Source organism: Nitratireductor aquibiodomus NL21 = JCM 21793, assembly GCF_000615975.1.
Classification (GTDB): domain Bacteria; phylum Pseudomonadota; class Alphaproteobacteria; order Rhizobiales; family Rhizobiaceae; genus Nitratireductor; species Nitratireductor aquibiodomus.
The window spans coordinates 1-56,620 of record NZ_BAMP01000015.1; the positions used below are offsets into that span (position 1 = coordinate 1).

Genomic DNA, 56,620 nt, shown 5'->3' on the forward strand with positions numbered 1-56,620 from the left:
TGCGGCTTTCTGCTGGTGCGGCGGCATCGCCGTTGCAGCGCTCGGCGTGATGCTTCACCAGCTCTGGCTTATGTGGCTCGGCGCCGGCGTGATCGGCGGCATTGGCCTCGGCCTTGGCTATATCTCGCCGGTTTCGACACTGATCAAATGGTTTCCGGATCGTCGGGGCATGGCAACGGGCATGGCCATTATGGGCTTTGGCGGCGGTGCGATGATCGGCGCCCCGCTGGCCGACATGCTCATGAACACGTTCAAGACCGCTGGCTCCGTTGGCGTCTGGCAGACCTTTCTGGTCATGGCCGCCATCTATTTCGTCTTCATGATGGGCGGCGCCTTCGGCTATCGTATTCCGCCATCCGGCTGGCGACCGGAAGGCTGGACACCGCCGGCAAAGAGCGCGAAATCCATGATCACGTCGCGCCATGTCCATTTGCGTGACGCACACAGGACAAAACAGTTCTGGCTGATCTGGCGGTTCTCACCCTCAACGTGTCGGCTGGTATCGGTGTGATCGGCATGGCCTCACCCATGCTTCAGGAAATCTTTGGCGGACGCCTGCTCGGCATGCCGGAACTGACATTCAACGAGCTCGATGCCTCCCAGAAGAGCGCCATTGCAGCGATTGCCGCGGGCTTTGCCGGTCTGTTGTCGCTGTTCAACATCGGCGGACGCTTCTTCTGGGCGTCGCTCTCCGACAGGATCGGCAGGAAGAATACCTATTACGCGTTCTTCCTGATCGGCATTGTGCTCTATGCGCTTGCCCCCTCGGCCGCGCATATGGGCAGCCAGGTGCTCTTCGTTCTGATGTTCGGCATCATCCTGTCCATGTATGGCGGTGGTTTCGCCACGGTGCCGGCCTATCTGGCCGATATTTTCGGCACCCAGTTCGTTGGCGCCATCCACGGCCGTCTGCTGACGGCCTGGGCGACGGCCGGCATTATCGGTCCCGTCGTGGTGAACTACATTCGTGAAGCGCAGCTCAATGCGGGCATTCCGCGCGAGCAGGTCTACGACTTCACCATGTATATCCTGGCCGGCATGCTTCTCCTTGGCCTGATCTGCAACATGCTGGTCAAGCCGCTTTCGGACAAATGGTACATGTCGGATGAGGAGGTCGCACGGCTTCAGGCGAAATCGGCGGCTGCCGATGCAGGCCCGACCGGCTCGTTCGGTATCGGCAGGGGTGGTTTCGATGGCAAGGCGCTTGCCGCGTGGGCCATCGTCGGCATCCCCATTCTGTGGGGTGTCTGGATAACGCTGCAGAAGACCGCGGCCCTGTTCTAGACAGGGTTGTTGCAGCGCTGCCCTCCGGCATGAGCCCCGCCGGAGGGCAGTTTAGTTTGTGCCAACCCAGGGAAACTGCAGGAGCAGTCCCGTCTGCGGCGCAATCGCGGGCTTGCCCATGTGCCCCGCGCTCTCTATGTCGGACCCGTTGTCATCGGGATTTCAAAGAGCCGGAGGCGGGACCCTGGACGAGCACATCATTATCATCGGTGCAGGCCATGGCGGCGTACAGGCTGCCGCGAGTTTGCGCGAGGAGGGGTATGAAGGCCGGCTGACGCTCGTTTCGGGCGATCCGGAATTGCCCTATCACAAGCCGCCGCTTTCCAAGGTTTTCCTGAAGTCGCCGGATGCCGAACCGCAGATTTTGCGCGCCCGGCTTTTTTACGACACACAGAATATCGAGCTTGAGACGGGTGTCAGCGTTACCGGCATCGCGCCGGAAACCCGCACGCTGACACTCGACGATGGCAGGCAACTTGGCTGGAGCAGACTTCTGCTTGCCACCGGTGCTGAACCCCGCCGATTGACGGTGCCCGGTTCTGAACGCGCCGGCGTTCTTTATCTGCGCGACTGCGCCGATGCCCGCGTCCTGCGCGATGCCCTGGTCGGGGCGCAGAACATCGTCGTGATCGGGGGCGGCTTCATCGGGCTTGAGGTGGCGGCGACGGCTGCCATGGCCGGAAAGAGCGTGACAGTGGTGGAGGCGGCCGAACGCATCCTCGGCCGGGCCGTGAGTGCGCGCGTCGCAGACCACATGCACGCCTATCATGAGAGCCTCGGTGTCAGGATTTTGACGAACACGGGTGTCGCGCGGCTCGTCGGCGAGAAGGGAAACCTTCGCAGTGTCATCACATCGGATGGGCAGGAGCTTTCCGCCGATATCGTGCTGGTGGGCATCGGCGCGCTGCCGAAAATCGCCCTGGCCGAAGCCGTTGGCCTCGCCAGCGACAACGGCATTCGCGTGGATGCCAGCTGCCGCACCAGCGCTGCCGACGTCTACGCGATCGGGGATTGTGTTTCCTTTCCGCACGCTGCGTCCGGACGCACACTGCGTCTTGAATCGGTCCAGAACGCCACCGATCAGGCGCGCATTGCGGCAAAGGCAATGCTCGGCAAAGAGGCAGCCTACGACGCCGTCCCGTGGTTCTGGTCCGATCAGGGCGAACGCAAGCTGCAGATGGCAGGTCTCCCATTCGATGTGGATCGGGAGATCGTGACGGGCGATCCCGAGAGCGGCGCCTTCGGCGTCTACCTCTTCTCGGGCGACCGTCTGGTCGCCGTGGAAACCGTCAATCGGCCCGGCGAGCACATGATGGCGCGGCGGATGCTTGCTGCAGGCTTTTCACCGTCTGTGGAAGCGGTGCTCGAAGGCCCGGCCGCGCTGAAGGCAGCGATGATGGCTGCGGAACGGTGAGCGCTCACCGGCGCAGCGTCCTGACTGCGTGAGCTGTGGCTTATGGAGAAGTCTTGAGAAAGAGGGCTTTTATCCGAGCCGTGAGCCATTGATCAGCCCCGGTCGGACTGTTGGCTTTCAGCGGCAGAGCTCCATAAGATTATGGCCGTGCCGCCGCTATGCCGCTATTCTGCGGCGACAGCGCTAAGCCTGACCAGCGCTGCAAGCATCAGCTGAGCGCCCTTTTCGATGGCTTCCCAGTCGGTCCATTCCTCGGGCGCATGGCTGATGCCGTCGCGGCTTGGAACGAAGATCAGGCCCGAGGGGCTCAGGGCCTGCATCGTCTGGGCGTCGTGGCCGGCGCCGGATGGCATGGTGAGGGTTTTAAGCCCGAGCCGATGCGCTTCCTCGTTCAAAAGCGAGACCAGCGTGCCGTCGAGACGAACCGGCTCCATTCGGCTCTGCTCCTCGATGGAAAAGCTCAGCCCGTTTGCCTGCGCGGCATCGCGCACGGCCTGTTCCATGGCCTGGGCGAGAGCCGCCATCGTGCCGGGATCGGTATCGCGGATGTTGATTATGAAATCGGCGCGGCCCGGCACGGTGTGGATGAAATTGGGCTGAAGCGCGACCTTGCCGATGGTGATGCGGCTGCGCTCGCCGCCATGTTCGGCGATGATACTCCGCACTGCCTGACCGACCGCCGAGAGACCGGCGAAGGCATCGGCGCGCAGGTTCATCGGCGTGGTGCCGGAATGGTTGGCGCGGCCGATCAGCGACACGAAGAGATTGATGACACCGGCGACACTGTCGGCGATCCCGACGGGGATGCCGGCCTGTTCCAGCACCGGACCCTGCTCGATGTGCAGTTCGAGAAAGGCTTTGACGTCACGGGGAGGCCGGGCGGCGTCGAGCGCATCACGGGCGTTCAGACCCTGATCGCGCATCGCGTCTGCAAGGCGGATCCCGTCGCGTCGCGGGCTTCATTCAGCCATTGGGCGGTCACGACGCCGGCAATCGCTTGCGAGCCCAGCATGCCGCCGAACCGTCCTTCCTCCTCGGCGGTGGCGACCACTTCGATCGCGGTCGCCGGCGTGAAACCGACGTCCTTCATGGCGCGCACGCATTCAAGCGCCACACAGGCGCCGAGCGCGCCGTCGAAGGCGCCGCCCTCGGGCACGGTGTCTAGATGCGAGCCGGCCATGATGCATGGGCCGTCCGCCGGTCCGTATCGACCGAACAGGTTGGCAACGGGGTCGCGGTGGACAGCCAGACCATCGGCGCGCATCTGCTCCAGAAACCAGCTTCGCACGGCCATGTCCGCATCGCTGTAGCCGACGCGGTTATAGCCGCCGGTCTGCGGATTGCGACCGAAAGCGTTGACCCCGTCGAGCAGGGCGCGCAGGCGCTGTGAGTTGATAGCGGGTGTGTTGGCCATGAGACCTGCCTGTTTTTCAAACATATGTTCCGCGTCGGGAGAGCAGAAAAGCGGTGTGTTTTCGATTTATTATAATAAATGCTTGCCAATGGATAGATTGTTAGGATTAATTATGCGCAACAGAGGGAGGAGCCCCCATGAGGAAACTGATTGCAGCCGCCATCACCGCCGGTTCGATGCTCTTTGCGTCGCCGGTCTTTGCGCAGACACCGCCCAACGTTCTGGTCGTCGGGCAGATCGCGGAGCCGAAATCGCTCGATCCCCACGCGGTGACGGCAGTCAACGACTTCCGCATCCTGATGAACGTCTATGACGGCCTGACCCGTTACAAGGACGGCACGCTGGAGCCGGAACCGGCGCTGGCGGAGAGCTGGGAGATTTCCGATGACGGGATCACCTACACCTTCAAGCTGCGCGAGGGGGTGACGTTTCATGACGGCACGCCGCTCAACGCGGAAGCGGTAAAGTTCAACTTCGACCGCATGCTGAAAGAAGATCACCCCTATCACGATACGGGACCGTTCCCGCTCGCCTTCTATTTCTCGTCCGTGGATGAGGTGACGGCGGTGGACGACCTGACCGTCAAGTTCACGCTGAAAGAGCCTTTTGCGCCCTTCCTGTCGAACCTGTCCTATCCGACGGGGCTGATCGTTTCGCCCGAGGCGGTCAAGGAACACGGCAAGGATTACGGCCGGAACCCGGTCGGAACGGGGGCCTTCAGGTTCGAGGAATGGCAGGCCAATTCCCGCGTCGTCATCACCCGTAACGAAGATTACTGGATGGCGCGCCGCCGCTCGAGGCCGTGATCTACCGTCCGATCACCGACACCAACACCCGCATCGCCGAAATGCTCTCCGGTGGTCTGGACGTGATGGTGGAGGTGCCGCCGGACAGCCTGCAGCAGTTCCGCGATGGCGCGAATTTCAGCGTTTACGAGCAGGCGGGCCCGCATGTCTGGTTCCTCATCCTCAACATGAAGGAGGGGCCGTTCACCGAAAAGGCGGTGCGCCAGGCTGCCAATTACGCCATCAACAAGACGGCGCTGGTCGAGAACATTCTGCAGGGCACGGCAGACGTGGCCGCGGGACCGACACCGCCGGCCTTCGCATGGGCCTACAATGAAGAACTGCAGCCCTATCCCTATGATCCGGATAAGGCCAGGCAGCTTCTCGAAGAGGCCGGTTATGATGGCGAGGAACTGACCTTCTACGTCACCGAAGGCGGTTCGGGCATGCTCGATCCCATCGCCATGGGCACGGCCATCCAGGCCGATCTGCAGGCCGTCGGCATGAAGGTCAACATCGAGACCTATGAGTGGAACACGTTCCTCGGCAAGGTGAACCCGGGGCTGGAAGGCAAGGCGGACATGGCCGAAATGGCATGGATGACCAACTCGCCGGACACGCTGCCCTTCCTGGCGCTGCGCTCGGAAGCCTGGCCCGACAAGGGCGGGTTCAACTCCGGCTACTACGCCAATGAGAGAGTGGATGAACTCCTGAACAAGGCTCGCACCTCGACCGATCAGGCCGAGCGCGCCGCACTCTACAAGGAGATGCAGAAGATCGTTCAGGAGGATGCGCCCTGGGTCTTCGTCGCCAACTGGAAGCAGAATGCGGTGACCGGCGCGAATGTCGAGAACTTCAAGCTCCAGCCTTCCTTCTTCCTGATGTTGCAGGACGTGGCCAAGCCCTAGGGGCGTGAACGTGCATTCCCACCCTCGTCCTTCGCCTTTCGACAAGCTCAAGAGGCTCAGGATGAGGGTGGGGCGACGGCGCGCATGCAGGATGTTCAACCGACGCACCGAGCCTGCACAGCCTCATCCTGAGCCTGTTGAAGGGCGAGGGCGGCATGCAGGGCATCGCATCAAAAGCGAACCGCGCCCATAACCGAACCTGAAACGAGGCCCCAGCCATGGCAGCCTACATAGCCAAGCGCCTCCTTGCCGCCATCCCGGTCCTGTTCGGGCTCTCGATCATCGTCTTTCTGATCATGGCGATGATCCCCGGCGACCCGGCAACGGCCATTCTCGGCTCCTATGCGACGCCTGAGAACGTGGCCAGGATCAACGCCGATCTTGGCCTCGACAAGCCACTGCCCCAGCAATATCTGATCTGGCTCGGGAACCTTCTTCAGGGCGATCTCGGACGTTCCTATGCGCTCAACCGGCCGGTGCTGGACGAGGTGCTGGAGCGTTTCTCGGCCACGCTGATCCTGGCCGGAACGGCATTGGTGCTGTGCTCGATCCTCGGACTTTTGGCGGGCGTCGTCTCTGCCGTGCGCCAGTATGGTCTGGCCGACAAGGTGATCACCGTTCTGGTGCTGATCGGCATTTCGATACCGTCCTTCTGGCTCGGCCTGCTTCTCATCCTGGCTTTCGCCGTCAAGATCCGGCTGTTCCCGGCCAGTGGCATGTACGCCATTTATGGCGGCGGCGATCTGCCGGACCTGCTTCACCACCTGTTCCTGCCGGCGCTGACGCTGGCGGTTGTCGCCACCGGCGTCATCGCGCGGCTGACCCGCACGGCCATGCTGGAGGTGCTGCGGCAGGACTACATACGCACCGCGCGCGCCAAGGGGCTGACCGAAAGACGCGTGATTTACCGTCACGCCTTCAAGGCGGCGCTTGTCAGTGTCATTCCGGTGATCGGTATTCAGGCCGGGTTCGTGCTCGGCGGCGCGGTATACATCGAAACCGTCTTCCAGTGGCCGGGCATCGGTTCGATGCTGGTCAACGCCATTTCCACCCGCGATCTGCTTTTGGTGCAGGGCGGGGTTCTGGTGGTGGCCGCCGCCTATGTTCTTTTCAATCTGGCCGCCGATGTGGTGCAGACGCTTCTTGACCCGAGGTTGCGCTGATGAGTGAAGCCGTCTCCACCGCCGCGAAGGGCAGGGCGCGCGGGGCAGGCCGCCCCGGACCGGTCCGCCTGCTTCTCAACAACACGCTTGCGGCTTCCGGGCTGGCGCTGCTGGTGCTGATCATCGCGGCCGCGCTTCTGGCGCCGCTCCTGCCGCTGCCCGACCCGGACGCGACGGCACCGGCCAACAGGCTGTTGCGCCCGCTCACAGAAGGGCACCTGCTCGGCACGGATGCGCTCGGGCGCGACATTCTCTCGCGGCTTGTCTGGGGCACGCGCGTCAGCCTTGCCGTGGGCATCTCGGCGACGCTGATCGCCGCCTTCTTCGGCTCGCTCATCGGGCTGGTGGCAGGCTATGCGGGCGGCCGTGTGGACGCCTTCCTGATGCGCGGCATCGATATGGTGATGGCGTTTCCCTACATCCTGCTGGCACTCGCCATCGTGGCGGCGCTCGGACCGGGACTGCTCAATGCGCTCTACGCCATCGCGGTGGTGAACATCCCCTTCTTCGCACGCAACATTCGCGGCATCACCATCGGGCTGTCGCGGCGTGAATTTGTCGATGCAGCGCGTCTTTCGGGCAAGTCGAACGCGGGCATTCTCTTCGGTGAGATCCTGCCCAACGTTCTGCCGGTCATCATCATCACCATGTCGACCACCATCGGCTGGATGATCCTCGAAACAGCCGGCCTGTCCTTCCTCGGGCTCGGCGCACAGCCGCCGCAAGCGGATCTCGGCTCAATGTTGGGAGAGGGCCGCAAAATCCTCTTCACCGCACCGCATGTGTCGATCATTCCCGGCCTGATGATCTTCGCGCTGGTCATGAGCATCAATCTGCTGGGCGATGGCGTGCGTGACGTGCTCGACCCGCGGCTGAAATCGGGTGCGCTGACGCGGCCCGTGGCCCGCACGGCAGTGGAACGCCGCACGGTGCCGGAAACCCGCACCCATAACGACAGTGTTCTGGAAGTGGCGGACCTGAACACGGAGTTTCACATCGGCGATGACGTTTATCGCGCGGTGGGCGGCATCGACCTGCATCTGAAGCAGGGCGAATGCCTTGGCATTGTCGGCGAATCCGGTTCCGGCAAATCGGTGACGGCCATGTCGCTCATGGGGCTGGTGCCGACGCCGCCCGGCCGCATCACGGGCGGGGCCGCCTGGCTCGGCGACGAAGACCTTTTCGCCGTCAGCGATGAGCGTATCCGCGCGTTGCGCGGAGCGGATGTCAGCCATGTCTTTCAGGACCCGCTGTCCACCCTGCACCCGCTGTTCACCATCGGCGACCAGCTTACGGAGGCGATCATGGCGCACCGACCGATCCGGCGGTCGGAGGCGGATACACGCGCCGAGGAGCTGCTGCGTCTGGTGCGCATCACCAATCCGGCGGAGCGGCTGAAGGTCTATCCGCACGAACTGTCCGGCGGCATGCGCCAGCGCGTGTGCATCGCCATGGCTCTTGCCAATGATGCCAGGATCATCATCGCCGACGAGCCGACAACGGCGCTGGACGTGACCGTGCAGGCGCAGATCCTGTCGCTGATGGACACGCTGAGACGCGAAAGCAATGCCGCGATCCTGTTCATCACCCATGATTTCGGGGTCGTGTCGACCGTGTGCGACCGGGTTGCCGTCATGTATGCAGGACGCATCGTCGAAACGGGGACGACGGAGGAGGTGCTCAATGCGCCGGCGCATCCCTACACCCGCAAGCTGATCGACTGCGTGCCGGTTCTGGGCGAGCCCGGCCGGAGCTCGACGCCATCGAGGGGCGTCCGCCGGTGGTCAACGATCTGCCGCCGGGCTGTGCCTTCGCAGCACGTTGCCCGCGGGTGAAGCCCAACTGCCGCAGGGGGCATATCGCACTTTCCAGCCTTGGCGATACGCAGGCCGTGCGCTGCCTCTATCCAATGACAGTGGAGACCGCCGATGGATGACATGGCCCTTCTAAAAATTGACGCTGCGGAGCGGATCTTCGGCGGTGGCCGCACACTGTTCGGCAAGCCCTTGCCGGCGGTGCATGCGGTGCAGGGCATATCGTTCGACGTGCGCCGTGGCGAGACGCTTGGGGTGGTCGGGGAATCGGGCTGCGGCAAGTCGACACTTGCGCGCCTGATCGTCGGCCTCGATACGCCCACCGGCGGCGCGATCACCTTCGACGGGGTGGATCTGGTTGCCGAAGCCAGGCGCGACCCGCAGAAGCTTGCGCGGCGCGTGCAGTATGTCTTTCAGGATCCCGTCGCGTCGCTCAATCCGCGCAAGAGATCCGCACCATTCTTGAAGCGCCGCTCAGAAATCTGCTCGGACTGGGCCGCGAGGCGCGCGAAAAACGGCTTGAGGAACTGATGGAGGCAGTCAATCTCGCGCCGGAATTCCTAGAGCGCTACCCGCACGAGTTCTCCGGCGGGCAGGCGCAGCGCATCGGCATTGCCCGTGCGCTGGCCGCCGACCCCGAGCTGATCGTGCTTGATGAGCCGGTTTCCGCGCTCGACGTGTCGGTTCAGGCGCAGGTTCTGAACATTCTCGACGACCTCAAGAAGACGTTCGGCCTCACCTACGTCTTCATCAGCCACGATCTTTCGGTGATCGAAAGCGTCAGCGACCGGGTGGCGGTGCTTTATTTCGGCCGGCTTGCCGAACTCGGGGCGTCGGAGCGCATCTTCGCAGCGCCGCGCCATCCCTACACGCATCTCCTGTTGAAATCGGCGCCGGTTCCGGGAAAACGGTCGCTCATCCCGGAAGATGCGAATACAGAACTGCCGGATCCGTATGATCCGCCGCCAGGCTGTGCATTCTTCGCCCGCTGCCCGCGCGGAACCGACCGATGCAAATCGGTGCAGCCACCACTCGAGGCTGCACCCGGCCACCCGGGGCACATGGCGGCCTGCCATCACCCCGTCAAAGAGAACGAGGATGCCTGACCGCAGCAGTTCGCCACCGGCTCCCGGGCCTTCGCAACTTTCCACGGTGCTCAAGCGCCGCAAGCGGCCGGATATTATCGCTGACCGCATACGCGAGATGATCGTTACGCACGGGCTAAGGCCCGGCGATCGCATTCCGCATGAGTGGCTGTTGCCTGAAACGCAGGAAGCATCGCGCGGAACGCTGCGGGAGGCGCAGAAAATACTCGAGTTCCAGGGGCTGATCGTCAGCAAGACGGGACCGGGCGGCGGGGTTTTCGTCTCGACTGTCGGGGCCGACCAGGCCATTCGGCTGCTCGACAACCTCTTCCTGTTCCAGCCACCGTCCATCGCGGAGATCTATGCGATCCGCAAGGTTCTCGAGCCGCAGCTTGCGGCGAGTGTTGCCGGTCGGCTCTCGCCCGAGGCCTTTGCCGCACTTCAGGCCAAGATACGGCTCTACGAGGCAGAACCGGAGACGGCGGAAGAGGAATACCGGCAGCGTCTCGCCGAACTCGACTTTCACGTCGAGCTCGCACGCCACGCGGAAAATGCGCTGCTTGGCTTCAACTGCATTTTCCTTGTCAGCCTTCTGCGCGACATGACCGTGTGCCGGGCGATCTACAAGGAGTCAAACCCGGCGCTCCGCGAGGCCGGCCTGCATTACCAGATCAGCCTGATGCGGGCGATCAAGGCGGGCGATGGCGAGCGGGCGGAAAAGGTCATGCGCGACCACATGGAAGCGGCGGAGCGTTACATGCTGGAACGGGCAGAAATTCGCCGTTAGGGGCAGGGCGACATGGACGGAGCCAGGCCTGCGAAGCATCTTGCTCACTGCAGCGTGCGAGAAGAAACCGCGCCGGACGGTTTCGTGTGAGATGACGGTCCGTCCATTGTAGCGAGCTCGAGCAGAAGAGCAGCGCTGAGTGATACCTCGCACATACACTTAAAATGCAGGCGAAATGAGTGCCATGCCCCGGTGAGCGGGGAGTACCGGACCACACAATCACGGTGTAGTTTATGTGGCACATGTAAGCGATTGAAAATTCTCTAAAATGCTCTGTTTCGGCGATGATCGTCTGGCCGGAATTGCCGATTTCCATTGAGCTGAAGGGCAGGGTTCACACGCCTTGGATAGAGCGGTCTCGCGTCATTAGCTGAGGCGGAGACCAGGTTCTACAGACGAATGCCCTTTGCGTTTTTCTGGCTTCTTTCAGCGCTGGCTTCGCAATCATGAATCATCGCATTTTCCCCATGGAGGCAAACGCCCGGGCGCCGAATTCGCTCCCGCGTGGTGTCCAGTCAGAACCTTTCGGTCAGGTGCAGCGTCATTGTGTAGCCGGCCCAGGCAGAGACCCCGGTCAACACCGTGCCCCAGGCCATGTCGACAACGGTTACGGCAACCGACCAGTTCTTGATCGTGGCGAGGTTGGTCATGTCGTAAGTCCCGTAGCTATGAGCCGAGAAGTGCGCCCGCGATCAGGGCGCTCGTCGCCGTTCCATTGCTGAGGGCAGGTGCGACCGCGAAGTAGACAACACCTGCCACATAGAAGAGATAGAACATTCCCGCCGCTGCGAAGTTTGGCTGATCCAGCAGAAGGTGCCCCATGCGGTCACGGTAAAACCCCGCAGCGACGCGCGAAAGCCAGATATAGTCCAACCCGAAGAAGACGATCGCCGTGGCTGCATAAGCAATGACATAGCTCATTGGTTTCTCCGGTGCTTGGGTCTACAGTCAGGTTCAGATTCCCAGGATCGGCTGTATGGCACGCAGCAGCCAACTCCGGAACTTCAACGGGGCATCGGTCACGGCAAGGCAGATACAGTCCTCACCTTCCGTTGCCACCGGCTGGTGCTGCAGTGTCTCGTCTGCCTCTTCCAGATCGCCGCGCGCAAACAGCGCTTCGCCATCGTGAAAACTGCCGGAAAGGACCAGCGTCAACTCCCGGCCGCGATGTCCGTGTTCAGGCACCGGTTTGCCTGCTGGAATGCGCAGCAGCCGTACTTTGGTGCTCTCGTCCTCCAGCTCGATCGGCATATGGTATGCGCCACGGCCGAGTGGTCGCCATTTCACGGACTCTAAATCTCCGCCCACATAAGACCGCAGAGGTTCGGGTAAAACGACGGCCCCGCCTCGCACAGCCAGGTCGTCCGCCTGAAGGACGGCAGGCTGCATTTCGGAAACGCCCAGGCGCTTCTTGATCGATATCCAGGCTTCATCGTCGTTAGATCGCAAGGGCTCTGGTGGATGTTCGCGCACCAGCACACCCCCTGCCATTTCCATTAAAGAGAGACGGCGCCGGCCCTGCGGGCAAAGCGCGAGATGGGTCGCTACAGCGATGCGCCAGCCTTCCGAAAGGGCACCGGTGGCATAGTCCAGAAGCAGTTCGTCGCTGACGTGGTGCCGTATCGTCATGGCCGGTCCCCCAGCGCTGCGCGCAGTTTCGAGAAAGCAAGCCGGATGCGCGATTTCACGGTGCCCAGCGGCAGGCCGAGACGGTCCGCGATCTCGCTGTGCGAGACATCCTCGAAGAATGCAAGTTTCAGAAGATCACGCTGCTCGGAGGGAAGCCCGGTCATCGCGGCATGAAGACGTGTTTCCTCATCGCGCGTTTCGAGGGCATGGTCGGCCGCAGGCTCCGGCTCCGGCACAAATGCGGGATCGTTGGGATCAAAGTCGGGGCGCCGGCTTCGACGGTAGTTGTCGATACGCAGGTTACGCGCAATGGTGAAAATCCACGCGCTGGGCGTGCCTCTGGAGGGGTCGAACTGGGCAGCCTTCCGCCAGACCGTGACCATCGTTTCCTGCATCAGTTCTTCCGAGAGCTGCGGATCGCGGACACGCTGCAACATAAATGCACGGACCTGAGGCGCATAAGCACGGAATATCCGCTCAAAAGCCTCGATGTCGCGGCTGCTGCCGACGCGGGCGATCAACCGCGCAAGATCGTCCTTAGCCGCCGATTTGGAATTCTGCTTCATCAAGCCCCGCGGAACGTGTGTGTGATGCCGAGCGGCATGCACGACGGAAAAAGCTTGTAGCGTCTGGCTGGCAGACCTTGTCGGGCGGAGTTCCAGGTTCATGCCCCTAGCTACGACACTTAGAGCATCCCGGATCACAGCAGGCAATTTTTTTGCGTTCCGAAGATCCAAACAGGTTCAGCGCCCGTAGACACTTATAAATCTCAAGGAGGGCTTCCGTTGCTGCCACAGAAACACAGAGCGACCGACAGTCGAGTGGCCGTTATCGGGAGCGGCATATCCGGGCTCTCGGCAGCCTGGCTCCTTTCTCGCTCTCGCCGTGTGACGCTGTATGAGGCGGATCATCGGCCGGGCGGACATGCGAACACCTATGATGTCATAACCCCCGGCGGCCCCGTCGCGGTCGATACGGGGTTCATCGTCTTCAACGATCGGAATTATCCCGAGCTTGTCTCGCTGTTCGGTCATCTTGGCGTGTCGACCCAACTCTCCGACATGTCCTTCGCCGCTTCGCTGGACGGTGGCCGTTTCGAGTATTCCGGCTCGGGTCTCAAGGGGCTCCTCGGTCAGAGGTCGAATGTGTTGCGGCCGGACTTCTGGCGCATGATCGCAGACATATTGCGCTTCTATCGACAGGCACCCTCGATATTGATCGAGCGGAACCATGACAATGAAACCGTCGGCTCGTTTCTTGAGCGGGCAGGGTACAGCGACAGTTTCATAAACAACCATCTATTGCCCATGGGGGCGGCGATCTGGTCGACCACGGCAGCGCAGATGCGAGAATATCCACTCCTTGCGTTTATCATGTTCTTCGAGCGTCACGGCCTGCTGTCGCTGGTTGACCGGCCCCGCTGGCGCACCGTTACCGGTGGTAGTCGCACCTATGTCGAGCGGCTCCTTGAAGATTTCGATGGCGAGGTGCGTCTCTCAACGCCCGTGGCGCGAGTGCGGCGCCGGGATCGCGGGGTCGAAGTTACCGACGCGAATGGAGCTCCGACACGTTTGATGATGTCGTGATCGCCACCCATGCGGATCAGGCCCTGGGCATGCTTGAAGATGCGAGCGAAGACGAACACCGGCTGTTGAGCGCGTTTTCCTATACGGCCAACGAGGCGGTTCTGCACCGGCATCCGGGTCTCATGCCGAAGCGCCGCAGCGTCTGGTCGAGCTGGAACTATGTCGAGGCAGCGCGCCAGTCCGGTGCACAAGAGCTCTGTGTCACCTACTGGATGAACCGCCTGCAGAACCTGGACCCGGCTCACCCACTGTTTGTCACTCTCAATCCCGTTTTTGACGTTCCTGAGCAGGACCGGATTACCTCCTTCAAATATGCGCACCCTCTGTTCGACACGAAGGCGCTTGCTGTTCAGAAGCAGCTCTGGAGGTTGCAAGGTATCCGCAGTACGTGGTTCTGCGGTGCGTATTTCGGCAGTGGTTTTCATGAAGACGGGATCCGGTCGGGGCTGAGCGCCGCGGAACAACTGGCAGGCGTGTCGCCCCCCTGGAGAAACGTCCGCCCGGGTCGGAAAGAGACGGCAATGCCGGAACTTGTCGCAGCAGAATGAAACGGAGCTCCGCCATTTATTCCGGTCGGGTCATACACCGTCGCCATCGACCGAAGGTGCACCGCCTGTTCTATCGGGTGTTCGCGCTCTATCTCGATCTTGACGAGATACCGGCCCTGTCCAAAGCCATGAAGCTTTTCAGCTACAATGGTGCCGGCGTGTTTTCCTTCAACGACGGCGATCACGGGGATGGCACAAGGGGCGGCCTGCGTCGATGGGTCGACACGCAGATCGAAAAGGCCGGCCTGAATCCGGGGTCGATGCGCGTGTTCCTGCTTTGTTATCCACGGATCTTTGGATACGTCTTCAATCCACTGTCCGTGTATTTCTGCCACGACACTTATGGAAACATTCGACTGATACTCTATGAGGTGTGCAACACCTTTGGCGAGCGACACACCTATGTGATCCCGGTGGAACGTGTCGGCCCGAAGGGGATCCGCCATGCCTGCGACAAGGCTCTTTACGTCTCGCCTTTCCTTTCGATGGATTGCCGGTATCACTTCCACATCATGCCGCCGGCGCAGGATGTGGTGGTCGCGATCAACGAGACAGAAACCAGCGAGCCCGTCCTGCACGCATCCTTCACAGGCCAACGAAGGGAGTTGACGGATCGCGCTCTGCTTGGCCTCCTGCTCAGTCACCCGCTGATGACCCTCAAGGTTACCGCTGCAATTCACTTCGAGGCAATGCGCCTCTGGCTGAAGAAAGTGCCCATTCACCGGCATGCGCCATCGGGAGAGCGTGTCGCTCAAACCCTGATCAAATCCGATCAAAAAGGCAGATCATCATGAGTCATATTGAGGACGCCTCCAGGTTGCCCGCCCAACCAGCCAGCCCATTGTGGCAGCGCATTGTCTGCCGCTGGGCGGATGCCGTTGGCTGCGGGCAGATCACCCTGCGATTTCCCGATGGCAGGCGCCATACCGCCGTCGGCGCACGCTCCGGACCGACAGCCGCACTGAATTTCAAGAGCGGCCGCGGATTTATGCAGATTCTGACGGGAGGCAGCAACGGCTTCGCACGCGCCTTCATCGACGGCCATGTCGATACGCCCGACCTGGACGCATTGCTTGAGCTTGCGCTGGTCAACGAGGAGCGGTGGAGCGATATCATGGGCAGTTCAACAATCATGTCGCGGCTGGAGACCCTCAGGCACCGCCTGCGCCGCAATTCGCGGGCGGGAAGCCGTCGAAACATTTCCTTTCACTACGACCTGGGAAATGCGTTCTACCGCCTCTGGCTCGACAACACGATGACCTACTCCTCTGCGATATACACTCCGGATACGCAGAATCTGGAAGAGGCGCAGGCCGCTAAATACGACCGCATCATATCCCGGCTGGAGATTGGTCCGGATGACCACGTACTGGAGATCGGATGCGGCTGGGGTGGATTTGCAGAACACGTCATCCGAAAAACGGGTTGCCGCGTGACCGGGCTGACACTGTCTCGCGAACAAGCCGATTATGCGCGGAACAGGCTGGAGAAAGCCGGCTTCACCGAAAGGGCCGACATTCGGCTTCAGGACTATCGCGATTGCGAAGGCAAGTTCTCCAAAGTCGTCTCCATCGAGATGTTTGAAGCCGTGGGCGAGGAGAGCTGGCCCCTTTTTTTCGATCGCCTCTGTGCTTTGCTGGCGCCAGGCGCCCGAGCCGTCATTCAGGTCATCACTCTCGATGAGAGCCGTTTTGAATCCTATCGCCGCAGGGCGGATTTCATCCAGACCTATGTTTTCCCCGGCGGAATGCTGCCCTCGCCACGCGCTTTCGAGAACGCTGCATCCGCCGCAGGATTGACGCTTTCCGACCGGTACCTTTTCGGACAGGATTACGCCCGCACGCTGACGGAATGGGAGACGCGGTTCGAGCAAACCTGGCAAGCCATCGCCGCGCTCGGCTTCGACGAACGTTTCCGCCGCCTGTGGCTTTACTATCTTGCCTATTGCCGGGTCGGCTTCCAGAGCGGCCGCATCGATGTGGCTCAATACGAGCTTTCGTCGCGGTAGCGCTGCGGTGTGCGCACGGGTCAGTCCGGCGCCCTTACAAGGCGGCGGGTAATCGTGAAGCGAAGCATGGCCGGCAGCGCGTGCAGAAATTTGATCGCGAGTTTCATTTTCCAGGGAAAGATGATCTCGTACCGTCCATCCTCAAGCCCCTTCTCTATGCTGGCTGCCGCCTCATCCGCCGAAATCAGGAACGGCATTGGGAAGTCATTCCTGGCCGTCAGGGGAGTATCGACGAAACCGGGGTTGATGACGCTCAACGAAACATTGCGGCGCTCCGCCTCTGGTTTCATCGCTTCGCATAGATTGTTGAGCGCAGACTTGGTCGCTCCGTAAGTAGCGCCGCCGGGAAGGCCGTTATAGCCGGCAACGGAAGCCATGATGGCGATCTTTCCCCGCCTGCGGCTCATCATACTGTCCAGGAGCGGCTCAAGCGCGTTGCAGGTGCCCTGCAGATTCACCGCGATCATCGACTGCGCGACCTGAGCACGGAAGTCAAAAGCCCCGTCGCGCTTGTAGGTACCAGCGGCCAGAACAGCCATGTCGATCGGTCCCATTGCCAGTTCGATCTCCGCATGCACCTGTTTTGTTCGCGCCATGTCGGTCACATCAAGCGGGTAGGGGAAAATACTGCCCTCCTGCTCGGCAGCGAGTTCCTCGAGAGTTGCCGCGCTTCTGGCGCTCGCGGCGACCTGCCATCCATTGCGCGCCAGGCGTAGCGCCAGCGCACGTCCGATGCCTGAGCTGGCGCCGGTGACCCAGACGATTCCTTTGTGTTTCCTGCGTGCCATATCTTTCCGTCTCCCTCTTGCCTGAGAATACGAAGCGCAGTCCAAAACGGATCAACACAATCGCCCGTACAGGGCAGGCGACCTGCGGAGATGGCGCTGAAGGTTACATGCAACGGGTGGGGTCGTGACATCTTGAGGCGAGGGTGGCGGCCGAACAAGCGACCGTCGTTTCCTATAGGCCGTTCCGCCCATGATGCCGGAAACACAGCCCCGCTTGTTCCGCGCGCAGTAGTAACGCTTCCGCATAAGGGAATGCGACGGAGCCAACAGAGAGACGGGGTTCGCCAACCAACACTACCTTCGTGAAAACCGGACTGGAACCGTGAGTGTGCGGTTCACGCCGGGCGGTGGAGCCGGAACGGGAGAGGCACGGCGCACCAGCGAGAGAACCGCCTTGTCGAGCGCCGGATAACCGGACGATCGCGCAAGCGAAATCGCGCTTACATTGCCATTGCCGTCGATGCGAAAGCGCACATAGACAGTGCCCTGTTCGCGTCGCGCCCTTGCCGATGAGGGATAGCGCTTGCGCCGCTCCAGATGCGCCATCAGACGCGATTGCCAGCGGGCCGGGGAAATGTTGGGCGCAGAGCGTCCCGACGCATTCTGGCGGGCTGCGGTGCGGTTCGATTTGCGCACATTGGCCTGCGCCCTGGTCGCCTGTGTCGAGGTCGCACTTCTCTTCTTGCGGCGCTTCGTAACCTTCTTGGGAGCCTCTTTCTTCTCCACCTTGGTGGGCGCGGGCGGCTGCGGGCGTGGGGTCGGCAGCGGAACGGCCACGTTTTCGAGCAGCTGCGCAATCTCACTGACTTCCGGCTGATCTTCCTTCACCTCCGTCTCGGTGGGCTCTGCCACCTCTTCGGGCGGTTCTTCTTCCGGGAGCTCTTCGCCTGCGCTGGCGGTGCTCTCGGTCGAGTTTTCCTGTTCGGCAGCCATCACCTCTTCCTCGGTGGCCACTGCCTCCGGCGCTTCGGCGAATTCGATCATGATGGCGGCGGGTGGCTCGTCGGCAACGGGCATCACCGGCTCCTCACGGGTCAGGAGAACCACCGCGCCGACATGAACGGCCAGAACCGCGAGAATGGCACCCGTCCAGAGAGCCAGTTCCGTCAGTCTGGCAAGACGTCCTGCAGAACCGTTCCAGGCGCTCATGGCTGCTGCTCTGCCTTTGGTTCGGGGGCTGCCGGTGCTGGCGATGAACCTTCCAGGCCGACCAGCGCGATCTTGAGATAGCCTGCATCGCGAAGCAGGTTCATCACCTCCATGAGATGTTCGTAGGCCACTGTCTTGTCGGCTCGCAGAAACACCCTCGTCTCAAGGTTCCCCTCAGAAGCGGTCTGCATGGCAACGGCAAGCCCTTCGCGCGTCACCGGATCGTTACCAAGCGAAAGCGCGAGTTCGGATGTCAGCGTCAGGTAGAGCGGCTTGTCGGGGCGCTCTTGCTTCTTGGCGCTGGATGCCGGCAGATCGACCTTCACATCCACGGTGGCCAGCGGCGCGGCCACCATGAAGATGATGAGCAGCACAAGCATCACGTCGATAAAGGGCGTGACGTTGATTTCGTGATTCTCTTCGAGATCGTCGGTTGCCCGTTCCTTCATACGTCCGGCCATGGCTTCTACTCTGCCGCGATTTTCTGGGTGTCTTCCTGCATCGAAGCGGCGGCGAGACGGAAGTCGAGGTCGCGGCTGGCAAGCCGCTCGACACCGGCGGCCGCATCGCCGAGCAATTGGCGATACCCCGTTATGCTGCGCGCGAAGACGTTGTAGATGACCACGGCCGGAATGGCCGCGACAAGGCCGATGGCGGTGGCCAGAAGGGCTTCGGCGATGCCGGGCGCGACGATGGCCAGATTGGTGGTCTGCGCTTCCGAAATGCCGATAAAGGAATTCATGATGCCCCAGACCGTGCCGAAAAGACCGACGAAGGGCGCCGTCGAACCGATCGTCGCCAGAACACCGGTTCCGCGCGTCAGGCGGCGTCCGGCCTGTGCCTCGATCCGGCCGAGCGACGAAGCGATGCGTTCCTTCACACCGTCATTGCCGGCATGGTCGAGCGCTGCGGCGGACTGCTGCATTTCCTCTTCGGCCAGCCGCACCATATAGGCGGCGGGTCCGCCGCGTCGGGCAAGGACGCTTCCCGCATCCTTCAGGCTGGAAGACCGTGTGATGATCCCCAGAACGCGCTTTGCGCGAGCCCGTGCGCAGGCAATTTCGATGCTTTTTGCGAGCCAGACGGTCCAGGTCAGGAGCGATGCAAGGGCGAGGCCGATCATCACCGCCTTCACCACCCAGTCGGCGGCCATGAACATGCCCCAGGGGGAAAGGTCGTGCGGCAGGTCGGAACGCTTTTCTGGCTGGGAGAGCATTTGCGAGAGCGCCGCCGCCGGATCGTCGAGAAGCGAGGGGGCCGGCTCGGCCTGTGTTGGTGCGGTCACTGGCTCTGCATCCACTGCTGGTGCGGCGCTGGCGGGGGTGCCTGCGGCAGGTGTGTCGGCTGGTTGTGGCTTCTGTTCGGTTGCCGGTGCCGCCCCGGATGCCGGAGCGTCCGCCTCCGCGCTGCCTGAACCGGTGCTTTCTGCCGGCGCTGGGGACTGTGGTTCGGCAGGCGCGCTGGTTTCCGTATCCGGCGCGGCCACGTCCTGTGCCATGGCCGGGTTTGCCGGCGCCAGGAGCAAAGCGGCCGAGAGCACCAGGGCAAACCGGAGGCCAGTCCGGTGAAGCACGGTTTCGCGGGAATGATGAGAAGCGGTCATGATCGGTCTTTTTTGCTGGCGCGGCACCGCATTGCTCCCACTTGCGGTGGGGCACGCATCGTCGCTTGATGAAAATTGCGTTCGGTAATTCGGTAAGATTGTCAGGCTGGCGCGCGTGCTTCTTCAGGCCTCGGGGCGCATCGCAATCCAGATCGCCACGCTGCCTGTCGCTGCCCCAACGACGAGCGCCAGCAGAAGGCCCGGTTCGTAAAGCAGGATGAAAACGCCATAACCAAAGGCAATACCGCCCGCCGCCAGAAGTTTGGCGCGGCGTGACATCACGCCATGGTCGCGCCAGTTGCGCAAAACGGGACCGAGTTTCGGATGTTCGAGCAGTTTGCGTTCAAGCGCGGGTGAGGAACGCGCAAAGAACCACCCGGCCAGAATCAGGAATATCGTGGTCGGCATGACTGGCAGGAATGCCCCGATCACGGCCAGAAGCAGCATGACGAGGCCCATAATGAGCAGCATCGTACGCTTTGCATGTTCGAATGCGGGCGCGATCTTCAAAGACCGACCTCCATCGACCGACCAGCTTGTGAGAGAGACCTGCTCCTGCCCCGATATCTGCGGGGCGGTGGCAGCCTTCATGGCTGCAGGGATCGTATTCATTGAAACACCTCCTCGACAAGGGTGCGAACGCGATGAAATGCGTTCTCCGCACCTGTAACAACCGAATGTTCTTCCGTTTCCTGGAGTGAGAGCGCGTCGAGTGCACCGGTAAAGGTGCGCCAGTGCCGTCCGCGCCCTTCGGGAGCGGCGGCCAGATGCCGTGCGCCGAAATCCTCCGAAAGGTCGAGTGTCCGGGCTTCCTTGAGCAGGAAGGCGGCACCCAGGTTTGAGCCTTCCGCCACATAGAGCCAGCCAAGCGCGGCGGGCATGTCCGGTTGGGTTTCAGCGGTGAAAATGGGCGCCTCGTTCAGTGCCGGTGCCCCAATTTCGAGATCGGCGAGATCTTGCGCGATGAGCGAGAAGCGTCTGCGCACATCGAGATCCGGCAGAAGAGCGGAGAGAGCCGGGTTGCAATAAAGCGCGTCGATGTCGCGGTGAAACAGATACTGCATGCGCAGGAACTGCCCGAAGCGTTCGCGGCTGGCGAAAGGCTCGCGGTCCATGATCGCCTTGTCGAGGCGGTCGTGCGTTGTGGCTGTGCGCTCCTTCAGGAGTTTGGAGCGGGTTTTGCCATCAGGGTTGTCGAGAATGACGCGTTCATTCATGGATAATGCCTTTGGATCGTGAGATGCGCGGAGCGGCTGTGCCGCCCCGCGTGGGAGCGGTTTCAGAACTTCGCCGTCATGGACGCATAGAAGGTGCGTCCCGGTCCGGGCCGCTGCATGAGGCTGATCGGGTCCACGTAGAACTCGTCTGTGAGGTTCTCGACCCGGAAAGTGGCGGTCAGATTGTCAGTGAACTTGTACTCCGCGAACACATCGACAAGTGTGTATGGATCCCATTTGATGAGCGAGATGAACTGCCCCGCGCCCTGACCGTCGATGTTTGTGTGTCCGGCCGCGCGCGGGCCCACATGGGTCACGCGTCCGCCGAGCGTCAGCCGGTCTTCAAGCAGTTTCTGCGAAAGCGAAAGCCCGATCATGTATTCCGGCGGCACCTGATTGGTCGCGAAGTCCGAATAGATGGTCTCGTTCGCGCAGCCGGTGTCCTTGGGGCAAAACTCCACATTCGTGTAGTAATTCGCGGAGAGTTCGGCCGTGAACCCGGAATTCTCGTAGCGACCGGACAATTCGACGCCGGAGAACTTGGCCTTGTCCATATTGTACATGAAGCCGCCGAAGTAGCCGTTCGGCATGTAGCCGACGTGGCGTGCAACATAATTGTCGATGGTCCAGTCGAAATAGCCCAGCTTCACCATGGCGCGATCGTCGGCGCTGAAGAGGCCCTGTCGGGTGTGATTGACCCCAAGCTCCCAGTTGCTCGCGCGCTCCGGTTCGATATCGGTTATCGTGCTGACAGCAATGCCCCCCGACACGGTTTCCAGCAGGCTGGGCGTGCGAAGCGCATAGGAATAGCCGCCGTAGATCTGCGTATCTTCAAACGGCTCGAACGTAAGGCCCAGCGACGGGCTCAGACCGCCTGCCGAGCGCTTACCCGAATTCTCGATGTAATGAGACGGACCGACCGGTCGCTTGTCCTGCGTCCAGTAGTGATCGTAGCGCAGACCACCGTCGACGGTCAGCCAGTCGATCGGCTTCCAGTTCGCCTTGACGAAGGCACCCAGTTCTTTCTTGTTTCCGTAGGCGGAATAGGGGCCGGAAAGCTCATCGGTATAGGCGCTGGGTTCCGTGGTCATGTAGTTGTAGGAAAGGCCGTAATCCAGATTCACATCGCCGAACTGCGTGTCGAGCTTGGATTTGTTGCCGATGTCGAGACCCCACATGAGCACGTCCGAACCGGTCCGGAAGTCCATTGGAAGGCCGAACTGGTCCGGCGTCGGCCAAGTGCGCGTACCACGGTTCCAGGGTTTGCGCAGTTCCATGTCCGTCAGCCAGGCATTGGCCGTCAGGTCGATGAGGTCGTTTTCCTCAGGCTGCCATTTGTAGCGTGCGGTATAGGTGTCGACGGAGGTGCCGCTCGTCTGATCCCGCTGAACGGGGCGGTCGCGATTCGTCTGCATGCGCCAGGAAATCTGATCGCCCGCTTCGCTCCTGAAGCCTGTGTAGCCGAGCTTGAGGCTCTGTCCGTCACCGAACCGAAGCGTTCCCTTTGCAATTGTGGATTTCGTTTCGAGCTCGGTGTTCAGAACTTCCTCGCCGGGGCGGTAGTTGGCGATGCCGCCGACTTCGACATATTCCGGCCAGTTGGTACACCAGCCCCAAGAGTTGCAAAGCTCCCTTGGGCCACTTTTGTAGGGCCTGGCCACGGGACCATTCTTGCCCGCATGGTAGTTTCCACGCTTGCGGTACGCATAGCCGACGAGAAAATCGTACTTCTCATCGTAGAATGCCGCGACGGCGCTTCCGTGGCCATTTGTCGGCTTCAGGAACGAGGGACGGTCCATGCCATCGGGCGAGGGGGTCGCCACCGGAGGTGACCAGGCATTTCCGGGGAATTGATAGCCGCCAAACGCGCCGGGAGTGGGATTGGACGAATTGGTTCCAAAGCCGCCTTTGACGCGGAAACCGAAGCGCTTGCCCTCTTCAACGATATCCTTCGCATCGATTGTGCGCATCGAGACCGTGCCTGCAATGCCGTTGGAGGCTGCGTCCGATCCCTTCGTGATGTCGATGCCGCCGATGAAGTCGGGATCGACGAAAGTGCGGTTGGAGTAACCCTGATAACCCTGCGGCACCGTCACGGAATTGGAACTGCCATCGATTTTGGTTGCGACGCGTCCGAGACCCTGCATGCCGCGAACGTTCATGTCGATGCCGCCAGAGCCGTTACGTGCGTTGGCGGAGGCGACGCCCGGCATCCCGCGAAACATGTCTGTAGGATCGGAGCCACGGTAGCGCTCGATTGTCGCCTCATCGATATGAGCGGTCGCTGCCGCCGTTGCATAGGGGGCGTAGACGGCGCTGTTTGCATTGCCGCCCAGTACCTCGATCACACCGAGCATCAGCGACCCGTCGGCCGCAACGGGAGCATGTGCGGACGAAACCCGGTCGGCAATGGTGACGGTTCCCGAAGCGTTGATCTGATGCGAGAGGCCCGTTCCCGAAAGCAGACGCCGAAGCGCTTCATTGCTGGAATAGGAGCCCTGCACTGCCGGGGCGGTGCGCCCTGATGCGAGGGACGCCGGATAGGCGAGCTTCAGTCCCGCCTGATTTGCAAAGGCGCTGAGCGCGGCCGCGAGCGGCTGCGCCGGAATATTGAACGCCGTCACCTGCGCGGTCGTCTGCGCTCTGGCGGAAACCACACCGCAAACCGGCACGATTGCCGTAGAGGCGACCAACAGCGCCCTTAGAAACTTACTCTGCCCCGTTCCAGACAACATACACCCTGTCTCCATTATCTTCAGCGGGGCTTGGCATGCACAGTGCACAACACCCCTCACTGGCTAAGACAGGTTTCCTGACTAAAATCCTCAACAAAAATCGGAAATAATCTAAGAAAAATCTAACTATTTGAAATTATTGTAAGATATCTGGATGCGTGCAGCACCCGTATGGGCAGACCATCTGCCAGGGCATCAAGCGAAGCGGATGGTGAGCGCAAATCAAGAACGGCATTGACCCGCAGCGCCTTCAGGGCGTCGTCCCGCGCGATGATCCAGCCGGGATGATAGGCGCTGAGCGCCGAAAGGACTTCGTCCAGCCGCCGCCCTTCGGCTATATAAAGTCCTGAACGCCATGCCTGTGTGATGTCGGCGGACTGGCTTTCCCGTGTCTTCAGCGTTCCGTCACGCGCCATGACCGCACGCTCCCCCTCCGAGATCACGAGTGGGGGCCTGTGCGCTGCATCTGTTCGGAATGCGCCGACCTGAACGGCATGCTCCGTCACTGCAACGGCAATGTTTTGACCGGGCAGAGAAGCATTCACGTCGAATGCGGTGCCGAGCGCCCGCACGTCGAGATTTCCGGCTTGCACGATGAATGGGCGCGCGGCATCCGAACGAACCTCGAAATAGGCCTGTCCCTTGATCAGCGTGATCTGTCGACGGTCCGCCGTGAAAGCGACATCCAGCGCCGTCATGGCATTCAGTGTCGCTCTGGAGCCGTCAATAAACTCAATCGTACGGGTCTCGGCGATACCGGTTGCATGCTCGCCCGCCGGAGACATCTGTCGGCTGACTGCCCAGGCGCCCATCCCGGCGCAGGCGAGGCCGCCAAGCCCGCCAAGAACCGCTCTGCGCGATGGACCCGACGGCCGCCGGCCCGGATGAATGAAGCCGTTGCGCGGATCGCGATGCAGTTGCGACGCGTCGTCCCACAGGGCTTCGGCCTCCCGGGCTGCCTGTTCGTGGGCATCGCTCTGTTGTCGCCATTCGGCGAAAGCGCTGCGCTCCGCGTTTCCCACTTCACCCGAATGCAATCTGACAATCCAGGCAATGGCCTCGTCCGACAGTTCTCTGGGCGCGTAGCGCGATTGTCGGATTTCTGGCATGGGCGGGGTTCTCCTCAGATCTTGCGTTCCTATGGCTTTAGACCGGTTTCGCCGGGAAAATCCTCAACGATCCATCAGATTAACGGAGCCTAAAGCGCTTCATCGTCCCTCAGCGTATCGCGGCAGTGTATCATCGCGCGAATGATGTGCTTCTCGACCATGCTTATCGAGATGCCAAGACGGCTGGCGATTTCGCGATGCGTATGCCCTTCGATCTTGTTGAGAATGAAGGCTCTCTGACAGGCTTCCGGGAGCTCGTTGAGAACCACGGAAAGCTTCAGAACCCTCTGGCGACGGTCGAGAAGCGGGGTCGGATCCGTGCTTGCTCCGTCCACAGCCGTATCCTCGAAATCGACCCGCTGGAGCCATTCCCTGTTTCGCTCTGCCGTGAAATCGAAAGCCGCCCTGCGCGCCACGGAGTATGCATACGCTCTGGGATAGTCGATGACGTCACCCTGTTTCGAGCGACGCACAAGCCGCAGATAGGTGTTCTGGATGACTTCTTCTCCACCGTCGCGTCCGCCCACCAGGCGTGCGGCGAAACGCACCAGTTCCTGGTGTTGCGATTTGAACAGATCGGCGAGCCAATTGTGGAAATTACCCGACATGGGATCTCTCGTTAGACTTGTCTCAATGTCAGGTCTGACGCGCTAAGCGGCGGATTGATGAGTGAGGGGGGCAGTGCGAAAATGGAATTCCATAGTGCGGCGAGAAGTTTCTCCAAAGCCACTCCCATCAGAAGAGCAGACACAAAACAGATTTGACGGTACCAGTGAAGGTTCACGAGAATATAAATATGAATTAAAATGTCAACTTTAAGATCGCCTTCGGAAGGGGCAGGTCAAGCCATATCTCGGTGTCCACGAAGCCCTCAGCAGGTCAGCAGTCCTGTTCCGACTTCCAGACTAAATCGACATTCACCGCATCCACCGCAATGCGCCTGAAACGCTTTCGCCTGTTGAAGCACCGCTCGATTGCGTCGGAGAGTGCCGGCGTTTGGTTGCGGCTCGACGTGGATTTGAGCGCCGCCTTGAGCGCACCGGGTTGTCCAGGCCGATCCTCCCGTTAGCTAAGCCATGCGTTGGCTGTCGATCGAAATTCGAAGGGCTTGTTCTCGTGCAGCACGATCTCGCCGCCGGCCTTATGACAAGCTGCGCGAGCCATGCTACAGACCTGTCCTTGCGTGAACGCTTTGCGGTCGTGCCCAGATCGGTACAACATTGGTTGTGCTTTCCGGGTAAATGGGTGCGAAGTCAGCCGAAATGAGGCGGGCTGAAGATTTAAAACATAGGCTAAGTGTTGGAAAAAACAGGAAAATCACATATCTGCGCATCTCGCTTTTTGCTGTCGCCCCAATGATCGACTGGACGGATCGGCACTGCCGGTTCTTTCACCGACAATTGACGGGCGGGGCGTTGCTTTACACCGAGATGATCGTCGCCGATGCCGTTATTCATGGCGATCGCGAACGCCTGCTCGGTTTTGACCGGAGCGAACACCCCGTCGCGCTTCAGCTTGGCGGTTCCGATCCCGAAAAACTCGCAGAAGCTGCGGAGATCGGTGCCGGGTTCGGATACGACGAGATCAACCTTAATGTTGGCTGCCCGTCAGACCGGGTCCAGTCGGGAACATTCGGTGCCTGCCTCATGAAGACGCCGGGGGTCGTGGCGGCCGGTGTTGCGGCAATGAAGGCGCGTGTATCTCTGCCTGTAACGGTGAAATGCCGGATCGGGGTGGACGATCAGGATACCGAAATCGCGCTCGATGCGCTTGCCGATGCGGCCTGGTCGGCTGGGGTGGATGCGCTTTGGGTGCATGCGCGCAAGGCGTGGCTGCAGGGGCTGAGCCCCAGGGAAAACCGGGAAATCCCGCCGCTCGACTATGATCGCGTCTATCGTCTGAAACAGGCCAATTCCGACCGGTTCATCGGCATCAATGGCGGCATTGTCAGCCTTGACGAGGCGGCAGCGCATCTTGCGCACGTGGACGGCGTGATGCTGGGGCGCGCGGCCTATCAAAACCCGGCCATTCTGGCGGGCGTTGATGCTCTGCTTGAGGGGGGCGAACGGGCGCCGGTCGATTACGCCCTGCTGATCGAGACAATGGCGGCCTATGCCGAGCGGCACATCGCCAGTGGCGGACGGCTGTCGCATGTGACACGGCACATGATTGGTCTTTTTCATGGTTTCGACGGCGCACGCCGCTATCGGCAGATACTCTCCAGCAAGGCGACGAAGCCGGGTGCCGGCGCAGAAGTTCTGCGCGAGGCTTTTTCAGCTGTCGATCTTGGCACCCGACGCGACGCGGCCTGATCTCGATCCCCCCACGTGGAAATTGCATTTGTGCGGCATCGGCGTTAGCTAGGTCATCGGACCGAGAAGTGGAATCCGGTTGTCGGGCTATTCCGACGCTCTATCAACAGCTTAGATCACCCTTTGCGTCCGGCTGGACGCACGGTGATCCAGCCTCGCTGGACCGGATTTGAGAGGGGGACATCATGAATCTGCCGATGGGCGAAATCGCCATGTTTGCTGCTGCGCTGGCGGCAGCGGGCGTCGTGGCCGGCATCCTTGCCGGCCTGTTCGGCATCGGTGGCGGCGCGATCCTTGTCCCGGTCTTCTATCAGGTGTTCGGGCTCGTCGGCGTGGACGAGGCGGTGCGCATGCACCTGTCCGTCGGTACGTCGCTTGCCATCATCGTTCCGACCTCGCTGCGCTCCTTCCGGTCGCATTATCTGCGTGGCGCTGTGGATATGGATCTGTTGCGGAGTTTCGTTATCGCCGTGCCGGTCGGTGTGGTGCTGGCAACGCTTGTGGCTGCCCATGTGTCCAGCGGCGGCCTGCGGGCGATTTTTGCGGTGATTGCTCTTCTGGTCGGTGTCCGACTTCTCTTGAACCGTGAAACCTGGCGGCTGGGAGCCGACATTCCAGGAAACCCGGCGCGCTCGCTTGTCGGCACATTGATCGGATTTCTGTCGACCCTGATGGGCATTGGCGGCGGTGTTATGAACAACACCTTCATGACGCTCTTCAACCGGCCCATGCACCAGGCAGTGGCGACCTCGTCAGGCGTCGGCGTTCTGATTTCGATACCGGGCCTGTTCGGTTATGTGTGGGCAGGATGGGGCGAAGCGCTTCTGCCGATTGCCTCCACCGGCTATGTGAACTGGATTGCCGTCCTGCTCATCATCCCGATCACGCTGATCGTCGCTCCGCTTGGCGTGCGGATCGCCCATGCGCTCGACAAGAGAAAGCTCGAAACGGCGTTCGGCCTCTTCATGATCATTGTCGCCGCCCGCTTTGGCTGGAGCCTGCTTTAGGCTGGGCCGCCCCTCCTTTATCTCAATGTTTCGCTTGATCGGTGGCTGCAATGCATGTGCGTGGTTCGACAAGCTCACCATGAGGGAGGGTTTCACCGGGCTTCATCTGGAGCAACTGCAGAGAGGCATTGTTTGCTAGCGCCACCGATTCTCATGGTGAGCTTGTCGAACCACGCACCAGTCCGGAGCGCAGACCATCCTGACCCTAGATCAGCGCCCGCTCAAAGCGGTTGTAGCGCATGGAATAGAAGGGCACGGGCGCTCCCGGCTTGAGTTCCGGATCAACCTTGAGACGCTGCTCCAGATCATCGAGGATCGTGCAGGTGATGAGCGGAACCTCGGTTTTCTTTGCCTCTGGAATGGAAAGCCAGACCAGCTCTTCCAGCTCGTGGGTCGGGCCACCATCGGGCAGTTCCACGGCCACGTCATCGCGCCAGGCAGCCAGAAAGCGGGTGTCGAAGCGGCGCACGCGACCGGGCGGCGTGATCGCACGGGCGATGTAACGCAGGCCGGAGAGCGAGGGGCAGACGCCGTTTTCGGCAAAACCCTGCCAGTCCTTCGCTGTCGTGCTGAATGTGCCTTTTTCGCCGATCAGAAGACCGGCCTCCTCATAAGTCTCGCGGATTGCCGACATGGCGACGGCGCGCGCACGCGCTGCCGTAGCGCGAGAACCGGTGCCAATCAGCCGGCGCTCTTCGTCAGGGTGCAGACCAGAGGTAACGGGAATGCGGCCGTCGGCGGGATCGGTGCGCCCGCCGGGAAACACGAAACGGCCCGGCATGAAGGCATGCTTGCGGTGGCGACGCCCCATCAGCACCCGGACCTCGTCACCGCTGCGATCGAGCAGGATGAGGGTTGCCGCGTCGCGCGGCCTCATGGGCTTGCCGCCGAGCGAAAAATCTTTGGCTTCCGCGCGGTCGACGGCGGCCTTGTCGAGGCCGTCCATGCGGTTGGGCTGCCCGCTCATGAGCGCCTCCCGGAGTGTTCGGGAAGTTCCGGGTGGGTTTCCGCTAATTCGTCCTCATCGCCGAAGCCGTGCATGTAATAGGCCCATTGCAGGCCGACGATCGCCCCCTTGACCGGTCCGATCAGAATGAGCGACATGATCAGCGTGACCGGCACCCAGATCGACAGATGCACCCAGCCGGGCCAGTCGGTGAACGCCTCCATTCCCATGAAGGCACCGACGACGATGTGACCGACAATGAAAATCACCAGATAGGCCGGAAGATCGTCGGCGCGGTGATGGTGAAGTTCTTCTCCGCATTCAGGACATTGATCGGCGGTTTTCAGATAGGCGCGAAAGAGTTTTCCCTCGCCGCAACTGGGGCAGCGCCCCATAAAGCCGCGTTTCATGGCTTCCATCAGGGGACGCTCGGGCTTCTTTGGCGCTGCTGCGCCGCCGTAGATTTTCTCTTCCATCATCGTCTCCTGCCCTGCGAGGCGCGGCGGCTCTTGCCGGCAGCGCGCCCGGAGCGACCCTTTGCCTTGTGGAACGATTTCATCGATCCCGGCAGCTTCTCGGGCTTGCTCAGCATTTCAAAGCGCATCGCACCGGCCAGCGGCGCGATCTCGACCAGCCGGACGGACACGCTGTCACCGAGCTGAAAGCCACGACCGCTGCGCTCGCCCACCATGGCATGCCGGGCTTCGTCATAGATATAATATTCGTCTCCAAGCGTAGAGACGGGCACGAAGCCATCTGCGCCATAATCCGGCAATTGGACAAAAAGTCCCGCCTTGGCCACGCCGGAGATGCGGGCATCGAATTCTTCGCCGACGCGGCCGGAAAGATGTTCGGCAACAAGCCGGTCCACCGTATCGCGTTCCGCCGCCATGGCGCGCCGCTCGGTGGCCGAAATCAGCGCTGCGGTTTCTTCAAGCCGGGATTCCTCTTCCTGGGTCAGGCCATCCTTGCCGAGCCGTAGGGCCGCAATGAGCGCGCGATGGACGATCAGATCCGCATACCGGCGAATCGGCGAGGTGAAATGGGCATAGCGCCGCAGGTTGAGGCCGAAATGCCCGAGATTTTCAGGCGCGTAGACGGCCTGGCTCTGCGAACGCAAGACCACCTCATTGACGAGCTGTTCGTGCTCGGTGTCGCGCACGCGGGCGAGGATGGCGTTGAACTGGGCGGGCTTGAGCTGCGCGCCGCGCGCCAGCGAGATCTCGAAAGTGCGCAGAAACTCCCGCAGCGCCTCCTGCTTGGCAAGCGACGGGGCATCGTGGACGCGGTAGACCAGCGCCTGGCGCTTGGCCTCAAGCGTCTCGGCCGCAGCCACATTGGCCTGCACCATGAATTCTTCGATGAGTTTGTGCGCATCGAGCCGCGGGGGGACCACGACGCGATTGACGGTGCCGTCCTCCTTCAGGAGAATCTTGCGCTCCGGCAGGTCGAGCTCGAGCGGCTGGCGGTTATCGCGCCCGCGCTTCAAGACCGCATAGGCATCCCAGAGCGGCTTCAGGATGGGCTCGAGAAGCGGGCCCGTCTTGTCGTCCGGTTCGCCGTCAATCGCCTTTTGTGCCTGCTGGTAGGAAAGTTTTGCCGCCGAGCGCATGATGACGCGATGAAAGCTGTGCCCGACCTTCTGGCCAGACGCCGAAAAGCGCATGCGCACCGCAAGAGCCGGGCGCGGCTCGCCTTCGCGCAGCGAGCACAGATCGTTGGAAATGCGCTCCGGTAGCATCGGAACGACACGGTCCGGAAAATAGACGGAATTGCCGCGCTTTAAAGCTTCCCGGTCGAGTGCAGAGCCCTGACGCACATAATGCGCCACATCGGCAATGGCGACCGTGGCGATGAAGCCGCCGGGGTTCTTCTCGTCCGGGTCGGGCTCGGCCATCACCGCATCGTCATGGTCCTTGGCATCGGCCGGGTCGATGGTGATGAGCGGCATGTCGCGCCAGTCTTCGCGGCCTGAAAGCGTGACGGGTTTTGCTCCTTCCGCCTCCGCGATCACGCCGTCGGGGAAGACATGCGGAATCTCGTGCGCGTGAATGGCGATCATGGAGACCGCCTTTTCGCTGGAAAGCGAACCGATGACCGAAGTTACCTTGCCGCGCGCGGGGCCATAGCGCCCGCCGGACATGGGCTCGGTCTCGACCAGATCGCCATCCTGCGCGTCGTTCAGATCGTTTCCGTCAATGATGAGCTCGCGCTGCGTGCGCTCCACGGGTTCGATGCGAAAGGCGCCATCCTTCGATTTGCGGATGACACCGAGAATGCTCTGCCGGCGCTTTTCAAACACCTTCATCACGCGGCCCGTATAGGCGGGGCCTTCGCTGCTTTCGGTCGGGAAGACACGGGCCAGGACGCGGTCGCCGATGCCCGCAGCCTTGCCGCCTTTTTGGGTGCGGATTTCCACGAGGGGCAGGGGACCTGCGCCCTCGTCCTGGTCCTCCCGTTCGGCAGGTCGGGCCAGCAGGGCACCGGAGGCATCGCGTGAGAAGACATCGAGCACCACGACATGTGGCAGTGCGCCGGGGCGAAGAAGGCGCTTGCGCGTTTTCTTCAGAAGCCCCTCGTCCTGAAGGTCGCGCAGAATGTCCTTGAGCCAGATACGGTCGCCGCCCTTGAGGCCGAAGGCCTTGGCGATGTCGCGCTTGGACGTGCGGTCCGGATTGTCGGTGATGAAGCGCAGCACCGCGTCACGGTTAGGGAGCCCGTCTCCGGAAGGCGCCTTGGCGGAATTCTCCGTCCGACCGGCTTTGCCGAGGGAACGGGTCTTTGCTTTCGACTTGCCGGAAATGCTGCGCGCCAAGGCGTTATTCCTCTTTCTTGGCTGCGGTCTTTTTCTTTGCCGCGGTGGCCTTCTTGGTCGTTGTCGCCTTCTTCGCGGGCGCCTTTTTCTTTGCGGCAGGCTTCTTCTTGCTGCCCTTGGCAGCCTTGGCTGCGATCAGTTCCAGCGCTTCCTCAAGCGTCACATCCATCGGCTCCTTGCCCTTGGGAAGTGTCGCATTGACCTTGCCGTGATTGACATATGGTCCATAGCGCCCGTCGCGGACGGTGATCTTGCCGCCCTCGTCGGGATGATCGCCAAGCTCCTTGAGGGCTGCGGGCGTCGAGCGTCCACGTCCGCCCTTGGCTTTCTTCTCCGCAATCACGGTGACGGCGCGGTTGAGACCGATGGAGAACACGTCCTCGACGCTCTCGAGATTGGCATAGGCCCCGTCATGCAGCAGGAAGGGACCATAGCGCCCGATGCCGGCTGAAATCATCTTTCCGGATTCGGGATGCTGGCCGACATCGCGAGGGAGGGCGAGCAACGCCAGTGCCTTCTCGATGTCGATGGAATCGGGCGACCAGCCCTTTGGCAGGCCGGCGCGCTTGGCTTCCTTGCCTTCGCCCCGCTGGACATAGGGGCCGAACCGACCGGAGCGCAGCGTGATCTCTTCTTCGGTGTGCGGGTCCTTGCCGAGAACCTTGTCGCCATCGAGTCCGTTTTCGCCATTCTCGCCATTGCCGGCCTCGCCGAACTGACGGGTAAAGCCGCATTCGGGATAGTTGGAACAGCCGACAAACGCGCCGTGGCGACCGAGTTTCAGCGAAAGCTGACCGGTTCCGCAGCGCGGACAGGCGCGCGGATCGGTCCCGTCTTCCTTGGCCGGAAACGCCAGCGGCGCAAGCTCCTCGTTCAGCGCATCGAGAACATTCGTGACACGCAGTTCCTTGATTTCGTCCACATGGCCGGAGAAGTCCTGCCAGAAGTCACGCAGAACCTCCTTCCAGGAAAGCTGGCCGTCGGAGATCCTGTCGAGCTTTTCCTCAAGGTCCGCCGTGAAATCGTATTCCACATAGCGTTCGAAGAAGTTTTCGAGGAATGCGGTCACGAGCCGGCCCTTGGCCTGCGGCATGAGCCTGCGCTTCTCGATCGTCACATAGTCACGATCCTCAAGCGTCTTGAGCGTCGCCGCATAGGTGGAGGGGCGGCCGATGCCGAGCTCTTCCATCTTCTTGATCAGCGAGGCTTCCGAGTAGCGCGGCGGCGGCTCGGTCGTATGCTTGGTGGCGTCGATCTTCTCGCGCGTCTGCGCCTCGCCCTCGTGGATTTCGGGCAGGCGGCGGCTTTCCTCGTCCTCGGCGTTTTCGTCCTTGTCGATCGCATAGGCGGCAAGGAAACCCTCAAACCGGATCACTGACCCGACCGCACGCAGGCCGGCATTGCGGCCACCATTCTCGGCCACGATTTCGACCGTGGTGCGCTCGATCTCGGCCGGCTGCATCTGGCTGGCGATGGCCCGTTTCCAGATCATTTCATAGAGACGGGCCTGATCGGCATCGAGATAGCGGCGTACCTGATCGGGCGTGCGGGAGAAATCGGTCGGACGGATTGCCTCGTGCGCTTCCTGCGCATTCTTGGCTTTCACCGAGTAAAAGCGCGGCTTCTCGGGCAAATAGCGCTCGCCGAACTCCACGCCGATCGCCTTGCGCGCCTGATCGAGCGCCTCGGGCGCCATCTGAACGCCGTCGGTACGCATATAGGTGATGAGGCCGGCTGTCTCGCCGCCAATGTCGATGCCCTCATAAAGGCGCTGCGCCACTTGCATGGTGCGCGACGCACCGAAACCGAGGCGCGAGGAGGCGGCCTGCTGCAGGGTGGAGGTGGTGAAGGGCGGTGCGGGATTGCGCCGGGTGGGCTTGGCTTCGACAGAAACAGCCTTGAAGGCGGCACCTTCAAGCATCGCCTTGATGTCGTCAGCCTGCTCCTGGCTCTTGATGTCGAGCTTCTGGAGTTTCTTGCCATCGACAGTCGTCAGCCGCGCCTCGAAGCTTTCCTGACGCGGCGTGGCGAGTGTGGCGGCGATCTGCCAGTAATCCTCGCGGATAAACCGCTCGATCTCCGCCTCGCGATCGCAGACAAGCCGCAGCGCCACCGACTGCACACGGCCGGCCGAGCGCGCTCCTGGCAGTTTGCGCCACAGGACGGGCGAGAGCGTGAAACCGACCAGATAATCAAGCGCACGGCGCGCAAGATAGGCATCGACCAGCGGCGCATCCACCTCACGCGGATGAGAGAGCGCATCTAGCACGGCCTTCTTGGTGATGGCATTGAAAACGACGCGCTGGACCGGCTTGTCCTTCAGCACCTTTTTCTGCTTCAGCACTTCCAGTACATGCCAGGAAATCGCCTCACCCTCGCGGTCGGGGTCGGTGGCGAGGATCAGCGTGTCGGCATCCTTCACAGCCTTGGCGATGTCGCTGAGCCGCTTGGAGGAAGGACTGTCCACGCTCCACGACATGGCGAAATCCTCGTCGGGACGCACGGAGCCATCCTTGGGCGGAAGGTCGCGCACATGCCCGAACGAAGCCAGAACCTTGTAGTTCGAGCCCAGATATTTGTTGATGGTTTTCGCCTTTGCCGGCGACTCGACGATAACGAGATCCATAAGCTTTCAGATTTCCCCGCAGGCATCCGGCGTGTCGCGGCGCCTCGCAATTTGAACGAATCCAGCCTCGTCAAATGGCCGTGCTTTCTCGTGCGGTCAAGGGCCAATGGGAATTTCGTCCGCTGTAAAGCGCCTGTGGACAGGGTTTGTTTATCGTAAATTTTCCGTTTATTTGTTTATAATGGTGTGTATACTCCATCTGGGTCCTTAATGGAGAATGATCGGGGACGGCAGGTAGCGGGCAACACGAAAGCATACGAAGGCAGCACGAAAATGCATCGGGCAACACGAAGGGGTGCCACGCTAGATCTCCTTGCGTCCATCCGGACGCACAAAGGACGATCTAAACTATTGGTGGAGCATCGGAATAGTCCGAAAACCGGATTCCACTTTTCGGTCCGATGCTCCTGGAAGGGAGTGTCGGCGAATGGGCGAACATTGCGGCGGGGGCCGAACAGATGCGCTCGACTACATGCAGGCGATGCTCGGTCAGTTGCGGACGATGGCGCTCGCAGAACGCTGCGAGATGCTCGCTTACATGATCGAGATGGCATATCTGGAGGCGGGTGACATCATCCGCGGCGACCAGCCGTACCGCTTCGAAAGGAACGGGCTCAACCTAGACGTCCGGGGGAAGAAGCGAAACCGCGCTTCCTGAATGCCGTTCAAGCCGGCCAGCCAGATCGAGCTCGAGCAGGACGGTCAGCACCTGCGATGGATGCAGTCCCGTATGACGGATAATCTCGTCTATCAGCACGGGTGACGGTCCCATCACCTGGGTGATGCGATCGCGGTCGCTGTCACTGGGTGGCGGAGCGGCCGAGAATGACGGCGGTTCTTCCAGGTTTTCCGGTCTCGAAATCGGCCTGTCCAGCAGCGGCGCGATGTGGGAAATCACGTCGTCGGCTTCGGTGACGAGGATCGCTCCGTCCTTGAGCAGAGCATTCGTTCCGCCGGTGCGGGGGTCGAATGGCGATCCAGGCACTGCAAAGACAAGCCGCCCCATCTCTCCCGCCAGCCGTGCACTGATCAGGGAGCCGGAGCGCCTGGCGGCTTCCACCACAACGAGGCCAAAGGCAATCCCCGCGACGAGACGGTTGCGGCGCGGAAAATCACGCGCCCGGGGTGACCATCCGAATGGCATCTCACTGAGAACGGTCCCGCGTTCTGCGATTTCCTCGAAAAGAGCGCAGTTTTCGGGCGGATAGGGCTTGTCCAGCCCGCCGGCAAGGGCGGCGATGGTGCCGGTGTCGAGGCTGCCCTGGTGAGCGGCGGCATCGATGCCCCGCGCCAGCCCGGAAGCAACGGAAAAACCGGCGCTTCCAAGTGCGGCCGCCAGTTGCCGGGCCATCTTCATGCCGGTGAGGGAGGCGTTTCGCGCGCCGACCAGTGCAACCGTCGGCCTGTGCACGATGGAGAGGTCACCCTTCATTGCCAGAAGGGGCGGGGGCTGGTCCATGCGCCGCATCAGCGGCGGATAGTCAGGTTCGCCCACGGCGACGAAGGCGGCGCCCAGACGACGGGCTTCCTCCATTTCGCGCTCTGCATCGGCCCGTGAGGCGATGACGATCTGTCTTTTTGCCCCGCCACGCTGTGCGAGCTCGGGCAGCATCTCCAGAGCTGTTTCGGCGGAGCCATAATGATTGACGAGCTGGCGGAATGTCACCGGGCCGACATTCTCGCTGCGCAGCAGCTGAAGCCAGGCGAGGCGCTGTCGGTCGCTAAGCCGCGCGCCTTCGCCGGGCGCGTTCACCCCTTGCCCCCGATACGGGTCTCGGTGCCCGCCATCAGCCGGGAGATGTTGGTGCGGTGTTTGATAAACACGATCACGCTCATCAGAACGAAAAGTTCTGCCGCCTGGACATAATCCAGAAGATAGAGGCCGACCGGAACGGCGATGGCGGCAACAAGAGCGGAAAGCGAGGAATATCGGGTGATGACGGCAATCGCGAGCCAGACTGCGGCAAAGATGAGAGCTCCCGGCCAGGCTATGGCGATCAGGACACCGAGATAGGTGGCGACGCCCTTGCCACCGCGAAATCCGAGCCAGACCGGAAAGAGATGGCCGAGAAACGCGCCAAGCCCCGCCGCAACAGCCTGATCGGGCCCGTAAAGGCCGGCCAGCAGAACGGCGACCGTGCCTTTCAGCGCGTCGCCAAGGAGCGTGAGGGCCGCTAGCATCTTGTTGCCTGTGCGCAGCACATTGGTTGCGCCGATATTGCCCGAGCCGATCTTGCGGACATCGCCGAGGCCCGCAAGCCGCGTTACGACAAGGCCAAACGGAATGGAACCGAGCAGATAGCCGAAAAGGAGCGCGGCCACGAGATAGGGCAATGCTAGCTGCCAACTGATGGGATCCGGCATGCGGCTCTCTCCCCTGAAACTGCGTTCACTCAGGCCGTGAACACTGTGCGGCCTGCAACCATTGTTTGCAAGACCCGGCCCTGCATTCGCGCACCTTCGAAACACGTGTTCTTGGAAAGTGAGCGAATATCCGTCTCGCGCACGATCCACGGCGCGTCGAGGTCCACCAAAACCAGATCGGCGCCTGCTCCAGGTTTCAGCGTGCCGCCGGGCAGGCCGAACAGACGCGCCGGCGCGGTGGACAGGCACTCGACAAGACGCATGAGCGGCAGGTCGCCATTGTGATAAAGGCGCAGGGCCGCCGCCAGAAGCGTCTCAAGCCCGATGGCACCGGCCTCGGCTTCGGCAAAGGGAAGGCGCTTCGTATCCACGTCCTGCGGATCGTGCGAGGAGACAATAATGTCGATCGCCCCCGTTTTGAGCGCTTCCACCATGGCGAGCCGGTCATCCTCAGTGCGCAAGGGGGGCGAAAGCCGGAAAAAGGTGCGGTAATCGCCGATATCGTTCTCGTTCAAAGTCAGGTGGTTGATCGAGACGCCGGCACTGACATCCGCGCCATCATTCTTGGCGCGGGCAATGGCTGCCGCCGACATGGCGGTGGAAATCTTGGCCGCGTGATAGCGTCCGCCGGTCAGTCCGGCGAGCATGAGATCGCGGCTGAGAGGTATGGTCTCGGCCTCTCGTGGAATGCCGGGCAGCCCGAGCCAGCTTGCGAAAAGCCCTTCATTCATAACGCCGGAGGACGCCAGATGCGGGTCCTGCGTCTCGTGAGCAATGGTGATGCCGAGATCGCGGGCATAGGTGAGGGCGCGCCGCATCACCAGCGCGTTGGCGATGGTCGAACGCCCCTCGGTCAGCATGACCGCGCCCGCCTCACGCAGCAGGCCGAATTCGGAGAGTTCCTTGCCGGCAAAGCCCCTGGTCACGGAGGCGGCAGGAAAAATATTGACTGTCGCCGTTTCGCGTGCGGTGCGTTTAACGAACTCAACCAGCGCAACATCGTCGATCACGGGCGTTGTATCGGGCATCATGATGACCGAGGTCACGCCGCCTGCGGCAGCGGCCCGGCTCGCCGAGGCGATGGTTTCGCGATGTTCGGCGCCGGGTTCACCGATGAACACACGCGAATCCACCAGTCCGGGAAGGATGGCATGCCCCCGGCAGTCGACGGTCTGGGCGTTCTCGGGCGCGCCCTGATTGTGCGCGTCAGCGCCGGCGGCAACGATCTTGCCGTCGGCGACGATGACCGAACCGTTTTCGTCCATGCCGCGCGAGGGGTCGACGATACGGGCGTTCTGAAAGACGGTCGCGCTCATGCCGCGCCTCCCTCGGCATTGCGTCGCGGATCGAGCAGCGCTTCCATCACGCCATGCGCACGGCCACGCCCATCTCCACCTGCTCCTGAATGAGGCTTTGCGGCCCGTCGGCGATCTCGGACGCGATTTCCACGCCGCGATTCATGGGGCCGGGATGCATGACCAGCACGTCGTCCTTGGCAGCCTTCAGTTTCTCTGCGTCGAGGCCGAAATGGCGGAAATACTCCCGCACCGAGGGAATGAGCGATCCCGCCATCCGCTCACGCTGGAGCCGCAGCATCATCACGATGTCCGCCCCTTTCAGGCCTTCATCCATGCGCGTAAAGGGCTCGACGCCCATCTGTTCGATGCCGGCGGGAAGAAGCGTCGAGGGCGCAACGACCCGCACCCGCGCGCCCATTGCATTCAGCAGAACGATGTTCGAGCGCGCCACGCGCGAATGCAGCACATCGCCGCAGATCGCCACGGTGAGCCCGCCGATTCGGCCTTTCGCGCGGCGGATCGTCAGCGCATCAAGCAGCGCCTGCGTCGGGTGCTCATGGGCACCATCGCCGGCATTGACGACCGAGCACGAAACCTTTTGCGCGAGCAGGGCTGCAGCACCGGCCGCCGCGTGCCGGATCACCAGAATGTCGGGCCGCATGGCGTTCAGCGTGATCGCGGTGTCGAGCAGCGTCTCGCCCTTCTTGGTCGAGGAGCTTGCGACCGACATGTTCATGACATCCGCGCCCAGCCGCTTGCCGGCCAGTTCAAAAGAAGACTGGGTGCGTGTCGAGGCTTCGTAGAAAAGGTTGATATGCGTACGGCCGCGCAGCGCGGCCGTTTTCTTCTCCTGCTGCCGTGAAATGGCAACGGCGGCGTCAGCCCGGTCGAGAAGGGTTTCGATGTCGAGGGGCGACAGCCCCTTGATGCCAAGCAGATGGCGGTGCGGGTAAAGTGGGAAAGAGGCGTTTGTCATCTCAAGAGCTGCTATAGGCCGCAGTCTGGTGGGCTGCAAGCGGGCATCGCGTGCGAAGCACATCAACGGGGCACAAATAACAGGTTTTGTGTTTTTGTGGTTCATCGCGCTTTCATCGATTGGCAAGGTGTGCTTGCCACTATGAAGCGTCGAGCGCGCCTTGATTCCCGACGCGCCGCATTTTTGTTGTGATAGAGTGAAGCCGTGACGCACGAAGTAACCAACCAGTCGCCTCCGATCGCCGGGACCAATGCCTGGCGCAGCGATCCTTTGCTGATGCAGGCGGCGGAGCGGTTTTCCGAGCCCGTGCGCAAAGAGCTCGATACGCTCGGGCGTTTCGTGCGCAATCAGGAGGCGCTCGACCTGGCCCGGCTGGCCAATGCCGAGACGCCCCAGCTCAGAACCCATGACCGATACGGCAACCGGCTCGATCTGGTCGAGTATCACCCGGCCTATCACGCACTGATGCGCCGTTCGGCCGCCAATGGGCTTCATTCCTCCATCTGGGAGAAGACAGAAGCGGAGGCGGGCCATCGCCACCAGATACGCGCCGCGCGCTTTTATCTGACTGCGCAGCTTGAATGCGGGCATCTGTGCCCGCTGACCATGACGAATGCCTCGCTGGCGGCGCTGATGGCGGACAACACGCTGTTTCGCCGCTGGGCGCCGCGTGTGGCCGTCCGCAAATACGATCATTCGAACAAGCCCGTCGCTCAGAAAAGCGGCATCACCATCGGCATGGGGATGACCGAGAAACAGGGCGGAACCGATGTGCGCGCAAACACGACCCGCGCCGAACGCCTTGAAGGCAAGATTTATCGCCTGACCGGGCACAAATGGTTCCTGTCGGCGCCGATGTCGGACGCCTTTCTCGTCCTGGCGCAGGCCGACAAGGGGTTGTCCTGTTTCCTCGTTCCGCGCGTGCTTGAAGATGGCACCGGAAACGGCCTCCATCTCCAGCGCCTGAAAGACAAGCTCGGCAATCGCTCGAACGCGTCCTCGGAAGTGGAATTCCACGGAACGATGGGCGAACTGGTTGGCGAGCCGGGTGGTGGGATCCGCACCATCATGGACATGGTGACGCTGACGCGGCTCGACTGTGCACTGGGCTCAGCGGGCATGATGCGTGCCGCACTGGCGGAAGCCGTGCATCACACGCGCCACCGTAAGGCTTTCGGCGCGCGGCTCATCGAGCAGCCGCTGATGATGCGCGTGCTTGCCGACATGGCTCTGGACGTCGCCGCCGCAACGGCGCTTTCTATGCGGCTCGCGCGCTCCTTCGACGAGGCGGCCGACAGCCGCGGCGATGCGGCTTTCGCCCGCGTCATGACGCCGGTGGTCAAATACTGGGTCTGCAAGCTGGCGCCCGCCGTCACCTATGAGGCGATGGAGTGCCTGGGCGGCAATGGCTATGTCGAGGAGGCCCCGCTCGCCCGTCACTACCGTGAAGCCCCGGTCAACGCAATCTGGGAAGGCTCCGGCAATGTGATGGGGCTCGACGTTCTGCGGGTCCTCGAACGCAACGCCGGGCTTTTTGACGAGGTGCTGGGCATGATCGGCAGGGATCTTGGCGAAAAGGGTGGAGCGACGCTCGAGGTTCTGGCCGCCGCAGCCCGCGTGTGTCAGACGGACGAGGGCTCGGCGCGCATCCTGACCGAGCAGCTCGCGCTCGCCGCTGCAGCGGCCGAACTCAAGCGCATGGGCGCCGGCCGTGTTGCCGATGCCTTCATCGAGACGCGTCTGGCCGGCCAGTGGCGCAGCACCTATGGCATGCTGGATGCGCGCCATGACGCGGCTTCCATCCTCGATGTGCTTTACCCCGAGACGAGCTGAGCCACAACTGTCAGAACCAGCGGTATCGTGAAGAAGGCGAGTGCCGTCTGCAGTGTGGTGATGCTCGCATAGAGCGGTGCATCGCCACCAAGCTGTCGTGCGAGAAGATAACCGTTCATTGCGGTCGGGACCGCAGCGCAAAGTGCCAGATAATCGAGCGCCGGGCCCGAAACGCCAAAGGCAAGCGCGATCGAGATCATCAACACCGGAAAGAAAACCAGCTTTAAAAAAGCGGATGTCCAAAGTGCCGCCCGTGCGGCGAGGAAATCGCCCGGGCGCAGGCTCGCACCTATGGTCAAAAGCCCCATGCCGAGCGCGGCGCGTCCGACCAGGTCCAGCGTCTGGTTCAGCGGCGGATAGAGACCGAACGGCATGAAGCGCAGCACGACGGCCGCCGCCGCCGCCAGCACCATCGGATTGCGCGCAACGTCCAGAAGCACTTTCGACCAGGATGCGCTGCTGTCGGCGAAGCGCGTCACAACGAACACAGAAGCGATGTTGATGGGAATGATGATCGTCGCCATCACCAGCGCGACCACGGCGGCACCCTCAGGCGGAAAGAGTTTCTGCGCTACAGCCAGTGCCATAAACCCGTTCCAGCGCACGGCCGTCTGGAACAGCGAAGAATACTGACTGTGCCTGATCAACCGGCTCGCCCTGAGCACCGGCCACAGCGCCAGGACCAGCAAGATCATCGCAAAGACCGAGACCGAAAGCGCGCCGAGCAGGGCATCGAGCCGGAGTTGTGAGAAATCGGCGTTGGCAATCGTGATGAAAAGCAGCGCCGGGTAGAGGAACCAGTAGCAAAGCTGCTCGAGCCCCGGCCACGTCTCATCCCGGATGAGGGGAGACCGCCGCAGCATATTGCCCGCAATGATGAGCAGGAAGATCGGAAGGATGCTTTCGAAAATCGCGAACATGGGGAATCCGACGGCAGGAGGGTTCTTCTAGGGTCAGGCCCCATAAATATGGCCGCAATGGTCGGCCTGATTTGTGCGGATACGCGAAGCAAGGCCGCAGGAAGATTTCATGTCTTTCAAGGCCTTGCGACAAAGTAGGCCGTGCAAATCAGGCCGATCCGAAGGACGCTCGATAGACCAGCGACCTGCCGCGTCAAACCCCTTGACCGGGGAAAGGCCCCGCTCTGCGGGCTTTTCCTCGCATCTCTTGGTCTATCGAACGCCATTGCGGTCATATTAATGGGTCCTGACCCTAGCTAATGTTCGATATTGAAACTGTAAAGCGCGGGACGGGTGCGCGCCGCCTGTGAAAGTTAACCTTAACGATTGGTAAGCGTTGCAGGTCGATTTGCGTCGGTTCAGTGTGCTTCTCATCCAGAGGCGAGACTCATGAACCGTACATTCGCAATCCTTCTGTCGGTCTATTGGGCCGTCAATTTCGGCCTTGCCGCCCGATCGGCGGCGCTCGCCGACGGCATCGTCGTGCCCGCTGGCACATCAGGTGCGGAAAGCGTCTGGCACGCATCGCAGTTTTTCGGCCATCTGGGCGTGGTGCTCGGCAACGCGCTCGTCGCCGCCCTCTTTGCATGGACGCTGCTCGTGTCGCTGCTAGAGGAGGGGGCCCGGCGCGAGACCGCAAATCTCGCCGGGCTTGCCTGCGCCGCTGCGCTCGTCATGCTTCTGGTGGATGTCGCTTACGCGGGGCTCGCCGCGAAGGTGGCAACAGTCGCTCCCTCGGCCGCGATGATGATGAAGTTCCTGGCCGTGCTGGCGACGCATCTGGTTCTGCGCCGTGAGGGAGCGGATGTGGATAGTGGAGAAGCGGCACCGGCCCTGCGGGCCACATCCCGTGTCTCGACGCTGCGCACCATTGACGCCGCGCACGACACAATGGCTGACCGTGTTGCGCGAAGGCACCGGCTGCGTTTCTCACCACCCGCCAACGACCACGGGAGCCCGTAATGCGCTACCTGTTAATCTTCTGGGCGCTCCCGCTCGGCCTGTTCTGGGGCTGGTACGGCCTGTCCTATCATGACATCAATTTCGGCCTCGGCTTTTTCAGCCGGGAGATGAACGATCTCCTGTTCCGGATCTATGGCGACATTCTGGGCATCGATCCCGCGATCATTCCCGGCATGGTGGCGCGCGCTGCGTGCTCGACAGCTTCATCCTTCTGGGCATCGTTGCCTTCCGGCGCCGACGAGCTCTATGGAGCTGGTTCAGGGAGAAACGCGCCGCCTATCGGTCCGGCGACGCAACGCCCGAAGCGCGCAACCTGTCCAGCGCGCCCTGAAGGATGAAGGCGGCGGCGGCCGAATCGATCCGCTCCGCCCGTTTCCTGCGCGATACATCCATTTCCAGCAGCGCCCGCTCTGCGGCAACCGTCGACATGCGCTCGTCCCAGAAAGCGACCGGAAGCTCGGTCAGCCGCTCCAGATTGCGAATGAACGCGCGCGTGGACTGCGCGCGCGGACCTTCGCTGCCATCCATGTTGACGGGCAGGCCGATGACGATGCCGCCGACATTGTCGCGCTTGAAGGCGGCAAGCAGCGCTTCGGCGTCCTGCGTGAACTTCTTGCGCATGATCACCTGACGGGGGGTTGCCAGGGACAGTCCGCGATCAGAGACCGAAAGCCCGATGGTCCTGGTGCCGAGATCGAGCCCGGCCAGCGTCTGGCCTGCATCGAGAAAAGCGGGGAGTTCCTGCAGGTCAACCACTGACAAAACTGTGTTCTCCGATTACGACTGTGGGATCGTTCTAGGGTCAGGACCTATTAATATGATCACAATGGCGATCGATAGACCAAGAGATGCAAGGAGAAGCCCGCAGAGCGGGGTCTTCCCCCCGGTCAAGGGGTTGACGCGGCAGATCGCCGGTCTATCGAGCGTCCTTCGGATCGGCCTGATTTGCACGGCCTACTTTGTCGCAAGACCTTGAAAGACGTGAAGTCTTCCTGAGGTCCTGCTTCGCGTATCCGCACAAATCAGGCCGACCATTGCGACCATATTAATAGGTCCTGACCCTAGCGCTGCGGCGGTTACACGAAAAGCCGCCATTGCGCGATAGCCGCCACTGACGGCGCGGCGACAACAGGCAAGGAGGACAATTCCATGGAGCTGACCTGGTACGGGCATTCCGCATTTCGCGTGGATACGGGCGATGCGCATATCCTGATCGATCCCTTTCTGAGCGGAAACCCCTCCTGGAACAATGGGTGGGAGGAGCCGGCTGAAGGCGTGACACATGTGTTGCTCACCCACGGTCATGACGATCACATCGGCGATGCAGTTGATATTCTGAAGAACACCGGCGCCATGCTGGTCGCCAATTTCGAAATCTGCATGTTCCTTGTGGGCAAGGGCGTGGACCAGAACCGCATCAACCCCGGCAACCACGGCGGCACCGTCGATTGCGGCGGCTTCACCACCACCTTCGTCAACGCGCTGCATTCCTCATCGTCTGCGGGCGAGGGCGGTGCGAACACGTATCTGGGCAATCCCGCCGGTCTTGTCCTGCACTTCCCCGGGGACAAAACGCTCTATCATATGGGCGACACCGACATTTTCGGCGACATGGCGCTGATTCAGGAACTGCATCAGCCCGATATCGGTCTTGTCCCGGTTGGCGACCGCTTCACCATGGGTGGGGCGGTCGCGGCCCTTGCCTGCCGGCGCTATTTCAAGTTCGAGACGGTGCTGCCTTGCCATTTCGGCACGTTCCCGATCATCGATCAGACCGCGCAGAAATTCATCGAGGGGATGGAAGGTTCGGGCGTGAACGTGCCGGCGCTGAAGGTCGGCGAGACGATTTCGCTATAGCAATTCCGGTGCGCCGGAGCGCGTTGGCGGTTGCACGCCGCCCGCGCGCCGATTATAGCCGTGGCGCAGCCAATAAGCGCCTGGAGAAAACCATGTCCGTGGACATCGATACCGTGAAGCGCGTTGCGCGCCTTTCCCGCATTGCCGTTGATGAGGCCGATGCAGAGCGCATGACCGGCGAACTGAACGCCATTCTCGGTTTCGTCGAGCAACTGAACGAAGTGAATGTCGAGGGCGTCGAGCCGATGACCTCCGTCATCCCGATGGCGATGAAGAAGCGCCAGGACGGTGTGACCGACGGCAGCAAGGCTGACGATATCGTCGCCAATGCGCCTGCTTCGGAAGACAATTTCTTCGTCGTTCCCAAAGTGGTCGAATAAGAGCGCCCCGCTTCCAAACCCATTTGCCCTGACGGGCCTCCGGATTTTCACGGATCTTCCATGACAGAGCTCACCAAACTCACAATCGCCGAAGCGCGCGAAAAGCTCGCCGCCAAAGCTTTCACCGCCACCGAACTGACCGAGGCCTATCTTTCGGCCATCGACTCGGCCAACGAAAAGCTGAACGCCTATGTCGCCGTAGCGCACGACAAGGCGCAGGCGATGGCAAAGGCGAGTGACGAAAAGATTGCCAGGGGCGAGGCGGGCGCGCTGGAAGGCATTCCGCTCGGCATCAAGGATCTTTTTGCCACGCAGGACGTCCACACCCAGGCAGCAAGCCACATCCTTGATGGTTTCAGGCCCAAATACGAATCCACCGTCACGGCCAATCTTTGGGCTGATGGCGCAGTGATGCTCGGCAAGCTCAACATGGACGAGTTCGCCATGGGCTCGTCGAACGAGACTTCCTATTATGGTCCGGTCATCAACCCATGGCGCGCCGAAGGCTCCAATGCCGACCTCGTTCCCGGCGGCTCTTCGGGCGGTTCGGCGGGCAGCCGTAGCGGCACTCCTGTGCGCGGGCGCGACCGCAACGGACACCGGCGGCTCGATCCGCCAGCCCGCCGCCTTCACCGGCACGGTCGGCATCAAGCCGACCTATGGTCGCTGTTCGCGCTGGGGCACGGTGGCCTTCGCCTCCTCGCTCGATCAGGCAGGGCCGATTGCGCGCGACGTGCGCGATGCGGCAATCCTTCTGAAATCCATGGCGTCCGTCGATGACAGGGACACGACCTCAGTCGATCTTCCGGTACCGGACTATGAAGCTGCCATCGGCCGGTCGGTCAAGGGCATGAAGATCGGCATTCCGCGCGAATACCGCCTGGACGGCATGCCGGAGGAAATCGAGGCACTGTGGAAACAGGGCATCGACTGGATGCGCGATGCGGGCGCGGAGATTGTCGACATATCGCTGCCGCATACAAAATACGCGCTGCCGGCCTATTACATCGTGGCACCGGCAGAAGCCTCTTCCAATCTCGCGCGCTATGACGGCGTGCGTTATGGCCTGCGCGTCCCCGGCAAGGACATTGCCGACATGTATGAGCAGACCCGTGCCGCCGGTTTTGGCCGTGAGGTCAAGCGCCGCATCATGATCGGCACCTATGTGCTGTCGGCCGGCTACTACGACGCCTACTACCTGAAGGCGCAGAAGGTGCGCACGCTCATCAAGCGCGACTTCGAGCAGGTTTTCGATCAGGGCGTGGATGCGATCCTGACACCGGCCACGCCCTCGGCCGCCTTCGGCGTTGCTGATCAGGAGATGGCGTCCGATCCGGTGAAGATGTATCTGAACGACATTTTCACCGTGACGGTGAACATGGCGGGCCTTCCGGGCATCGCGGTGCCGGCCGGACTTGACGCAAAGGGGCTGCCACTCGGCCTGCAGCTCATCGGCAAGCCGTTTGAGGAAGAAACGCTGTTCCGCACAGCACACGTGATCGAACAGGCCGCAGGCCGTTTCGCACCGAACAGGTGGTGGTAATGCCCATGGCGCGGCTCGCTTCCTGATAGAAAGGCCGCGTCATGTTCCATTTCATCTCTGCGATTGGCTGGCTGTTCCTGCAGCCACTCGGCCTTGCCGCAATCCTGATTGCGGTGTCGTTGGTCACCGCTTTTTTCGGCTGGCGCCGCCTGTCCATGATGGCAGGCGGTTTCTCTTTTCTGGTTCTCTTTCTGTCCGCCTGGACGACGCTTGGCGCGCTCGTTCTCGGACCGCTAGAAGACCGTTTTCAGAAGCCTGACCCCGTGCCGGAGAGGGTTCACGGTATCGTTGTTCTGGGTGGTGGGCTGGAAGGCTCCATCAACAGTACACGCGGCGGCCACGAGTTGAACGCCAGCGGCGATCGTTTCGTGGAAGCAGCCATCCTTGCGCGCCGCTACCCGCAGGCAAGAATTCTCATTTCCGGCGGGCAGGGCGCTGTATTCCTGAGCGGTGAGGGCGATGCGGACACCGCACCGCGCCTTTTGACCGCACTGGGCGTCGACCCGGACGGCCTCATCCTCGAAAATCGCTCGCGCGATACCTATGAGAACGCTGCCTTTTCCAGAGAGATGGTGCAGCCGGCGGCAGGTGAGACATGGCTGCTCGTCACCTCCGCCTTCCACATGCCGCGCGCCGTCGGGGTGTTCCGCAAGGCCGGTTTCCCTGTGACGCCATGGCCGGTCGATTATAAGACGGCCGGCAATGAGAAGCCGGGCTTCGCGGAAGACAACGCGCTCGATTCTCTGCGCAATGTCACGGTCGGAATACGCGAGTGGATCGGCCTTGCCGCCTATCGCATCGCGGGCAGGACAGACACGTTCCTGCCTGCTCCGGAGGCATCATCGCAATGAGTCGTGGTCTCATTATCAGGGTGTGATGGTGCAATGCAGCAAATTTGTCCGCATTTCGCCACAACTCTTGAAAATTCCTTTACGCCTGCAAGTGATTGATTGCGCTATAGAAGCCCGGTTTTCTAAGGCTTCTTACCTGTTTTGCAGTCGTCATTTTGCCGTTTTTGGACTTGCGGAAGCCTGCGCGGAGGAGTATCTCCCGCCGTCACGGATCGGCGATCGGGATCATCCCGTTCGGAGATCGGATAACAAAACGGGATATGCATGGACGATAGCGTTGAGAGATCCTGCTGGGGCGTGACCGCCAAAGCAGTGATCGGGCTTGCGGGAATAATCTTTCTGGCATGGCTCTTGATTGGCGCCGAAACGGCAGCGGTCGTAGCAACGGCAGGCTGAACTACCAGCAAAACCGCACAATATCGGTTCTTTAAAGTTGAAGGGCGCAGCGCAACCGCTGCGCCCTTTGCTTGTTCGGGGAAATGGCCTACATCTTCGCATGTCGCGGTCACACCAGAGCATGCCGCGCCACAACCTGCTAATGGCCGCAGACCACGGGAATCCTCCGTGTGGTTACAGTCCGGAGCCTTCGCCCATGTTCCTTTCCGTTTTCGACCTGTTCAAGATCGGCATCGGACCGTCCAGCTCGCACACGATGGGGCCGATGACGGCGGCGGAGCGATTTCTGGCCGAGATCGCGGGCGATGACTGGCCGCGCCCGGCGGGAAGCGCCGTGCACCGGCTCTCGGTGAGCCTGCATGGCTCTCTCGCCTTTACCGGTGTCGGGCACGGCACGGACCGGGCGGTCATACTCGGGCTTGCAGGCTACAATCCGCTGACCGTTGATCCCGACCGGATGGACGGGCAACTCGCCACCATCGCCGCCGAAAAGATGGTGCGGCCGGCAGGGCATCCGCTTTACCACTTCGACCCGGAAACCGATCTTGTGCTGGACAAAAAGCAGGCTCTGCCGGGGCATGCCAATGGCATGGCATTCAACGCCCATGATGTGGATGACAGGCTTCTCCTGCGGCGGATCTATTACTCCATCGGCGGCGGTTTCGTGGTTTCCGAGGAAGAGCTTCAGACACTCAAGAACGAATCCGCGAAGCCCGCAAAGGACGATGTACCGTTTCCCTTCGCCAGCGCCCGCGAAATGCTCGCCATGGCGGCTGAGAGCGGGCTCTCCATTGCCGAGATGAAACGGGCGAACGAAGAAAAACACATGACGCGGGCCGAGCTCGATACCGGGCTGGACCGCATCTGGCAGGCGATGGACGCGTGTATCGAACGCGGCCTCTCGCAGGACGGTGTCATGCCAGGCGGCCTCAATGTGCGTCGTCGCGCCCGTCATCTGCACGAAAAGCTGGACGAGGACTGGCGTCAGAACCGTCCCAACCCATTGGCAGCAAACGACTGGCTTTCCGTTTTTGCGATGGCCGTGAACGAGGAAAACGCCAGCGGCGGACGTGTGGTGACCGCGCCGACCAATGGCGCGGCAGGTGTGGTGCCGGCCGTCATGCGCTACTGGCAGAAATTCCATGTGGATGCGGACACCAACGGCATCCGCGATTTCCTGCTGACGGCGGCGGCCATTGGCGGCATCGTCAAGCACAACGCCTCCATCTCCGGGGCTGAGGTGGGCTGCCAGGGCGAGGTCGGGTCGGCCTCCGCCATGGCTGCCGCAGGCCTTGCCGCCGTTTTGGGCGGTACGCCGGAGCAGGTCGAAAATGCCGCCGAGATCGCGCTTGAACATCACCTGGGCATGACGTGCGACCCGGTTGCCGGGCTGGTGCAGGTTCCCTGCATCGAACGCAATGCGCTGGGCTCTGTCAAAGCCGTCACGGCGGCTTCACTGGCCGTAAAGGGCGACGGCAAACATTTCGTCTCTCTGGACGCTGCGGTGGAGACCATGCGACAGACCGGAATGGACATGAACGAACGCTACAAGGAAACAAGCCTTGGCGGCCTTGCGGTCAATGTCGTCGAGTGCTGAGCGCGTTCAGACACTGTGGAGAGCGCACGGGCCGCGCTTGACCTTCACTGCCTGCCACCCGACATTCAGGACATGGCACTGAATCTCATAAAATTGTGCGTCGGCTGTGAAAGCGTCGAGCAACTGGAAGACTGGATCGCGCTGCGCGTTCGCGAAAAAAAGGCGCGTGGCGAGCCGGCCGAACACTTCCACACGACCCGCATGGTGCCCAAACGCGTGGAGGAACTGACGGAAGGTGGCTCGCTCTACTGGGTGATCAAGGGGTCGGTTCAATGCCGACAACGGCTTGTTGACATACGGCCGTTTCGTGACGCGGAGGGTGTGTCCCGCTGCCATCTCGTTCTGGAGCCCAGACTGGTGCGCACGCAATTTCAGCCACGCCGGGCCTTTCAGGGGTGGCGCTATCTGGATGCGAAGGACGCGCCGGCCGATATTGGCAGCGCGGGAGACGATGCCGCGATGCCTCAGGAACTGCGCCGCGAACTCTCTGAACTCGGCTTGCTGTAGCGACCGTTCTGGCGCAGGCTTGTCGTCAGCCTTGCAACCGGTCCGAACACGCCCATCTTTCTCACTATGAGCGACAAGAAAACGCCTGCACCACACCGCGCCAAAGCCGATCTCGCCGCGCCCAGGTCCACTTCGGGCGCGATCGACGCCTTCGTTCGGCATGCCCGTGCCGTTGCGCCGGTACACGGAACGGGCACAGGCCGCCTGATTCTGGCGCTCGACGCGACGATGAGCCGTCAGCCGACCTGGGATCTCGCCTGCAAGCTTCAGGCGGAAATGTTCGATGCAGTCGGCAAGGCCGGTGCACTCAATGTTCAGCTCGTCTACTTCCGCGGTTTTGGCGAAAGCCGCGCCTCGCGTTTCGTGCGCGATACCGATGCGTTGAAAACGCTGATGACGAAGATCGACTGTCGCGGCGGCCACACGCAGATCGGCAAGGTGCTTGCACATGCGCTGAAGGAAACGGCGCGCGAAAAGATCAACGCGCTTGTCTATATTGGCGATGCATGGAGGAGAGCGTGGACGAGCTTTCCGACAGGGCCGGGCGGCTTGGCCTGAGCGGCGTCCCGGTCTTCGTCTTTCAGGAGGGGCACGATCCCGTCGCAGAGCGTGCTTTCCGTGAGATCGCCCGACTGTCGAAGGGGGCGTGGTTTCGGTTCGATTCACGTTCGGCAGCGGAACTCGGCAGGCTCCTGTCCGCCGTCGCCGTCTATGCAACGGGTGGGCTGAAGGCACTCAGCGATCGCAACCGGCCGGAAGATCGCCGGATGCTGGAGCACCTGCGCGGCGGAAAAGACCGATGACCTTTCCCTTCTTTCTCTTTGGGCTTCTGCTGCTTCTGGTTCTCGGGGGGCTTGCATTCGTTAATGCGAGCCCGAAGCGGGTGGCAGATACACTGCGAATAGCCGGCCCGGCGGTGCTGGCGCTTTCCGGCGTGGTGATGCTCTTTGCGGGCAGGGCGGGAATCGGCGGAATGCTTATTTCGGCAGCCGCCGCCTGGTTCGGTTCAGCGCGGCTGAGGATGGGACGGGCCAAAACGCCTGGCCAGCGCTCAACCGTGCGCTCCGCTGCCATCGAGATGGAACTCGATCACGATAGCGGAAAATTGTCCGGTGTGGTCCTGGCCGGTCGGCACGAAGGACGCCGGCTCGCGGACATGACGCAGGAAGAACTGCTTTCGCTCTACGCCGAGCTCGAACGCGACGAGGAGAGCCTAAGGCTTCTCGAAACCTATCTTGACAGCGAATTCCCCGCCTGGCGCGACAGCACGCAGTCGGATGGCGACCGGGGGGAGGGAGTTGCGCCGGGCACGGGCCCCATGACCGAGGAGGAGGCCTATGAGGTCCTTGGTCTTGAACGAGGTGCGACCGTTGCGCAGATCAGACAGGCTCACCGCCGCCTGATGCAGCGCCTGCATCCCGACATGGGAGGAACCTCGTCTCTTGCCGCCCGCATCAACGAGGCGCGCGATATTCTGCTGTCCACTCATCACTGAATTCCCGCTACGCGCGACGCTGTCCTGACTCATCTTCAACTCCGGTCTTACTGCTGCACGGCGTAGCAGGAGATGCTTTTCTTCTTGAGCGACGCACAGGCGCCCCATGCATCGGACTTGCTGTCGAACCCGACGAAGCGCGCGCGATGATAGGTGATGCCGCCCTTTTCGAACGTTTCGGTGATCGGCACGGCCCGTGCGAGCACCTGGCCGGCCTTCTTCTCGGTTTCGGCGAGGAACATGAGGCTTCATCCTCACTCGGCATCGATGCGACCTGGATCACCCAGCCGCCTGCGGAGGCGCGCCCCTGCGGCTCGGGCGCGGTGGAAGCCGTGGGCATAGGGTCGACCGCCGCAACAGCCGCACGGGGGCGCGGCACGGCAGTGTTCATGACAGCAGCGGCCTTGACCGGGGCTTCCGGCGCGTAGGCCGTCAGCGTTTCGGCTTCCGGACGCTCGGTCGGCAGAGGCACCTGCTTGCCGGGAATCATTGCTGCAAGCGCGGTGCGGGCGCCGCCTGGCGCCTTGGCGATCAGCATGCGGTCCCGCCCGGTGGAGCCCTTGTTCAGGTAGCGCTTGATCAGATCGGCCATGTGCGCGTCGCGGCTGCGCGACGTGCGGCCGCCCAGAACCACGGCGACGATGCTGCGGCCATTTGCCTGCACGGAGCTGGCGAGGTTGAAACCGGAAGCGCGCGTATAGCCGGTCTTGATGCCGTCGACGCCGTTGACGCGCCCGAGAAGGCGATTGTGGTTGCCGTAGCGGCGCTTCTTGTAGGTGAAGGAAGTGGTCTGAAAATAGCTGTAGTACTGCGGATAGTGCTCGCGCAGGGCGATGCTGAGCTTGGCCATGTCGCGCGCGGTTGTCTTCTGCCGGCTGTTGGGAAGGCCGTGCGCGTTCTTGAACGTGGTGCGGGACATGCCGAGCTGACGCGCTTTCGCCGTCATCATGGATGCGAACTTGGCTTCCGAACCGCCGAGAAACTCGGCAACGGCGGTTGCCGCGTCGTTTGCGGAGCGGGTTACGAGTGCCCGGACCGCCTGATCGACAGTCAGGCTGTCGCCGGGGCGCAGCGCGATGTTCGTCGGTGGCTCGGCCGCCGCATTGCGTGACACGGGGACGCGCGTATCCTTTTTGATGCGTCCGCTCGAAAGAGCCTCGAAAATCATGTAGGCCGTCATCATCTTGGTGAGCGAGGCCGGGTAGCGTGGCGCGTCGGCATTCGATTCGTAAAGCACCTTGCCGGTCTTTGCGTCCATGACGATGCCCGCATATTTGGCGTTTGCGGAAGCCTGCTCCGCCGCGCCCAGCATGACGATACCTGAAACGAAAAGTGCCGTGAGAATCCTGCCTGAGAGCCGCACAAGATTCGCTCTACCCAACAACGCCTGACGCACGATTACACCCATTTGCATCTGGTTTCAGGCCGCGAAGCATCCCCACTCGCTGGCCCATTTCCCATCACCCTATCGGCGTCGGCGTTACCAATCCGTTTATGGTGAGCCATTCGTTGACGGAATTTCTTAACATTGACTCGAAATCGAACGATCTTTCCGGTCAAAGGGTGGCGAAGACGGATCAACTGTCATGATGGCGTAGTTTTGAACGCAAAAGGCTTTCACCCATATTGTCAGGAACGCATAAGGGCTTAAAATTGTCGGAAGGGTACCTACATGTCCCACGTAAGGGCTCGGCACAGGGAATGGAATTTTTGAATATCGGTGAAGCCATGCAGCACGACGCCTGGCGAATGCAGGATGGCGAGGATGACGGTGACAGTTCCGACCGCGGGACTGCGGTCATCACGCGTACGAAAACCAAGACGAAGAAGCCGAGCCTCTATCGTGTGTTGTTGCTGAATGACGATTACACGCCCATGGAGTTCGTCATTCACGTGCTTGAGCGATTCTTCAGGAAGGATCGCGAGGCCGCGACCAGAATTATGCTGCACGTACACAATCACGGTGTTGGTGAATGTGGCGTGTTCACGTTCGAAGTGGCTGAGACCAAGGTGACGCAGGTGATGGATTTCGCCCGGCAGAATCAGCATCCACTTCAATGCGTGATGGAAAAGAAATGAGGTACTGAATGCCGGCTTTTTCCCAAGGCTTGGAGCGGGCACTGCATCAGGCGCTCACCTTCGCCAATGAGCGCCACCATGAATATGCGACGCTCGAGCACCTGCTCCTGGCGCTGATCGACGATTCGGACGCTGCAGCCGTCATGCGGGCCTGCAATGTCGATCTCGATGCGCTCAAGGATACGGTGGTCAAATATATCGACGGCGAACTCGATAACCTCGTCACGGGCTATGACGAGGATTCCAAGCCGACCGCAGGCTTCCAGCGCGTCATCCAGCGCGCTGTCATCCATGTGCAGTCGTCCGGGCGCGAAGAGGTGTCCGGGGCGAACGTGCTCGTGGCGATTTTCGCCGAACGCGAAAGCCATGCGGCCTATTTTCTGCAGGAACAGCAGATGACCCGTTACGACGCGGTCAACTATATCAGTCATGGCATCGCCAAGCGGCCCGGTGGGTCGGAGGCAAGAACGCCCCGCGGTGCAGAAGACGACGACGCCGGCGCACCGGGTGCGGAGGCGGAAGAGGGCGGCAAGAAGAAACAGGCGCAGGACGCGCTCACCGCCTATTGCGTCAACCTCAATGAGAAGGCGCGGGCAGGCCGTATCGATCCTCTGATCGGGCGCGCGCCCGAGATCAACCGCACGATCCAGGTCCTGTGCCGCCGCTCCAAGAACAACCCGCTTTACGTTGGCGATCCCGGCGTCGGCAAGACGGCGATTGCCGAGGGGCTCGCCAAGCGCATCGTCGAGGGCGATGTGCCGGATGTTCTGGCGGACGCGACGATTTTCGCCCTCGATATGGGCACGCTTCTGGCCGGGACACGCTATCGTGGTGATTTCGAGGAACGCCTGAAGCAGGTCGTGAAGGAGCTGGAGGATTATCCCGGCGCGGTTCTATTCATCGACGAAATTCACACAGTCATCGGCGCAGGCGCAACGTCCGGCGGTGCGATGGACGCGTCCAATCTCCTGAAGCCTGCCTTATCGTCCGGCTCGATTCGCTGCATTGGCTCCACCACCTACAAGGAGTTCCGGCAGTTTTCGAAAAAGACCGTGCGCTGGTACGCCGCTTCCAGAAGATCGACGTCAGCGAGCCGACGGTTGAGGACGCCATCGAGATCATGAAGGGGCTAAAACCCTATTTCGAGGATTTCCATAAGGTCCGCTACACAAATGAAGCCGTGAAGGCGGCGGTGGAACTTTCCGCGCGCTATATCAACGACCGCAAACTGCCCGACAAGGCAATCGACGTGCTGGACGAAACCGGCGCATCGCAAAAGCTGCTGCCGGAATCGAAACGACGCAAGACGATCAACGTCAAGGAAATCGAGGCGACGATTGCCACCATGGCCCGCATCCCGCCAAAAACCGTTTCGGCCGATGACGAGAAGGTTCTGGCGACGCTTGAGGACGAGCTGAAGCGGGTCGTTTACGGGCAGGACGCAGCCATCACGGCGCTTTCTTCGGCGATCAAGCTGGCACGTGCCGGCCTGCGGGAGCCTGAGAAGCCGATTGGCTCCTATCTGTTCTCGGGCCCCACGGGTGTTGGCAAGACCGAGGTCGCCAAACAGCTTGCGGCATCGCTTGGTGTGGAGCTCCTTCGCTTCGACATGTCGGAATACATGGAGCGCCATACGGTCTCGCGGCTGATCGGCGCTCCGCCCGGTTATGTCGGCTTCGACCAGGGTGGCCTGCTGACCGACGGTGTCGACCAGCATCCGCATTGCGTGCTGCTTCTCGACGAAATCGAGAAGGCGCATCCGGATCTGTTCAACATCCTGTTGCAGGTGATGGATCACGGCAAGCTTACGGACCACAACGGCAAGAGCATCGATTTCCGCAATGTGATCCTCATCATGACGACCAATGCGGGCGCATCCGATATGGCCAAGCCAGCCATCGGTTTCGGATCGTCGAAGCGTGAAGGTGACGATATGGAGGCGATCAACCGCCTCTTTACCCCGGAATTCCGCAACCGCCTGGACGCCGTTATCCCGTTTGGCGCTCTGCCGGTCCCGGTCATTCATCAGGTCGTGCAGAAGTTTGTCATGCAGCTCGAGGCACAGCTTGCCGAGCGCCGCGTCACCTTCGATCTCTCGGAGGATGCCGTCGCCTGGCTTGCCGACAAGGGGTATGACGAACGGATGGGCGCGCGTCCTCTTGGACGTGTCATTCAGGAGCATATCAAGAAGCCACTCGCAGACGAGGTGCTTTTCGGCCGGCTCAAGAAGGGCGGTACGGTCCGCGTAACCGTCGAGAAGGACGATACGGGTGAGAGCCGCCTGAAGCTTGACGCCGTGCCCGACGATGCGCCGATCAAGCCGCGCGAGGAGGTTCCGGCCAAGAAGAAGGCGAAGCCGGCTGCCAGGAAAACGCGCAAGCCCAAATCGGCTGCCAAACCCAAGGCGCAAAAGCCCAAGGATCCGCCCAAGCGCAGCCTCGTGCCGCAGTTGCCGCGCAAGAGCTGATAGCCGGAAACGGTTCTCGAGTGGACTAATTTCGAAGGCGTGGGTGTCCCAAGCACCCACGCCTTCGTCGTATCGCCCACCGGGCAGGGCTGTGCTAGGTCGTTGAAGCGATGAGTGAGAATGCGACAGCCGAATCGAGCAGCGAAGAAAGCCACTTTGCCTGGTATCTGCGGGGCGTGCGGCGCTGCTTCTCGATACCGGGCCTGGTGCTGGTAAGCGCGTTCATCGGGTTTGCCGGCCTTGCGCGAGAAGCTGGGCTTACGCTTCCCCAGACCGTTTTCATGACGGGCGTTGTCTGGGCCCTGCCTGCACAGGTCGTTCTG

Annotated in this window: 45 protein-coding genes and 10 pseudogenes (1 of these 55 cut by a window edge); 30 read left to right on the forward strand and 25 right to left on the reverse strand. The window is 61.7% G+C overall.

What is annotated here, in order from left to right:
- Together JCM21793_RS24465 and JCM21793_RS06285 are read left to right on the forward strand one after the other, a co-directional pair.
- Positions 1 to 1,284: pseudogene (locus tag JCM21793_RS24465) on the forward strand (OFA family MFS transporter); the annotation flags it as partial.
- Between the two features lie 136 nt (positions 1,285 to 1,420).
- On the forward strand, positions 1,421 to 2,698 hold the full coding sequence (locus JCM21793_RS06285) for an NAD(P)/FAD-dependent oxidoreductase (protein ID WP_051556128.1): 1,278 nt from the start codon (positions 1,421 to 1,423) through the stop codon (positions 2,696 to 2,698).
- 164 nt (positions 2,699 to 2,862) lie between these two features.
- Here JCM21793_RS06285 and JCM21793_RS24470 read toward each other — a convergent pair whose 3' ends face one another.
- Together JCM21793_RS24470 and JCM21793_RS30885 are read right to left on the reverse strand one after the other, a co-directional pair.
- On the reverse strand, positions 2,863 to 3,621 hold the full coding sequence (locus tag JCM21793_RS24470; protein ID WP_280113498.1) for a hydantoinase/carbamoylase family amidase: 759 nt from the start codon (positions 3,619 to 3,621) through the stop codon (positions 2,863 to 2,865).
- The gene (locus tag JCM21793_RS30885) at positions 3,603 to 4,112 is read right to left on the reverse strand and encodes a M20/M25/M40 family metallo-hydrolase (RefSeq protein ID WP_280113499.1); all 510 of its coding nucleotides are present in this window, start codon (positions 4,110 to 4,112) and stop codon (positions 3,603 to 3,605) included. The genes JCM21793_RS24470 and JCM21793_RS30885 overlap by 19 nt, the downstream gene beginning before the upstream one ends.
- 137 nt (positions 4,113 to 4,249) lie before the next feature.
- Between JCM21793_RS30885 and JCM21793_RS24475 the strand changes: the two are divergent.
- The 7 genes and pseudogenes from JCM21793_RS24475 (at position 4,250) to JCM21793_RS06315 (ending at position 10,654) form a co-directional block, all read left to right on the forward strand.
- A pseudogene (locus tag JCM21793_RS24475) lies at positions 4,250 to 5,805 on the forward strand (ABC transporter substrate-binding protein).
- Positions 5,806 to 6,023: 218 nt separating this feature from the next.
- The gene (locus tag JCM21793_RS06300) at positions 6,024 to 6,968 is read left to right on the forward strand and encodes an ABC transporter permease (protein WP_007006773.1); all 945 of its coding nucleotides are present in this window, start codon (positions 6,024 to 6,026) and stop codon (positions 6,966 to 6,968) included.
- 383 nt (positions 6,969 to 7,351) lie between these two features.
- A pseudogene (locus JCM21793_RS24480) lies at positions 7,352 to 8,754 on the forward strand (dipeptide/oligopeptide/nickel ABC transporter permease/ATP-binding protein); the annotation flags it as partial.
- On the forward strand, positions 8,749 to 8,904 hold the full coding sequence (locus JCM21793_RS30115) for a hypothetical protein (protein WP_244439682.1): 156 nt from the start codon (positions 8,749 to 8,751) through the stop codon (positions 8,902 to 8,904). The pseudogene JCM21793_RS24480 and the gene JCM21793_RS30115, both read left to right, overlap by 6 nt.
- Complete coding sequence (locus JCM21793_RS30120; RefSeq protein ID WP_280113500.1) at positions 8,897 to 9,313, forward strand: ATP-binding cassette domain-containing protein; 417 nt, start codon at positions 8,897 to 8,899, stop codon at positions 9,311 to 9,313. The genes JCM21793_RS30115 and JCM21793_RS30120 overlap by 8 nt, the downstream gene beginning before the upstream one ends.
- Complete coding sequence (locus JCM21793_RS30890) at positions 9,310 to 9,888, forward strand: oligopeptide/dipeptide ABC transporter ATP-binding protein (protein WP_280113502.1); 579 nt, start codon at positions 9,310 to 9,312, stop codon at positions 9,886 to 9,888. Before JCM21793_RS30120 ends, JCM21793_RS30890 begins: the two co-directional genes overlap by 4 nt.
- Entirely contained in the window at positions 9,881 to 10,654 is a 774-nt protein-coding gene (locus JCM21793_RS06315) for a FadR/GntR family transcriptional regulator (protein WP_007006770.1), read from the forward strand. Before JCM21793_RS30890 ends, JCM21793_RS06315 begins: the two co-directional genes overlap by 8 nt.
- 515 nt (positions 10,655 to 11,169) lie before the next feature.
- Here JCM21793_RS06315 and JCM21793_RS24490 read toward each other — a convergent pair.
- From JCM21793_RS24490 to JCM21793_RS06330, 3 genes and pseudogenes are all read right to left on the reverse strand, one after another.
- Positions 11,170 to 11,575: pseudogene (locus JCM21793_RS24490) on the reverse strand (DUF2177 family protein).
- A 33-nt stretch (positions 11,576 to 11,608) separates the two neighbouring features.
- Positions 11,609 to 12,283 carry a ChrR family anti-sigma-E factor gene (locus tag JCM21793_RS06325; RefSeq protein WP_007006768.1) on the reverse strand — a complete coding sequence of 225 codons (675 nt, stop codon included), beginning with the start codon at positions 12,281 to 12,283 and terminating at the stop codon, positions 11,609 to 11,611.
- Entirely contained in the window at positions 12,280 to 12,849 is a 570-nt protein-coding gene (locus JCM21793_RS06330) for a sigma-70 family RNA polymerase sigma factor (RefSeq protein ID WP_007006767.1), read from the reverse strand. The genes JCM21793_RS06325 and JCM21793_RS06330 overlap by 4 nt, the downstream gene beginning before the upstream one ends.
- A gap of 219 nt (positions 12,850 to 13,068) precedes the next feature.
- On the opposite strand from JCM21793_RS06330, the gene JCM21793_RS31165 reads away from it, so the two are divergent.
- The 4 genes from JCM21793_RS31165 to JCM21793_RS06345 are packed head-to-tail and all read left to right on the forward strand — an operon-like array spanning position 13,069 to position 16,425.
- Positions 13,069 to 13,869, forward strand: coding sequence for an NAD(P)/FAD-dependent oxidoreductase (locus JCM21793_RS31165; protein ID WP_306306731.1), 801 nt, complete (start codon positions 13,069 to 13,071; stop codon positions 13,867 to 13,869).
- The gene (locus tag JCM21793_RS31170; RefSeq protein ID WP_306306732.1) at positions 13,866 to 14,417 is read left to right on the forward strand and encodes an NAD(P)/FAD-dependent oxidoreductase; all 552 of its coding nucleotides are present in this window, start codon (positions 13,866 to 13,868) and stop codon (positions 14,415 to 14,417) included. Before JCM21793_RS31165 ends, JCM21793_RS31170 begins: the two co-directional genes overlap by 4 nt.
- Positions 14,414 to 15,211, forward strand: coding sequence for a DUF1365 domain-containing protein (locus JCM21793_RS06340; RefSeq protein ID WP_025029817.1), 798 nt, complete (start codon positions 14,414 to 14,416; stop codon positions 15,209 to 15,211). Before JCM21793_RS31170 ends, JCM21793_RS06340 begins: the two co-directional genes overlap by 4 nt.
- Positions 15,208 to 16,425 carry an SAM-dependent methyltransferase gene (locus JCM21793_RS06345; RefSeq protein ID WP_025029818.1) on the forward strand — a complete coding sequence of 406 codons (1,218 nt, stop codon included), beginning with the start codon at positions 15,208 to 15,210 and terminating at the stop codon, positions 16,423 to 16,425. The genes JCM21793_RS06340 and JCM21793_RS06345 overlap by 4 nt, the downstream gene beginning before the upstream one ends.
- 20 nt (positions 16,426 to 16,445) lie before the next feature.
- Here JCM21793_RS06345 and JCM21793_RS06350 read toward each other — a convergent pair whose 3' ends face one another.
- From JCM21793_RS06350 to JCM21793_RS06390, 9 genes are all read right to left on the reverse strand, one after another.
- On the reverse strand, positions 16,446 to 17,213 hold the full coding sequence (locus JCM21793_RS06350) for an SDR family NAD(P)-dependent oxidoreductase (protein ID WP_025029819.1): 768 nt from the start codon (positions 17,211 to 17,213) through the stop codon (positions 16,446 to 16,448).
- A 294-nt stretch (positions 17,214 to 17,507) separates the two neighbouring features.
- Positions 17,508 to 18,362: an energy transducer TonB gene (locus tag JCM21793_RS06355; protein ID WP_025029820.1), complete on the reverse strand. Its 855-nt coding sequence runs from the start codon at positions 18,360 to 18,362 to the stop codon at positions 17,508 to 17,510.
- Complete coding sequence (gene exbD, locus JCM21793_RS06360; RefSeq protein WP_025029821.1) at positions 18,359 to 18,823, reverse strand: TonB system transport protein ExbD; 465 nt, start codon at positions 18,821 to 18,823, stop codon at positions 18,359 to 18,361. The genes JCM21793_RS06355 and exbD overlap by 4 nt, the downstream gene beginning before the upstream one ends.
- A 5-nt stretch (positions 18,824 to 18,828) precedes the next feature.
- Entirely contained in the window at positions 18,829 to 19,965 is a 1,137-nt protein-coding gene (gene exbB / locus JCM21793_RS06365; RefSeq protein ID WP_081784650.1) for a tonB-system energizer ExbB, read from the reverse strand.
- 123 nt (positions 19,966 to 20,088) lie between these two features.
- On the reverse strand, positions 20,089 to 20,577 hold the full coding sequence (locus tag JCM21793_RS24500) for a YbaN family protein (RefSeq protein WP_025029823.1): 489 nt from the start codon (positions 20,575 to 20,577) through the stop codon (positions 20,089 to 20,091).
- Positions 20,574 to 21,182 (reverse strand): biliverdin-producing heme oxygenase, encoded by a 609-nt coding sequence (locus JCM21793_RS06375; RefSeq protein WP_025029824.1) that lies wholly within the window; start codon positions 21,180 to 21,182, stop codon positions 20,574 to 20,576. The genes JCM21793_RS24500 and JCM21793_RS06375 overlap by 4 nt, the downstream gene beginning before the upstream one ends.
- Positions 21,183 to 21,244: 62 nt before the next feature.
- Positions 21,245 to 23,917 carry a TonB-dependent receptor gene (locus tag JCM21793_RS06380; RefSeq protein WP_036539788.1) on the reverse strand — a complete coding sequence of 891 codons (2,673 nt, stop codon included), beginning with the start codon at positions 23,915 to 23,917 and terminating at the stop codon, positions 21,245 to 21,247.
- A gap of 122 nt (positions 23,918 to 24,039) precedes the next feature.
- The gene (locus JCM21793_RS06385; protein ID WP_025029826.1) at positions 24,040 to 25,026 is read right to left on the reverse strand and encodes a FecR family protein; all 987 of its coding nucleotides are present in this window, start codon (positions 25,024 to 25,026) and stop codon (positions 24,040 to 24,042) included.
- Positions 25,027 to 25,115: 89 nt separating this feature from the next.
- A complete protein-coding gene (locus JCM21793_RS06390) occupies positions 25,116 to 25,634 on the reverse strand; it encodes a sigma-70 family RNA polymerase sigma factor (protein WP_025029827.1) in 519 nt (172 codons plus the stop codon).
- 654 nt (positions 25,635 to 26,288) lie between these two features.
- Here JCM21793_RS06390 and dusA point away from each other — a divergent pair.
- A complete protein-coding gene (dusA, locus tag JCM21793_RS06395) occupies positions 26,289 to 27,338 on the forward strand; it encodes a tRNA dihydrouridine(20/20a) synthase DusA (RefSeq protein WP_081784651.1) in 1,050 nt (349 codons plus the stop codon).
- 185 nt (positions 27,339 to 27,523) lie between these two features.
- Positions 27,524 to 28,345, forward strand: coding sequence for a sulfite exporter TauE/SafE family protein (locus JCM21793_RS06400; protein WP_025029829.1), 822 nt, complete (start codon positions 27,524 to 27,526; stop codon positions 28,343 to 28,345).
- A 205-nt stretch (positions 28,346 to 28,550) separates the two neighbouring features.
- Here the strand turns inward: JCM21793_RS06400 and JCM21793_RS06405 are convergent, their stop codons facing one another.
- The 4 genes from JCM21793_RS06405 to topA are packed head-to-tail and all read right to left on the reverse strand — an operon-like array spanning position 28,551 to position 34,732.
- Entirely contained in the window at positions 28,551 to 29,291 is a 741-nt protein-coding gene (locus JCM21793_RS06405; RefSeq protein WP_025029830.1) for an NUDIX hydrolase, read from the reverse strand.
- 17 nt (positions 29,292 to 29,308) lie between these two features.
- Positions 29,309 to 29,767 carry a DUF983 domain-containing protein gene (locus JCM21793_RS06410; protein WP_025029831.1) on the reverse strand — a complete coding sequence of 153 codons (459 nt, stop codon included), beginning with the start codon at positions 29,765 to 29,767 and terminating at the stop codon, positions 29,309 to 29,311.
- Positions 29,767 to 32,106, reverse strand: coding sequence for a ribonuclease R (rnr, locus tag JCM21793_RS06415; RefSeq protein ID WP_025029832.1), 2,340 nt, complete (start codon positions 32,104 to 32,106; stop codon positions 29,767 to 29,769). Before rnr ends, JCM21793_RS06410 begins: the two co-directional genes overlap by 1 nt.
- A gap of 4 nt (positions 32,107 to 32,110) precedes the next feature.
- Entirely contained in the window at positions 32,111 to 34,732 is a 2,622-nt protein-coding gene (topA, locus tag JCM21793_RS06420) for a type I DNA topoisomerase (protein ID WP_025029833.1), read from the reverse strand.
- 427 nt (positions 34,733 to 35,159) lie between these two features.
- Between topA and JCM21793_RS06425 the strand changes: the two genes are divergently transcribed.
- Positions 35,160 to 35,390 (forward strand): hypothetical protein, encoded by a 231-nt coding sequence (locus JCM21793_RS06425; RefSeq protein ID WP_007006748.1) that lies wholly within the window; start codon positions 35,160 to 35,162, stop codon positions 35,388 to 35,390.
- Here JCM21793_RS06425 and dprA read toward each other — a convergent pair.
- From dprA to JCM21793_RS24505, 4 genes and pseudogenes are all read right to left on the reverse strand, one after another.
- Complete coding sequence (gene dprA, locus JCM21793_RS06430) at positions 35,352 to 36,485, reverse strand: DNA-processing protein DprA (protein ID WP_025029834.1); 1,134 nt, start codon at positions 36,483 to 36,485, stop codon at positions 35,352 to 35,354. The two genes, JCM21793_RS06425 and dprA, sit on opposite strands and share 39 nt — an antisense overlap.
- The gene (plsY, locus tag JCM21793_RS06435; RefSeq protein ID WP_025029835.1) at positions 36,482 to 37,096 is read right to left on the reverse strand and encodes a glycerol-3-phosphate 1-O-acyltransferase PlsY; all 615 of its coding nucleotides are present in this window, start codon (positions 37,094 to 37,096) and stop codon (positions 36,482 to 36,484) included. Before plsY ends, dprA begins: the two co-directional genes overlap by 4 nt.
- Positions 37,097 to 37,125: 29 nt before the next feature.
- A complete protein-coding gene (locus tag JCM21793_RS06440) occupies positions 37,126 to 38,412 on the reverse strand; it encodes a dihydroorotase (protein ID WP_025029836.1) in 1,287 nt (428 codons plus the stop codon).
- Positions 38,409 to 39,370 (reverse strand): annotated as a pseudogene (locus JCM21793_RS24505) (aspartate carbamoyltransferase catalytic subunit). The gene JCM21793_RS06440 and the pseudogene JCM21793_RS24505 overlap by 4 nt, the downstream one beginning before the upstream one ends.
- Before the next feature lie 204 nt (positions 39,371 to 39,574).
- On the opposite strand from JCM21793_RS24505, the gene JCM21793_RS06450 reads away from it, so the two are divergent.
- Positions 39,575 to 41,203, forward strand: a complete 1,629-nt coding sequence (locus tag JCM21793_RS06450) for an acyl-CoA dehydrogenase family protein (RefSeq protein ID WP_025029837.1) — start codon at positions 39,575 to 39,577, stop codon at positions 41,201 to 41,203.
- Here JCM21793_RS06450 and JCM21793_RS06455 read toward each other — a convergent pair.
- A complete protein-coding gene (locus JCM21793_RS06455) occupies positions 41,185 to 42,123 on the reverse strand; it encodes an AEC family transporter (RefSeq protein ID WP_025029838.1) in 939 nt (312 codons plus the stop codon). The genes JCM21793_RS06450 and JCM21793_RS06455 overlap by 19 nt on opposite strands.
- Before the next feature lie 429 nt (positions 42,124 to 42,552).
- On the opposite strand from JCM21793_RS06455, the gene JCM21793_RS06460 reads away from it, so the two are divergent.
- Together JCM21793_RS06460 and JCM21793_RS06465 are read left to right on the forward strand one after the other, a co-directional pair.
- On the forward strand, positions 42,553 to 43,125 hold the full coding sequence (locus tag JCM21793_RS06460; protein ID WP_025029839.1) for a hypothetical protein: 573 nt from the start codon (positions 42,553 to 42,555) through the stop codon (positions 43,123 to 43,125).
- Positions 43,125 to 43,456, forward strand: a pseudogene (locus JCM21793_RS06465) (DUF6105 family protein). The gene JCM21793_RS06460 and the pseudogene JCM21793_RS06465 overlap by 1 nt, the downstream one beginning before the upstream one ends.
- Here the strand turns inward: JCM21793_RS06465 and ruvX are convergent.
- Positions 43,402 to 43,887 carry a Holliday junction resolvase RuvX gene (ruvX, locus tag JCM21793_RS06470; RefSeq protein ID WP_025029841.1) on the reverse strand — a complete coding sequence of 162 codons (486 nt, stop codon included), beginning with the start codon at positions 43,885 to 43,887 and terminating at the stop codon, positions 43,402 to 43,404. The pseudogene JCM21793_RS06465 and the gene ruvX sit on opposite strands and share 55 nt — an antisense overlap.
- A 387-nt stretch (positions 43,888 to 44,274) precedes the next feature.
- Here ruvX and JCM21793_RS06475 point away from each other — a divergent pair, with 387 nt between their 5' ends.
- The 8 genes and pseudogenes from JCM21793_RS06475 to JCM21793_RS06515 all read left to right on the forward strand — a co-directional run bounded on the left by JCM21793_RS06475 (position 44,275) and on the right by JCM21793_RS06515 (position 51,751).
- Positions 44,275 to 44,982, forward strand: a complete 708-nt coding sequence (locus JCM21793_RS06475) for a metal-dependent hydrolase (RefSeq protein WP_025029842.1) — start codon at positions 44,275 to 44,277, stop codon at positions 44,980 to 44,982.
- 92 nt (positions 44,983 to 45,074) lie between these two features.
- Positions 45,075 to 45,362: an Asp-tRNA(Asn)/Glu-tRNA(Gln) amidotransferase subunit GatC gene (gene gatC, locus JCM21793_RS06480; RefSeq protein ID WP_007006738.1), complete on the forward strand. Its 288-nt coding sequence runs from the start codon at positions 45,075 to 45,077 to the stop codon at positions 45,360 to 45,362.
- A gap of 60 nt (positions 45,363 to 45,422) precedes the next feature.
- Positions 45,423 to 46,905 (forward strand): annotated as a pseudogene (gatA, locus tag JCM21793_RS24510) (Asp-tRNA(Asn)/Glu-tRNA(Gln) amidotransferase subunit GatA).
- A 41-nt stretch (positions 46,906 to 46,946) separates the two neighbouring features.
- Positions 46,947 to 47,756, forward strand: coding sequence for a YdcF family protein (locus tag JCM21793_RS06490; RefSeq protein ID WP_025029843.1), 810 nt, complete (start codon positions 46,947 to 46,949; stop codon positions 47,754 to 47,756).
- A 592-nt stretch (positions 47,757 to 48,348) separates the two neighbouring features.
- A complete protein-coding gene (locus JCM21793_RS06500) occupies positions 48,349 to 49,749 on the forward strand; it encodes an L-serine ammonia-lyase (RefSeq protein ID WP_025029844.1) in 1,401 nt (466 codons plus the stop codon).
- 72 nt (positions 49,750 to 49,821) lie between these two features.
- Positions 49,822 to 50,256: a DUF1489 family protein gene (locus tag JCM21793_RS06505; protein ID WP_025029845.1), complete on the forward strand. Its 435-nt coding sequence runs from the start codon at positions 49,822 to 49,824 to the stop codon at positions 50,254 to 50,256.
- 66 nt (positions 50,257 to 50,322) lie between these two features.
- A pseudogene (locus JCM21793_RS24515) lies at positions 50,323 to 51,059 on the forward strand (vWA domain-containing protein).
- Entirely contained in the window at positions 51,056 to 51,751 is a 696-nt protein-coding gene (locus JCM21793_RS06515) for a DnaJ domain-containing protein (RefSeq protein ID WP_025029846.1), read from the forward strand. Before JCM21793_RS24515 ends, JCM21793_RS06515 begins: the two are co-directional and overlap by 4 nt.
- A gap of 47 nt (positions 51,752 to 51,798) precedes the next feature.
- Here the strand turns inward: JCM21793_RS06515 and JCM21793_RS31405 are convergent.
- Positions 51,799 to 53,063: pseudogene (locus JCM21793_RS31405) on the reverse strand (serine hydrolase).
- Positions 53,064 to 53,500: 437 nt separating this feature from the next.
- On the opposite strand from JCM21793_RS31405, the gene clpS reads away from it, so the two are divergent.
- The 3 genes and pseudogenes from clpS to JCM21793_RS06535 all read left to right on the forward strand — a co-directional run.
- A complete protein-coding gene (gene clpS / locus JCM21793_RS06525) occupies positions 53,501 to 53,830 on the forward strand; it encodes an ATP-dependent Clp protease adapter ClpS (protein ID WP_007006729.1) in 330 nt (109 codons plus the stop codon).
- A gap of 8 nt (positions 53,831 to 53,838) precedes the next feature.
- Positions 53,839 to 56,297 (forward strand): annotated as a pseudogene (gene clpA / locus JCM21793_RS24525) (ATP-dependent Clp protease ATP-binding subunit ClpA).
- 110 nt (positions 56,298 to 56,407) lie between these two features.
- Positions 56,408 to 56,620, forward strand: the 5' end (the start) of a protein-coding gene (locus JCM21793_RS06535; RefSeq protein ID WP_025029847.1) for an AzlC family ABC transporter permease. 537 nt of this gene lie beyond the right edge of the window; only the first 213 of its 750 coding nucleotides appear in the window; its start codon is at positions 56,408 to 56,410; its stop codon lies beyond the right edge, outside the window.

Excerpts from the sequence above, each read along its gene's own strand:
- JCM21793_RS06285 (WP_051556128.1), top strand. The coding sequence starts at position 1,421 with ATGTCGGACCCGTTGTCATCGGGATTTCAAAGAGCCGGAGGCGGGACC.
- JCM21793_RS24470 (WP_280113498.1), bottom strand. The coding sequence starts at position 3,621 with ATGCGCGATCAGGGTCTGAACGCCCGTGATGCGCTCGACGCCGCCCGG.
- JCM21793_RS30885 (WP_280113499.1), bottom strand. The coding sequence starts at position 4,112 with ATGGCCAACACACCCGCTATCAACTCACAGCGCCTGCGCGCCCTGCTC.
- JCM21793_RS06300 (WP_007006773.1), top strand. The coding sequence starts at position 6,024 with ATGGCAGCCTACATAGCCAAGCGCCTCCTTGCCGCCATCCCGGTCCTG.
- JCM21793_RS30120 (WP_280113500.1), top strand. The coding sequence starts at position 8,897 with ATGGATGACATGGCCCTTCTAAAAATTGACGCTGCGGAGCGGATCTTC.
- JCM21793_RS06315 (WP_007006770.1), top strand. The coding sequence starts at position 9,881 with ATGCCTGACCGCAGCAGTTCGCCACCGGCTCCCGGGCCTTCGCAACTT.
- JCM21793_RS06325 (WP_007006768.1), bottom strand. The coding sequence starts at position 12,283 with ATGACGATACGGCACCACGTCAGCGACGAACTGCTTCTGGACTATGCC.
- JCM21793_RS06330 (WP_007006767.1), bottom strand. The coding sequence starts at position 12,849 with ATGAAGCAGAATTCCAAATCGGCGGCTAAGGACGATCTTGCGCGGTTG.
- JCM21793_RS06340 (WP_025029817.1), top strand. The coding sequence starts at position 14,414 with ATGAAACGGAGCTCCGCCATTTATTCCGGTCGGGTCATACACCGTCGC.
- JCM21793_RS06345 (WP_025029818.1), top strand. The coding sequence starts at position 15,208 with ATGAGTCATATTGAGGACGCCTCCAGGTTGCCCGCCCAACCAGCCAGC.
- JCM21793_RS06350 (WP_025029819.1), bottom strand. The coding sequence starts at position 17,213 with ATGGCACGCAGGAAACACAAAGGAATCGTCTGGGTCACCGGCGCCAGC.
- JCM21793_RS06355 (WP_025029820.1), bottom strand. The coding sequence starts at position 18,362 with ATGAGCGCCTGGAACGGTTCTGCAGGACGTCTTGCCAGACTGACGGAA.
- exbD (WP_025029821.1), bottom strand. The coding sequence starts at position 18,823 with ATGGCCGGACGTATGAAGGAACGGGCAACCGACGATCTCGAAGAGAAT.
- exbB (WP_081784650.1), bottom strand. The coding sequence starts at position 19,965 with ATGACCGCTTCTCATCATTCCCGCGAAACCGTGCTTCACCGGACTGGC.
- JCM21793_RS24500 (WP_025029823.1), bottom strand. The coding sequence starts at position 20,577 with ATGAATACGATCCCTGCAGCCATGAAGGCTGCCACCGCCCCGCAGATA.
- JCM21793_RS06375 (WP_025029824.1), bottom strand. The coding sequence starts at position 21,182 with ATGAATGAACGCGTCATTCTCGACAACCCTGATGGCAAAACCCGCTCC.
- JCM21793_RS06380 (WP_036539788.1), bottom strand. The coding sequence starts at position 23,917 with ATGTTGTCTGGAACGGGGCAGAGTAAGTTTCTAAGGGCGCTGTTGGTC.
- JCM21793_RS06385 (WP_025029826.1), bottom strand. The coding sequence starts at position 25,026 with ATGCCAGAAATCCGACAATCGCGCTACGCGCCCAGAGAACTGTCGGAC.
- JCM21793_RS06390 (WP_025029827.1), bottom strand. The coding sequence starts at position 25,634 with ATGTCGGGTAATTTCCACAATTGGCTCGCCGATCTGTTCAAATCGCAA.
- dusA (WP_081784651.1), top strand. The coding sequence starts at position 26,289 with ATGAGGCGGGCTGAAGATTTAAAACATAGGCTAAGTGTTGGAAAAAAC.
- JCM21793_RS06400 (WP_025029829.1), top strand. The coding sequence starts at position 27,524 with ATGAATCTGCCGATGGGCGAAATCGCCATGTTTGCTGCTGCGCTGGCG.
- JCM21793_RS06405 (WP_025029830.1), bottom strand. The coding sequence starts at position 29,291 with ATGGACGGCCTCGACAAGGCCGCCGTCGACCGCGCGGAAGCCAAAGAT.
- JCM21793_RS06410 (WP_025029831.1), bottom strand. The coding sequence starts at position 29,767 with ATGGAAGAGAAAATCTACGGCGGCGCAGCAGCGCCAAAGAAGCCCGAG.
- topA (WP_025029833.1), bottom strand. The coding sequence starts at position 34,732 with ATGGATCTCGTTATCGTCGAGTCGCCGGCAAAGGCGAAAACCATCAAC.
- JCM21793_RS06425 (WP_007006748.1), top strand. The coding sequence starts at position 35,160 with ATGGGCGAACATTGCGGCGGGGGCCGAACAGATGCGCTCGACTACATG.
- plsY (WP_025029835.1), bottom strand. The coding sequence starts at position 37,096 with ATGCCGGATCCCATCAGTTGGCAGCTAGCATTGCCCTATCTCGTGGCC.
- JCM21793_RS06440 (WP_025029836.1), bottom strand. The coding sequence starts at position 38,412 with ATGAGCGCGACCGTCTTTCAGAACGCCCGTATCGTCGACCCCTCGCGC.
- JCM21793_RS06455 (WP_025029838.1), bottom strand. The coding sequence starts at position 42,123 with ATGTTCGCGATTTTCGAAAGCATCCTTCCGATCTTCCTGCTCATCATT.
- JCM21793_RS06460 (WP_025029839.1), top strand. The coding sequence starts at position 42,553 with ATGAACCGTACATTCGCAATCCTTCTGTCGGTCTATTGGGCCGTCAAT.
- JCM21793_RS06475 (WP_025029842.1), top strand. The coding sequence starts at position 44,275 with ATGGAGCTGACCTGGTACGGGCATTCCGCATTTCGCGTGGATACGGGC.
- gatC (WP_007006738.1), top strand. The coding sequence starts at position 45,075 with ATGTCCGTGGACATCGATACCGTGAAGCGCGTTGCGCGCCTTTCCCGC.
- JCM21793_RS06490 (WP_025029843.1), top strand. The coding sequence starts at position 46,947 with ATGTTCCATTTCATCTCTGCGATTGGCTGGCTGTTCCTGCAGCCACTC.
- JCM21793_RS06500 (WP_025029844.1), top strand. The coding sequence starts at position 48,349 with ATGTTCCTTTCCGTTTTCGACCTGTTCAAGATCGGCATCGGACCGTCC.
- JCM21793_RS06505 (WP_025029845.1), top strand. The coding sequence starts at position 49,822 with ATGGCACTGAATCTCATAAAATTGTGCGTCGGCTGTGAAAGCGTCGAG.
- JCM21793_RS06515 (WP_025029846.1), top strand. The coding sequence starts at position 51,056 with ATGACCTTTCCCTTCTTTCTCTTTGGGCTTCTGCTGCTTCTGGTTCTC.
- clpS (WP_007006729.1), top strand. The coding sequence starts at position 53,501 with ATGCAGGATGGCGAGGATGACGGTGACAGTTCCGACCGCGGGACTGCG.